We start from the raw sequence: 57,671 nt of genomic DNA, 5'->3' as shown, positions 1-57,671 counted from the left end.
TCCGTGAACAACGTTAAGTCCTGAGTGTGCTGCTAGTCCATAGAACTTATTAGTATCAGCTGTGAATTTAACACCGTAAACTTCTGTCATCTTCTTAGCAATAATATCGGCAAAGCCAGGTGCAGCATTCAATCCTGTACCAACAGCTGTTCCACCCATAGCAAATTCGCCAAGTGTTGGATTCAAGCTCTTCAAGTACGAAAGGTCATGTTCAAGCATGCTTGCCCATCCACTTACTTCTTGACCAAATGTTAGTGGTGTAGCATCTTGCAAATGAGTACGACCGATCTTAACAACACGCCAGTACTTTTCTTGTTTGATCTTTAATTCATCGATCAAATGTTGTAGTGAATCTTCCAAATTATCAACAGCGACCGAGGCTACAATGCTCATAGCTGTTGGGAAAATATCATTTGAACTTTGACCTTTATTAACATCATCATTAGGTAAGATTTCAATATCTGGATTAATTTTGGCTGCCATATGAGCGACAACTTCATTAGTATTCATGTTTGTTTGTGTACCTGAACCTGTTTGATAGACAACTAATGGGAAATCTTTTCTCAAGTCTTCGTCATCTAAGGCTAATAGTTTGTCGATTGATTCAACAATCAAATCAGCTTTTTTAGGATCGATAGCATCTAGTTCTTTGTTAGAGATTGCTGCAGCTTTCTTGATTTGAAGCAAAGCTTTGATAATTACCAATGGCATCTTTTCGCCAGTTGGGAAATTATTTCTTGAACGTTCAGTTTGTGCTCCCCATAAAGCATCGGCTGGGATCTTTACTTCTCCTAGAGTATCTGATTCAATTCTGAAATCTGTCATATGTGTAACCTCCAATTATTTGTGTGCATCCACAAAATCTTGCAAACGCTTCCTTGTGATATTTTTATCATAAATGGATAACGAAGTCATAGTCAAACCGTTAACACTTCATTAATATTTTTTATGAGGTTGATACAGCAATGATTATAGCAAAAAAATAAACTCATCACTAAATTTAAGTGATAAGTTTATTTTTGATTATTCCAAACTGTTGATCACATAGTCTCCTAGACGTTCAACACGTTTCAAGTCACCTTCATCAGGATCTTCGTTGATTTTGACTGAATCAGCAACTTGATCTCCATTGGCAGAATTCAGTTGCATTGTGAAATAATCAACAGCTCGTCCAAAGTGAATGTGAGTTTTTGAACTTGATCCTAAAACGGCAAACTTAGTCTTTTCTAGGTCAACATCCAACAAATCTTCATAGAAATCTTGGGCCTCATCAGGAACTTGACCGTCCCCATAAGTATAAGTTACTACAATTACAGCATCATATTCTGGAATCGAATAAGCATCCGTATCAACCATTTGTTCCAGATCAACGTTTGCTTTTTTGCTTAAATAATCAGTCAAATGTTGGGCAATCTTTTCATTGCGACCACTCATACTGATATAAGTTACTAATATCTTCATATCTTTACCTCCTTACACTGATTCGTTCGCTTTTATGTTCAGCATTTTCGATTTCATCAACCATTGCTAGAGCATAGTCAGTGTAACTGATCTTACTTTGACCATCTTTATCAGCTGTAAATTCTTCACCAGCCACTACGTATTTCCCAGTACGTGGTGCCTTGTAATCAAAGTCAGCCGCAGGACTAATATAAGTCCAGTTGATATTGCTCTTCTTTAAGAGATTCAGAGCCTTCCCCATCTCTTCGCTCAATGGCTTAACTGCAGCTGGAAAATCTGCTCCTTGGAACAACTGCTGTGTATGTTCTGGATTCATGTACAATGATCCAGCACCACCAACAACTAATAATCTAACAGTTGTATCCTTTAAAATATTGATCAAATGTTGAGTTGAAGGAACGTATTCCTTGACCAGATCGCCAAAGAATCCCAAAGCATCAACCACCGCATCAAAACCAACTAGATCTTGAGTTGTAATATCATACACATCTCTAACTAAATACTGATCCGTAACTGATTTCTCAGCACTACGTACGATCGAAGTTACCTCAATCCCTCGACTCTCAGCTTCTTTAACAATAAGTGAGCCTTCCTTACCATTAGCACCAATAACTGCAATTCTCATCATCAAATACCTCCGCTAATATTTACTTTACACAATGAAGGGTCAAAGTTCTAAAATTATGGCTTGTTATAGTAAAATAATCGTAGAAAAGTTGAGGAGGACATTATGTCAAAATATCAAATCTATCTGATCCGTCATGGAAAAACTTGGTTCAATCGCTATCAGAAAATCCAAGGATGGTCAGATACACCACTGACCCAAGATGGTGTGGAGGTAGCCCACAGTGCCGCAAAAGCCTTAAAAGACGTTGAGTTCTCTGCTGCATTCTCTTCCGACACTAGAAGAGCTATGGATACTGCTGAAATAATCGCTGAAGCAAATATAAATAAGCCTCTTCCCCAAAAAATGACTGAATTTAGAGAACAATTTTACGGTTCATTCGAAGGTGACAATATTAATGAAGCTTGGGACAAAATCGCTAATTCTCACAATGCCAAAAATTATCAAGAGATCGTCTACAAATACGGTTTCGATGCCACTATGGATTTCGTCAAAGAGGCTGATCCCTTCCACGATGCTGAAAATGCTGAAGAATACTGGGGCAGATTAGATCGTGGTTTTGAAAAAATCGATCAAGTTGCTCATGATGGTGACAAAATCTTATTAGTAACACACAGTACGACTATTTTGTCACTAGCTTTCAAATACCAAGATGGCGATTATGAATTAAATCAGCTACCCGGCAATTCTAGCCTAACTATGTTGGAGCGAATCGACGGAACTAATCACGTTACTAGTTATAATCAAAAACTCCATTAATAGCAGTATGTCGTTGTTTTGTAGTAAAATTATAGTATGAAATTTTTAGGAGGAAAAAATGGCAAAATATCAAATTTACATGGTTCGCCATGGAAGAACTTGGTTCAATCGTTACGACAAAATGCAAGGTTGGTCCGACACACCTCTAGCACCTGATGGTGTAGAAGTTGCCAAGCAAGCCGCCCAAGCATTGAAAAATGTCGATTTTAGTGCCGCATTTTCATCCGACGCTCGTCGTGCCATCGATACTTGCAAATTAATCATGGATGCTAATATCAATAGCGACAAAGTCAAACCACAAAAGCTCATGGAATTTAGAGAACAATTCTACGGCTACTTCGAAGGAATGAATTCTCCTGAAGCTTGGTTCATGGTAGGGCAACCTCACGGCGCTTCTACTTTTAGTGAAATCATTGCCAAACATGGCCTAGATGCTACTAAAGACTTCATGAAAGAAGCCGATCCCTTCCACGATGCTGAAAATGCTGAAGAATACTGGACACGTCTAAATCGTGGTTTCAAAAAGCTCGATGAAATTGCCAAAGATGGCGATAAGATCTTGCTAGTTTCACATGGAACAACTATTCGTTCCATAACTGACCGTTATAACGCTGGTAACTTTGATGTTACCGAAAGCCCTCGTAATTCAAGTCTAACTATGTTGGAACGTGATGATGGTTTTAACAGAGTAACCAGTTATAATCAAATGTTGAATTAAGGTTGTTTTATTGAGTATTGCCGCTGAAGGCGGTCAACAATTCCATCTGCCGTGGACCGGTCTCAAACTGCGTTTTCGACCTCGCTGGGAAGCCTGTAGTCTTCCCAGTCGTCCAGTGTTCTAAGCGATAAATCGCTAAGAACACTTTTACGGCGGATTCCATTGTTGTCCACCTTCAGCTAAGTTTGTGATAGTACTAAATTTGTTTACTACTACACAGTAATTTTATTATCCAATCTTAAAAAATAAAAAACAGCATGTAATGACAAACAGATAGTAACTCATATCCGAATTGTCATAACATGCTATTTTTTTGTGTAATCGATAAAATCAGCTGACCGGAAGCAAAAAAGAACACCTATCCTAGTAAGTTTCAGATGTACCCACTAGCAAAACAATAACTCCTAATATCAAAGCAACCACAAACATTCCGAAGACAACCGGAATACCAAATCCCATTCCGATCAACATTCCAATCAAGTAAGGTCCAAGTGTGGCACCGATACGACCAACTGATTGTGAGAATCCTACACCCATTCCACGAATATCAGCTTTGAAATGACTAGGTGTAAAAGCAATCAATGCTCCCCATGCTCCTAAATTAAAGAAAGAAAGAAGTGCTCCACTGACTAACAAAATCCCTTCACTGGCAGCAATACTGAAAACGAAGGCACTAACGATCGTACCTATCAAGTATAATGTCAAAATAACTCGATGACTGATTTTTCCCATCAACCATGCGGCCAAATAATAACCTGGTAGCTGTGCCAAACTCATTAACAAGGTATATTGAAAACTATGAATAATGGAGAAACCACGTAAAACCAGCACACTTGGTAACCATAAGAACATTCCATAGTATGAGAACATTACGACAAACCAGAGAAAACTTAGTGCCAATGTCTTACCAACAACTTCATGATTAAAAATACCCGCAAATTGTTCACTCAAACTAGTTTTTTCTTTTTTCTCATAATTCTCAGGTAAGTGGCGACGCATTACAAATGCATATAGCATCACAAAAAATGTCACAATAACACTAGCACGCCAACCATATAACGGTGTTACAGTATTAGAAATAACAGCGGCTAAGATCCAACCGATAGCCCAAAAACTATCAGCCATGATCAACATCTTGGCCTGTGTCTTACCCTTAAAATTATCGGCCAACATCGTTGCCGCGACTGGCAATTCTCCACCCAGTCCCATACCGGTAATGAATCTTACCAGCATAAATTGATTAACGTTAGTAGTAAAAGCTAACAATAAATTTCCGACCGAAAACACGATTAGAGTAGCAATCATGACATTCTTGCGACCAAATTTATCTGCCATATAACCACAGAAAACTGAACCAAAAACCATACCTAATGAAGTAACAGAACTGACATACCCGACTTGGGCTGGAGTTAAACTCCACTCAGTCTTGATCAATGGCATAATAAATGATAATAAGGCAACATCCATCGCATCGAATAACCAAGCTGTACCGATAACTAAAAGAAGTTTGCGCCCTTTTTTCGTACTCTTCTGAATCAATGTATCTTGCATATTGTCCCCTTTTTTCATAATCATTAATATTCCGGAGTATTAATAATATTATTTTTTAACATCAATATATTGATTTAGGTACTTTATACCTTTAAAGATAAAAAGAGCTTAACATCACAATTATATGGATGTCAAGCTTATTTCAAGCGATAAATTTTTGCAGGCCGACCAGAGTGAGTTTTATGTTCATAACCTGAATCAATAAATAAATTACCATGAGTTTTTCTGAAATTTGAATTGTCTATTTCTGAAACCTTAGTTCTTAAAAAGATGGCATAGATCATCCGTGCTTTCCGCAAAGTAAAGGTTGGTCCCAGCACTAGCAAGATTGTCGGTAAGTAATCCAAGCGATTCCGAATCCTAGTAAAGGCTGTCCGCAAGATGAGTTCGTGGTCAGAGACCATGGTATGGTCTGTTGTCGAATAAAATTTTTCTTCTGATATTTTTTCTGATAAGGTTTTGAATTCTATATCACCATTTTTGAGTTGGTAACTGTGCTTATTAGCTGATACTCTGAACCATCTGGCATCATCAGCTCCGTACCCGGCAACTAATTCTGGCATATTAGGTAAATAGATCATATAAGTCAAAGATAAGGTCCGCTCACCTTTGACACGATCCACATTAGTAAATGTTTGGAGTTGTTCAGTATTAACCTTGGATAATTTCACACCAATTTTTTCTCGAACCAATCTCAAAGAAGCCTCATCAGCACTTTCGTTCTCACGTAAATAAGTCAGTGGTAGACCCCATTTACCTTTATATGGGCTTTCTGAACGCTTCAATAATAAAATTAATAACGAATTCGACTCCAGATCAAAACTCCAAATAACATTTGTAATACTTATCAATGGTCTATTTATCATTTGCCATAAAGCTCCTTGTATCTAATTAGTTATATTTTACTATTAGAAACAAAAAAGCCATACACTTTTCATGTATGACTTTAAATTTACTTAAGAGAAGACAACTTCCATAACTAGAAGCGCTCCACCAAATACTAATACGAAAGCAACAACTGGCCAAACAAATCTTAACCAATGTGAATACTTCATGTTCAACATTTGCAGTGTAGCCATAACTAGTCCCGTTGGTGCTAAGAATAACATGGCATACTGACCGAACTGATAAGCTGTAACGACTGCAAAACGGGGAATGTTAACTGTATCAGCTAATGGGGCAAAGATTGGCATTGATAGAACAGCCAAGCCTGATGATGATGGAACAATAAATCCTAGTACGAAGAAGATAAACATCATAACGATGATGAAAATTGGTCCACTGACGTGTGATACCAATGATGATGAGTATTGTAAGATCGTATCTGAAATATATCCATTATTCAGAACGATATTAATACCACGTGCTAAACCAATGATCAGTGAAACACCGACCAAGCTAGAAGCACCGTTAACAAAGGCATCGACAACGCCTTTTTCACCAATACCATAACGACCTGTAGCGGTCAAGATCATAATCACAATGGCGAAGGCCAAGAATGATGAGGCCATTGTTGGGAACCACCAACCTTGTGACATAACTCCCCAAACCATGATGGGGAATGCGGCAACGAATAAGATCAAGATAAATTTCTTGCGTTGGGTAAAGATAGACTTCTTACCTTCTTTTTCATCACTTGATTCAACTGACCACATGTCATTAAATTCTTTATGATCATCGTATGTATATGAAAATGTAGGAGTATCTTTGACTTTCTTACTGTACCAATATAAATATAATTCCAGCACTATCGCAGCTATTACTAATCCTGTTGCACGCCAAACGATACCTTCAGTAAAGGGAATACCGGCAGCGTTAGAAGCAATAACAGCTGAGAATGGGTTGATAGTTGAGAAACAAGTACCAATTGAACTGGATAGGAATATTGCACCGACTGATACAATTGAGTCATAACCCATGGCGATAAAGATTGGAACTAGGATTGGATAGAAAGCAACGGCTTCCTCTTCAATACCACAGAGTGTTCCACCAAGAACCATTAGGATCGAAACCATGAAGATCAACAAGAACTCATGGCCCTTGGTCTTCTTAGTCAGCGCCATCAAACCAGATTCAAACGCTCCACTCGCTTTGACAACTCCGATCAAACCACCCAGTACGAAAATGAAGACCATGATATCGACCGCTTCAATCGTACCTTGAACCATACTCTCAGTAATTGCACCGATCTGAGCTGGTTTTTGTTTCAATCTTTGATAAGTATTAGGAATTGAAACAGCATCGGTAATACCACCAGATGTGAATTGCTTGATATCGATCTTAACACCAAGTTTATCAAGCTCTTTTTGTGTAGCTGGTACATTTGATACTTTGCCAGTAGGACTGGTGATCTTCAAGCTCGAATTCGAAGAGCTATAAACCATCTTCGAATATGCTCCAGCAGGAATAGTCCATGTCGCTATAACGGCAACGATTGTCAAAATAAACAGTATGACGAAGGCACCAGGCATCTTCAATTTAAATCTTTTTTTCTTTGGTGTTTGTGGCGTTTCGTTAACTGCACCTACGTTTCCCATAATTTCATCTCCTGTAAAATGTTTCCGCTTACTTAATTTTCAAAAAAAGAGAGAGGTAACCAAACGTCACCTCTCACAATAATTACTTCTTAATGATTGTGCCGACTTTTCCAGCAAGTGCGTCATCTAAATGATCCAGTGATGTAATCAATGCACTGCGGTTTTTATTTCCTTCGACAAATTGCAAACAAGCTTGAATTTTTGGCAACATACTACCAGCAGCAAATTGACCTTCGTCGATGTATTTGTTAGCTTCGTCGCTAGTGATTTCTGTAAGCTTCTTTTCATTATCCTTGCCAAAGTTAATGTAGACATAATCGACGGCTGTTAGAATAATTAGTGTATCTGCGTTGATTTTGTCAGCTAGTAAGGCACTTGAGCGATCCTTATCAATTACAGCGGGAACTCCTTGAAGTCCTTCACTATTCTTAATAACGGGAACACCACCGCCACCACCAGCGATGACTAGGTTATCATTTTCGATTAGATCGTTGATACTCTTCAATTCGACAATTTCCTTTGGGAGTGGTGATGCTACAACACGACGATATCCGCGTCCAGCGTCCTCAACGAATGTGTAACCCTTCTCATCTTCAAATTTCTTCGCAGTAGCTTGGTCGTAGAAGGCACCAACTGGTTTAGTTGGATTTTGGAAAGCTGGATCATCTGCGTTGACCTCAACTTGAGTGACAACTGAGACGACGTCCTTTGCGATTTTTCTTCTGTGAAGCTCGTTTTGAAGACTTTGTTGTAAATGATAGCCAATGTAACCTTGGCTCATTGCACCACATTCAGGAAATGGAAATGCTGCAGTTTGTCCATGTTCAGCAGCGTAATTCATTCCCAAATTGATTTGTCCAACTTGTGGGCCATTACCATGACTTATAACAACTTTATTACCAGCGGCAACTAGTCCAATAAGTGAATTAGCGGTATTCTTAACTAGTTTTAATTGCTCCTCAGGAGATTTACCTAGGGCGTTTCCACCGAGAGCTACGACCATTTTAGACATTCTATTCTCTCCTATTCACCTAATGTAGCAACCATAACGGCCTTGATTGTGTGCATTCTGTTTTCAGCTTCTTGGAAGACAACTGATTGATCACTTTCGAAGACTTCGTCAGAAACTTCCATTTCTTTCAAACCATACTTCTCATAGATTTCATGACCGATCTTTGTCTCAGTATTGTGGAATGAAGGTAGGCAGTGCTCGAAGATTGCGTTAGGGTTCTTTGTCTTTGCCATAACATCTTTTGTTACACGGTATGGTTGTAATAGATCGATACGCTTCTTCCAGATGTCATCTGGTTCTCCCATTGATACCCAAACATCAGTATAGATAACGTCTGAACCAAGAACACCCTTGTCGATGTCATCTGTAACCATAATCTTAGCACCAGTCTTCTTAGCAATAGCTTCACACTTGTCTAACAAGTCTTGTGCTGGGTCCAATTCTTTAGGACATACCAAGTGGAATGTCATTCCCATGATTGAAGCACCGATCATCAAAGCGTTAGCAACGTTGTTACGGCCATCACCCATGTATGTGAAATTCATTTCGTTATAAGGTTTCTTTAAGCATTCCTTAGCTGTTAGGAAGTCAGCCAATACTTGTGTTGGGTGATCTTCGTCAGTTAAACCGTTCCAAACTGGAACACCTGAATACTTAGCTAGTGTTTCTACTGTACGTTGTGAGAATCCACGATATTCGATTCCATCAAACATTCCACCAAGAACACGGGCTGTATCCTTAGCTGTTTCCTTCTTACCCATTTGTGTACCTGTAGGGCCAAGGTATGTAACTTGAGCACCTTCATCATGAGCAGCAACTTCAAAGGCACAACGAGTTCTTGTTGAAGATTTTTCAAAAATCAAAGCGATATTCTTCTTAGCAAGTTTTTGTTGTTCTGTACCTGTGTACTTAGCTTTCTTCAAATCAGCAGAAAGATCTAGTAGGTATCCCATTTCCTTTGGTGTAAAGTCTAATAGTGTCAAAAAACTACGATTACGTAAATTGAACATTTTGTGAATTCCTCCTTCAATAATTAACAAGTCTTATTCTAGTAAGCGTATTCACAAAACTTCATAGAACTTCAAATTTATTTATAAATTATTTTTTGGAGGTGTTTACACTTGTTTAAAAGCAACAATTTTATAATGCAAGGAAGATGGCGTCGAACCCTGATAGCGGCGACTTCTATTGCCCTAGCTTCACAAGTCAATTTTCAAATCTACGCACCTGGATTCATTTTGACGCTGGCTGCCTTACTTTTACCGATATTTTTATATTTCAATGATGATCTGAATCCGATCAAGCTTTCATTTTGTATTGCGATGGCTTCACCGATCTTCAGAGGTCTGCTCCTATTCATCAGTCATGACGGCAGTATTGAAAAAATAATCCAGTTCGTCGTGACCGATATGGTCTTCTATATTACTTACGGAATTATTTATTACTTCCTATATTGGCGTCGAGGGGTTCGCAACAATAGTTCTTTCTTTTTGACTATTTTAATTTGTGATTATGTTGCCAACTTCTGTGAGATCAGTTTACTGACTAACTTTTCAGATTATACTTATCGCTTGTTCCAAATTCTCTTCATCACAGCATTAATCCGTACCATTGTCAGTTGTCTTTTAGCGTTTCTTTATCACTACTTCACCTTGATGGTCCGCCAGGAAAAACACGAACAGCGTTATTATCAATTCATTTGGATCGCGGCTTCTGTCAAAAGTGAAGTTTACTTCATGAAAAAAAATATTTCTGAGATCGAAAACGTTATGAAGAATGCTTATTTGCTGAATCAAGATCTGCGAACTGAAAAGGCCGACCAAAAACAACAGGACATGGCTCTCGATATTGCACGTGATGTGCATGAGATCAAAAAAGATTATCAAAATGTCATCCGCGGCTTAGGAGACTACTTCGGTTCTGACAATAACATGCCGATGATGTTGAGCGATATTCTCAAAGTTAGCACCAATTATATTCGTGAATCGATCAAGCAAAAAAGTCCTAACGTTGTCATCGAAGTTAAAAACAACCTCGATCTAGTTATTCCCAACCATTACTATCTAGTTTCGATCATTTCTAATTTGATCTTCAATGCCGTTGATGCTCTGGACAACAAACCCAACGGCTTAGTGCGACTGACGGTTGAAGATAAAAACAATCAAGTAATTTTAAACGTCTCTGACAATGGAATTGGTATGGATGAAGAAACTAAAGATATGATCTTTCAACCCGGTTTCACTACCAAGTTCAATGAATCTGGTGATGTCTACCGGGGAATTGGGCTATCGCACGTCGCTCTACTAGTCAAGGAACAGTTTGACGGAACGATCAAAGTCGATTCAAAATTAAACAAAGGAACTAATTTTCAAGTTACACTTAATAAGAACAAATTACTTCAGGAGGAAATCACTGAATGAATTTTTATATTGTAGATGATGATAAGTCAGTCACGATGATCCTGCATCGCATCATTGATAAAGATATGAACAACAATGTGGTCGGTATTTCGACTGACGCTGAAAAAGCTTTATCTGAAATCATGTTGCTAGATGTCGATATTGTCTTAGTCGACTTATTGATGCCGCACATCAGCGGTATCGATCTAATCAAAAAACTCAGGCAATCAAAGAGCCGTCTCAAGTTCATCATGATCTCACAAGTCCGCGATAATGACTTGCGCGAACAGGCTTATGAGGCTGGTATTGAATTCTTTATCGACAAACCGATCAATATGATCGAGGTCAAAACCGTCGTCGAAAAAGTTACCCAGAACATTCAAATGGAACGGAAATTGTCCAGCATTCAATCATTAATTGGTGGCAACACCCCTGCTACACCGGTCGATGACGGTCACCAACAAAAAGAAAAAGTTAGATCGATCTTGACTTATCTAGGTATCTCCTCCGAAAAAGGTGCCTCAGATATTATGTCACTGGCACAAATTATGACTACTAAAAAATTAACTTTTAGTGAAGTAAATCTAGCTGATGAATATCACATCAACGAACAAGAGCGAAAAGTCTTACTGCAACGCATCCGCCGTTCAGTCAAAACTGGCTTAACTAATCTAGCTAATATTTCCTTCGATAATCTGGGCGACGAAATCGTGGTTGAATATTCCAACATGCTCTATGAATACCGCAACGTCAGAAATGAAATGCTATTTCTAGAAGGCAAACGAGCAACTGGCGGTAAAGTCTCGCTACAAAAATTCTTTGATGGTCTAGTGGAAGAAAGTAAAAATTAACGTAAAAAAAGCGGGCCCACTCACTGTGGACTCGCTTTTACTGACCAGGCTGGGTTCGAACCAGCGACCTCATGATTAACAGTCACGCGTTCTACCAACTGAACTACTGATCAATCAATTTATAATTAAGAATATAACATCATTAAAATTATATTGCAACTTTTTTAATTTAAAAATCAATTTATTGATATTTTGTCTAGTTGAGCTGATTTATTGGAAATACTGGCTGCAAAGGTTTATTTTTAAAAAAGTTTTTTCTACCTAAAAAAGCTAATATAGCAACCTTTTATTAGAACATTTTAATTTTTATTTAATTTGTTATATATGTTTCCGCAAATTTGTTTTAGAATATTATTTAAGCTCACAATTTGAAAGGAGAACTTATATATATGGTTAAAGCATCCAATGCTATAGAATCACGGGCTTTTTATATGAACCCTGACCGTGCAGTGGCAGTTATCAACTACAACGAGGAGTATATTCGAGATATATTCCAACTGATCAATAGTAACGGCTTTTATAACTTAGTTAAGTTATACCTAGATGAAAGCCAAAAATCGTTGACCAATCGCTACGAGGGAGTCGATCCCAAAGATTACGTTAATACCTTGAAAGCAATTTTAATTGATAATAAAGATGTTTATGGCAAATATGACAGTCAACAGATCTTAAAGAGTATCGAAGATCTATATTCATATTACCGTTCATACTTTAGAGTCTCTCTAATCAATAAGCACAGCAGTGCGATTGTCAAAAACGACTTCATGAATATCGACAATCACTTCAACGAGGTGGTTCTCCACTTATATCGTGCAATCGAAGAAAAGATCCAAGGCTTCACTAACAGAACCTATCGTCAAGTTAATGCTGGTACTAACGCTTGCGTATTAACTCAATCTATTGATTGGCCAACTCCTGCTGGTTACGAAAATCTGAAGAGCATCCGTTTCTTAGACACTTTGATGTTACGTCCACCAATGATGATGCATACCAAATCTAATAAACGTGAAGGTGTCTTCAGTGCTGTAAAGACTAACCCGATCGCCAAATTCAATGGTAAGCAAGAAGACTGGTTCTGCTTCCCAGCCCACATCGGCGAAAGTTTAGCTTACATCTACTTCCACCGTGACTATTTCGTCAGCGGTGTTGCCCTAGCCAACTTGTTTGATGTTGCTGACGAAGCTAGCATCAAAGGACAAAAGCCTGACGAAATTTTGTTATTCGGTTTAGATGAAACTGAAGGCGATGTTTGTCATTACTATCACGATGAAGCTAATGATATTTGGGTCGGAGAAGTTCCTTATAACGATAAGACAACTTACTTTGGCTACATGAAAAAAATGTGTTTAACACTTCATAATCTTCATATGATCTATAACGACAGCTTACCTATCCATGGATCAATGGTCAGAATCAGCTTTTCTAATGGCAAAACCAAGTCTGTTGTCTTCTTCGGTGACTCTGGTGCAGGTAAATCAGAATCGATCGAAGCTCTGCAAGAAGTCGCTGATGACAAAATCATCGATATCGAAACTATCTTCGATGACATGGGGAGTTTTTCATTTGACGCTGACGGCAATGTTTACGCTCAAGGAACTGAGACTGGTGCCTTCGTCAGATTAGACGACTTAAGCAGTTCTGTTGCCTTTAACAATATGGATCGTGGTATCTACTTAAATCCTGAATTAAAAAATGCTCGTGTTATTCTGCCAGCTAATACTTACAAACGTGTCGTTGAACACCACCACATCGATATGTGGGTCTACGCCAATAATTACGACGCAGAAATTGGTTTGCATCAATTCCCAGATGAAGAACTAGCTAAGAAGACCTTCGTTGACGGCAAGAGAAAAGCTCTAGGAACAACTGATGAAGTCGGAATGAGCACTACCTTCTTCGCTAATCCTTTCGGACCCGTTCAAGAAGAAGAGAAGACTCGTCCTATCATCGACCGAGTTTTCAAGAAGTTGTTTGAAGACAAGGTTTATGTTGGCGAGATCTATACACACCTAGGCTATGACAAATCTAAGGATAGTCTGAATGAATCAGCCAAAGAACTATTGAATCAATTGATGAATTTTTAATCTCAATAAAAATGGACAGACCTGGATTGGTCTGTCCATTTTTGATACAAAAAAAACAGACCTCACCGGTCTGTTAACAATTATCAAGGGTCGTATGATTAAGCCTTCAATACTTCTTCAACCTTACCCTTCAATTCGTCATTACTCATATCATTGTAAGGTTTGACTTCTGCTTCAGTTTTATCAGTGTTATGATTTGATGCTTCCATGAAATGATCCCAAAGGGCATCACGAACTGGTAGATCTGAGTCGCTCCAGTCATAAACTTCACTCATTTTTTCATCTAACAAACTTCTTTTTTCAACTACTGCAGCCATACTTAAAGCTTCCTTTCTAATTGATACAACTTTCATTGTACGTCTTCTATTATAGTCGTTTATTTGCAGATGTTTAGTGAAAACAACTTTTAATTTACAAGTCCATAAAGTTAAAAATAATATTTCAGAAGTTGTTTTGCTTTTTGTTTGACAAGCTGATCAATACTCTCACTTCATTTTGTATCATCAACAGTATTTTTTGTCGTCTCAAAAAGTATTTACAATTTGTCATCATTGGCACAAAAAATGACGCCTTATGATCGACGTCATTTTTTTGATTATTTTTAAAACTATCCAGGGAGTATAATTTTAAATCAATCAGTTAAAGGAAACCCCATTACTACTCATTACCCATTCATTCGTAGCTACTTTGTAGAACAAACTTCCATTAGCACTACTTGCCTTGGCGGAAACGATCCAATCAGTTCCACCGGCTAATGCACGGTTACCAATGAGTGATCCATCTTGCTTGTACAATGAATAACTAGTTTGTGATTTATCAACACTCAACTTACCGCTGATCTTTTCAACGTTAGTTAAATTACCGACTGAGTTACCCTTCCGAACAGTGACATCCGCTTCACTCACGTACTCATTTGTGGCCACACGGTAATAAACCTTGCCATTCTTATTGTTAGTTAATTTTCGGTCATATGCCCAAGCTGTCTTTGGTTGCAAACCACGGTTAGATACTTTTTTACCATTGATATCGTATAATTCAACGAAGGATTTATTTAAATTATCAGCTGACTTCGTGTCAACGATGCCGTTAACTTTTACTTCGGAATATCCCAGCAAACCATTATTAGCAACTGCTAATTTAGCTGTCCAAGCGTCAACTTGTTCTTGTGTATACGTCTTACCAGCGAAGTTCTCAGCAACTTCAGTTCTGACTTTCTTCAATTCGTTGATCTTTGTACTGTCGTAATCCTTAGAATGTTCAATATACTTGTCCGCATCGTTCAATTGCGCAGTTAAATCAGAAACGTTGATCGACAATAGTCCTTTTTCTAGGATCGGATCATAAGTGGAACTGATACCTTGTCCGTAATCCTTGCCCAAGATAACCTTGTTAACATCATAAATCGTCTTAGCATTCATGATCTTTGCTGTCAGATCTTCTTTTGTATCAACTGTGTACTTAGCTCGATTCCAGAAGTGACTAGCGTATTCCTTGGCATTGGCGACACTCTCACCACCACTTTGCATGATCGCCGTCTTAGTCCAAATAAGATTTGATGGTTTGATGTGTGACCAGTCAGCATCATCGTATGTTCTACCGTCACGGTCTAGAGCATAGATGAACATTCCACCTAAATTGTTATTATTAGCATAATTGGCTACTTTATAAAAATTACTGTTCAAATAAGGTTCGGTGGCATCATACCAACGGTTGACTGGATCTTGTTCTTCTGGGAAAGTCAATCCCGGAACAAATTTATTCGCTGATAAAACACCAGAATAGTCGTTCACAGCTCTTTCAGTTCTTTTGTCATCACTACCATATTGTTGGTAAGCTAAGAAATCAAACGCATAACTTACGTTTTCAAATGGTGCCAAGTTTGAAGCATTCGTATCATACAATAACGGCCTGTTAGTACCTGATTTAGGTCCTAAATATTTCGACAGAGCTTTGATCACACCGTCGGAGATCTTAATTTGTTCTGCGGTTGGTTTAGTTTCCATATCAATATCCAAACCATCGATACCGATCGCATCAACATATTTAGCAATCATTTCTTTCGCATAAGCATCAAACTCTTCATCGGTTGGGAATTCCCCGGCATAAGTTATCTTCAATAATTCACCGTAATCAATTCCCCGAACCAATCTAGCGCCACGAGCATGTAATTCTGGAGCATATTTTGTTTTCAAAGCGTCATAAAACGGCTGTGCCTGTGCTTCTTGACCCTTAGGAACGTAACTGAAGACATTGACAATATCGATACCATATGGAATATCACTCATCGTGATCCAGTTTTGATCAGGTAGACTCGTATTAACTCCTTGCATCGTCTTGTCACGCCAAGCACGGTAATAAACCATAAAATGCCTGTTGTTATTAGTGCTACTTACAGCAGCTTGGGTAGTAGTTCCAAATGACCCCAGCATCAGTAGCAATCCCATTACAAAAATCAAACTACGGAAAAACGTTTTTTTCATTGTATTTTTCTTCATCCTCATATGATTACCCTTATCATTTTTTGCAATTATTTAATTTAAGATGTTGTAGAAGAGTTAATGTGATCTCCCTCCTTTTTGGACTATTCTCTTCTTCATCTCACAAAATAATGGTAAGCGATTTCACAAAAATTGATAGTGAACTTTTTTTAGCTTTGATAACAAATTACAGCAAAAAAAAATCGTCAAAATTAATTGACGACCAGCAGTATTCATAACGGCGTTATAGTTCGATGATTTGATAATCAAAACCCACGGATTTAATGAACTTGAACATATCCTCTGTTTTAATAAAAAGCGTTTTGGTATTGTCATTGGGATGGAAGGTCATCCACTCTTCGGGAACAATCTTTTTCTCAATAAATACTTCAACGTCTTTTTCTTTATTATTTAGTAATCCAAAAATCGAGACCATCCCTGCACTAAGATCCATCTTCTCTTTCAGACTCTCTTCAGATGCCATCTTGATCCGCTTATTATCAACGATCTCTCCAAATTTCTTCATATCTAGACGTTGATCATCATCCATAATGACTAGGTAGAAGTTGCGCTTCTTCTTATTAGTTAAGAACATTGACTTTGTTCGTACGCCTTCCATACCCTTGATGTATTCATCAGCCTGCTCAGTTGTATAGGCCGCTGGGTGTTCAACCACTTTATACTTGATATCTAAATTATCTAAATAACTGGTAACTTGCTCATATGGAGTCATAATAAATTCCTTTCTACAAACGATTTCATAATTATTTATATTGTATACCAAAAAACAAGACATTCGCCTAAATCGACGAATGTCTTATTTTTTAAAAACCATTATTATTAGAAAGTTGTTTGAACCACAAGCCGCTCTTCTTCATCGTCCGCTGGTAACCATTATCTAGATCGACGCTATACAATCCATAACGATTGCGATAACCGTTCAACCACGACCAACAATCAACGTAAGTCCAAACGTGATAACCAAAGCAATTACTACCAGCTTCGATCCCCTTATGGAGATACTCCAAGTGTTCCTTCATAAAATCAATTCGATACTGATCATTGATGACCCCGTTGTCATCCTTGAATCTTTCTTCATCGGCGACTCCCATACCATTTTCACTCACAAACCAAGGGATATTATGATATTGATCTCGCATCATGATAGCCACATCATATAGGGCTTTAGGATAAATTTCCCAACCTCGATACGGGTTGATCTTCTTATCAGGCCAATCATAACTCTCGTACAGATCACTAGGCATCTGAGCAGGATGATGTACCTTAGATGGCGCCTTTACTCGTCTAGGCTGATAATAATTCAGGCCAATGAAATCGACGGTATTTTCAGCAATTATTTTTTTATCGTCCACCTGTGTGTCCGGCAACAACTGATTATAGCTTAACAACTCAATCAGTTTTTCAGGAATGGTGCCTAGTACCGCTGGATCTAAGAAACTATAAGTATTCAATAAGTCAGCAGCCTCTTTGGCCTTGATATCTTCAACACTCTCACTGCGGCTATAAGCTGGTAGGACATTCAAAATGATGCCGATCCTACCCTCGATACCGCTACGGCGAAATTCCCGCACGGCATACTCATGCGCAATCAAGGTATGATATCCAACCTGCACTGCTTTCTTAAAATCAACGATGGCTGGATAATGAAACTGATACAAGTAGCCACATTCGATATGAACCAGGGGTTCATTGAAGGTTGCCCAAGTCTTGACTAGATCACCAAATTGTTCAAAAGCCGTCTTAGCATAAAAAGCAAAATCAGCGACGGATTCACGATTCTCCCAACCACCTTTTTCCATTAGCCACCAAGGCATATCAAAGTGAAATAAATTGATTATCGGTTCGATCTGATTGTCTAGCATCGCTTGAAAATAATCACGGTAAAACTTCACTGCTTCTTGATTCAAAGTCTTGCCATCCGGCAACAATCGCGCCCATGAGATTGAAGTTCGATAGGAATTCAGTCCTACCTTAGGCATATTACGTACATCTTCTTGATACATTTCATAGACATTGGACGTATTCTGTGGACCTTGACCATTATTGAATTTTTCTGGATTGAGCTTGAACCACTCATCCCAAGTTGTGGGAGCTTTACCATTAGTTAAGCTGTGGCCTTCTGTCTGTGGTGCAGACGCTGCCGCACCCCACAAAAAGCCCTCGGGGAATTTAATCATTCTTGACCTCTTTCTCGCTAACAGAGTAATAAATGACAGAGCACTAGATCGTCCATCGATTTTAAGTTTAAACCCGTTTCACGATTGAATTTTTCAATTCGATACAGCAATGTATTCCGATGTACGTACAAGTCCTTGGACGTCTTAGCTATGTTATTTTGATTCAAATACAACGAACGAATCATCGAAATATATTCCGAATTAGATGTAATGGTATTCTTCAAGACAACGAATAACTTTTCACTCGCAAGACTCTGATTGAACATGAATGAGATAACATCCGTGGATAAATTGCTGACAGCTGTTCCGTCATTTTGATTGAAGATCTGTTTTTCCAGTTCAAATATTTTGGGAAGCTCCTCATTCAACATCCAAGTTTGTCCGATATAAACCTGTGACTTGGTACCAAAATCTTCATCAATCAATTGCACCATCGTCGTTAGTTCATTGTTCTCTAAAACTACTTTGGAATCATTTAAGATCAACAAACCGTAATCTGAATTGACCCAGAAGGAATCGATTATTTTGTTAAAGAACGATGCAAAAGCTCTGATCCACTGATAGGCAAATTCTCTTGATTCTAAATGATCGACTCGAAATTGGATAATTTTGATTTTAACTATTTTTTTAGAAACAATTGGTAGTTCTGTCTCTTTTTGGCTCAAAAACTGCCACCACGCATTAGTGGTTTCCGTTTCTTCACGTTCACTCAGTAATTCTAATAATTGTCGCTGCTTGCTATCGAGTTCTTCTTTTACTATTGAGACCCACTGATCATTGATCCGATAATTGACAATTGCTTTGTCTTTCCAATCCGGAATGGGAACAATCTTCGCACTGGGATAGAGCTTCAATAATTGGTCAATTACCATAATGGCCTCCTTAAGGTTAACGAATAGCTAGTGTAGTTTCGATATCAAAGAAATGAGCCTTATTGATATCAAATGACAATTTAACTTTTTCTCCAGGTTTATGATAATCACGCGCATCAACGATTGCAACAAATTCAGTTCCGTCAACTTTTGAATACAACATTGAAGTAGCACCTAGGAGTTCAGAAACAACAACTTCTGCTTCTACGACTGAATTAGGCCAAGTCTCACTGAAGGCTTCTTCAGCATGAATATCTTCCGGACGAATTCCCAAGGTCATCTTCTTGCCGTTATAACCCTGCTTATTAAGCACCTTAGCTCGTCCTTCTGGAACTGCGATCTTTAAACCTTCAGTGTCAGTGATCACGCCGTCTTTGTAAGTTACATCGATAAAGTTCATCGATGGTGATCCGATGAATCCAGCCACGAATTTATTTCTAGGCGTTACATAGACCTCTTGTGGCGTACCGATCTGTTGCACTTCACCCATCGACATAACAACGATTCTGTCCGCCATCGTCATCGCTTCGGTCTGATCATGTGTAACGTAGATCGTCGTCGTATGGAGACGTTGGTGTAGTCTAGCGATTTCCGCACGCATACTGACACGTAACTTGGCATCCAAGTTAGACAATGGTTCGTCCATCAAGAAGATCGGTGCATCACGGACAATAGCTCTACCTAAAGCTACACGTTGTCTTTGACCACCTGACAAAGCAGCTGGCTTACGATCCAAATATTCAGTCAATCCCAAAATATCTGCTGCATATTTAACGCGTTGCTCGATATCGTCTTTCTCATACTTACGAAGTTTCAATCCGAAGGCCATATTCTTAAAAACGGTCATGTGTGGATACAGGGCGTAATTTTGGAAAACCATCGCGATGTTACGATCCTTAGGAACGACATCATTCATCAATTCACCGTCGATCTTTAATTCACCCTCAGTGATCGTCTCCAAACCGGCAATCATTCGTAAGGTCGTTGATTTACCGCAACCAGATGGTCCAACAAAAACGATGAATTCCTTATTCTTAATGTGAAGATCAAAATCTGAAACAGCATAAGAATTCTCTTCTTCTGCATTAGCGTATTTTTTATAAATGTGATTTAAGTCGACTTCTACCATGTTTAATATCCTCGATTATCAATATTCTTTACGATAATAAGAATATGATAGAAACGTTTTCACAAAAACGGTAAAGTAGCTAAAATTTGGTATATTTTCTAGTTACTTTGTTCAAAGTTTTTTACCAATCGATCTTAAAAGTCTTTATTTCCGCTGGATTCAGTGTATCTTTGGATATATCATTTAAAGGTTCTTCTAACAAATTAACCGTCGCAAGCTTGGCTTCATCAATGTTGACAGCGATCGGCTCAGTCTTATCAGTCATATTGTAGCCACGAATAATATCGCCAGCACCATTCTCGGCTTGCTTGAAACAAGTCATAGCAAAGTCATCTGCCTCTATCTTATAAACCGCGTGACTTGGTTTCCAAGTGCCCGCATGAATATCAGTTTGGACGGTTTGCAGCTCTACTTGATTATTGCGTGCTTGTAAATAGCTGTTTATCCGACTAGCTTCACTAGCATCGTGAAACGATAAACTGTATTCAAAGTGCTGTCTTCCTTGGCACTGTGCTTCTTTAGTCTCAAAGTAACCCCAATCTCCCATTTCACCAACACAACGTAACAGTGTAATGGCAATCGTGTTATCAGCCGGTAATATTTCATATTCATTCAAGCCGAAGTTGCCAACTGTAACGCCGCCACGTTCATCACAAAGGTTGACAAATGCCTGTTGATGCTGCGGATTAGTCGGATTCTTCCAAGCGGAACTGACTTGATTAGAACGTTTGACTACTTCATAGATCGATTCTGCCTGATGATGATCAGTCTTGAGACCGGTTGGGAATAACACCCTAACTCGATGATCTAAAACATCATTATCAAAGCTGGTCTCAAATCTTAATTGATCTTCCATTTTATTAAAACTAATAATTGTCGAAATTTTAACAATACGATACTCACTTGAACGTCTAGCGATTCGTTCTGTAATATCGATCACAGCTTTTTGCTCATATTCTAAGCGTTCATCGGCTGAAACAGGAATTCTCATATCCAGTGACACTTTGACTTTTGCTTCATTATCATTATTGACCAACACTTCAATGTCCGCCATGCTGTCAGCTGAATAGATCGTCTGATTGTCAGCTGATTGCCGATAAATATACTCGTTACCAATATCGCCAGTATCCTCAAAAATCAATTGATCATCGTAAGTTTGATTGGTCTTTTTATCTAAGACTTTCAAGCTACCATTTGGATTGATCGTTGCCTTGAGCCAATTATTCTCTAAAGTATTAGTCTCGATGTCAAATAACTTGTGATCTGACTTGATCGTTGCTTGAGTTTTTTCTCTCAAAGCTAAAGTCGTCCATGATAAGGCTGGTAAGTTTTCTATTGGTATGCGGATCGTAACGAATAATCCCATGTACGGAATACGAAACTTATCATCTGGCAAGTCATAATCAAATTTAAACTCAGTCTTGAGCAATTCAAAGGGAACACTATAACCGTGCTTATCAACCACCTCTAAATCAGGAAGTTTTTGCAACTCAGCTTGCATCAATTCATATTGATCGTCTGGTTTACCCTCCGAAAATGGTGCTCGATCCCACTCGATCTCAACTGATACCATTTGACTCTTCTCAGATCCCTGTGTATTGACGATCACAAATGGCTTACTGTTAGTATCAAAGACTCTCGTATCGATATTCTTCGCGATGACATTCAAAGCGTCGTGGACTAAGAATTCTCCTACTCCTTGAGATTTCTCAAACCTAGTGAGCATTTCTCGATGAACTTCATCGACTGAACAGCCACAAATACTATCGTGTGGATGGTTCTGCATCAGAGTTTTCCAAGCATAATTTAATTGATCATGCGGATATTCATCAGTCTTTTGGTAAGCCATCGCTGCCAGAGGTTCAGTAATATTCTCTAGTTGTCTTTGGACCTCAGTATTTTTTTGCTTCAAATAAGTTCGACTAGAAGCGGTATTAGCTAATGTATACCAACCGTCCGTTTCTTGACTAGTCAGTTCGCCATCGATCGCCGACAAATCTTCTGGAACATCTTGGGCAACCGCCTGCAGGTAGTCGTCAAAGTTAGAATGAATGAATTCGTAATCTGGATATAGTTCACTGGCCACGTCGAGTGCTTCGATCACATTTTTTTGAACTGGCTGATGATCAACACCGTTCATCATCAACAGATTATCAGTTGAAGCATATTTCTCAACATCTTGTAATTTTTGATCCCAATATTTCTTAGCTTCAGTGCGATCCACCGGGATTTCATTCCCATTACTGTACCAATTAGCAAATAATAATCCTAGAATCTTAGAACCATCTGGTCCCTTCCACCACATTTCTGAATACTGTGAACTATAATTCTCATTATCGAATACTTGATTATTCAAGCCCGTGGGTTTAACACCACGACCAAAAGCAGCGAAGTCTAGATCAGCTAGTTTCATCATCTGAGCAGTCTGGCCCATATTTCCAAACGTATCTGGGAAGTAACCAAGATTGACCTTGTTACCCCACTTAGCTGACTCTTGTGCTCCAATCAAAATATCACGAGTATTAGATTCAGAGCTGATCAAGAAGTCGTCTTGAAGGATGTAAAAAGGACCGACTTTTAATTTACCTGCAGCGATATATTGTCTGACTTCATGCTCTCGTTCAGGTCTGACTTGTAAATAGTCATCCAAAATAATTGTTTGACCATCAAGATGGAAGCTATTGAAGCGCGGTTCTTTCTTGAATAGATCCAACAGATCGTCCATTAATTGAACTAAGCGCATGTGATGATGCTCGTAGCCCATGTACCATTCACGATCCCAATGACTGTGAGAAACGACAAATACTTTCTTCTTCATCTTCGATCACTCCTTAATTTCGTATCCGTAATAGTTAAGAAACAGTTCGCAATACATCATGTTCGCCCATGAAAACCACTCACGTGTGTAATTGTCGGGATTATCAACATCGAATCCCTCATGCATCAAATTAGTTCCAGCCGTTGTATCGACCATATTTTGTAACAACCGAGCCTTCTCTGTTTGACTAGTTTGAGTAAGTCCTTGAACGGCTAAGGCAATGTGCCAAATATAATTAGCCGGTGTATGAGGACTGCCCAGTCCTTGACCATATTTGCCAGCATAAAAGTAAGGATTCTCGGAACTCAAAATAGTCTTGCGAGTGTTCAAATAAATTGGATCGTCCATCGTTGTATAGTGTAGATATGGAGTGCTCAGTAGATTAGGCACATTACCGTCGTCCATGAGCAAATGATGTCCCAAACCGTCAGTTTCATATGAGTAAACTTTTTCTCCAGCCGCATTGATCGTCGTACCAAAAGCTTCAATCCCGGCTCTCACTTCTCTTTGAATATTTTTGGCACGCTCGCTGATCTGTTCATCGGGGATTATTTCAGTAAAGATCTCTTGAATATAGCCGAGAACCAACACTGCAAACATATTGGCTGGAATCAAATATCCATAAACACAGGCATCATCGCTCGGTCTGAAAGCTGACCAAATCATGCCAGTATAACCAATATCACTCCCTCTACCATCATTGACTAAAGTATCCTCCGGCCGGTCATAAGTTCTTTCAAAACGATAATCAGAAGTAGCGTGATGCTGTTCCGTTTCAAAAACCTTCAACATTTTCTTGATGCCACTGACAAATTGCTCATCAAATTGATCTTTTCTACCAGTATTCTTATACAATAGATATGACAACTGAACTGGGAAACACAACGAATCTATTTCGAATTTTCTCTCCCAGATCCAAGGCGTCATCTCGGTTAAATCCCGCTGATGACCAGCATTATTCGCTTCTTCATTGAAGGCATTCGCATATGGATCCAAATTCATATTAAAGAATTGTCGCTTAACGACGTCATATATCAAATCGGACACTTCAGGAATCTGTTGCGCCATAACTAAATACGGACGCACCTGACAGGTTGAATCACGTTGCCACATAGCTGGAATATCACCTGTAAGAACGAAACTGCCATTCTCAGGCATTTTTTTGATGGCTGTTTCCCAAGTATTGGTGTAAGTAACCTCAAAAACTTTGGCCCAATCTGGGGTTTTTGAAGCAGTAGTTGATACCTCTTCCATAAATTCCTTAATTGGTTGCGTTAGTTTCATTTTTCTCCTCCATAAGTTGATATATCATTTGCGAGTAAAAGTATAATGCATGCATCACAATATTACTAGTTGTTTTTTTAATAATTTATGTTATATTCAATAAAGTAAAGGACGGATAGCTATGCAACCTAAATATAAATTGATATATCAATCACTAAAAAAAGATATTCTTTCTCAGAAATATCCCATTGGATCCACTCTTCCCAGCGAGCTTTCTCTAGCCAGCGAATACCAAGTAAGCCGAATCACGACCAAACGAGCTCTTAACGAATTGGAGCAAGATAAATTAGTTGCTAGAAAACAAGGTAAGGGAACTATTGTCATTCAAAATTCTATTTTTGAAGACCTGCACGTTAAAGAAATTTTATTGGTAATTCCTTTTTCCAATAATTATGAATTCGGGGATTATATGAGTGGTGTCTTGGCAACTATTAACAACACCGACGAGTACCATCTAAAAACTATCAGTAATCAAGAGTTCAAAAAAGATTATCCTGATAATCTCAATAATGTTGCCGGTATTCTTTACTACGTCAATCACGTTAGTGAAGACATTAACATCTTAAGTTCGCTCTACCTCAAGCAAATCCCCGTCGTGTTATTAGATAAAAAAATCTTAAACTTCCCACTTCCTTGCGTGATGCCAGACAATCTGACTGGTGGACAACTAGCTACTGAAGCAGTATTGAAAGAGAATAAGCGACCCGTTTTCGTCGCTAATTCACCGCTATCAGAAATATCAGTCCGTTCTCGTTACTTAGGATTTTTGACCACACTAAAAAAGCAGAATATCACGACCGATATTCCGCTAATAAATCTAAATAAAAAAAGTGATCTCCAAACCATTTCTGACGGCATTTTAAACAATAAAATCGATAGCATCATCGCTGAAAATGACGTTGTCGCCATCAATATCATCAACCATCTCCACGAAAAAAATATTAAAATACCTGACCAAGTATCGATCGTTGGCTTCGACAATATTCAAGCAGCCTCACTCAGTTATCCCAGTTTGACTACGATCAATCAAGATTTCAATCTGATTGGCCAAAAAGCAACCGAAATCCTGCTAAATAAAATTACTGACCCCGACTTTGATGTCCCTGATACGATCACTATTCCTGTCAAACTAATCACTCGACAATCTACCAAATAAGGAGTTCTGAAATGAACATCGAAACTATCGACACCCGACACGGCACCGACAATCGCCCTGACTTTTCACACGGAAATGCACTCCCTTACACGGGGGTGCCTTTTGGTATGAATTATTTTTGTGTCCAAACCACTGACGAAGATACACCGTGGTTCTTTTCACCAACTGATCACAAATACTCTGGTATTAGGTTGACGCATCAGCCTAGTCCTTGGATCGGTGATTTTCAGCAGCTTACCTTCAATGCTGTGAGTGACTTGCGTGACATCAAGGATCTCGAAACTAGCGATGGTTCTTATAACCCTGACACTGCAATCTTTAACCCGCACTACTTAAAAGTGCAAGATCAACGTTATAACGTTACGACAAAGCTTGTTCCTGATACTTATGGAGCTAATATTCGCTATCAATTTGCATCACAGACTAATAGTATTCTTATTAAAGTTCCTGATGACGGTCAGTTTGAAGTAAAAAACAATCAGTTATTAGTCAAGGTTCAGAATTATCATTCTGATTTTAGTGAAAACTTCATCGAGTATGTTAACTTTGAATTCGATACTCCCATTCAAGCAACTACCAGCGTCAATACTGAAGCTAGCAGTAATTTGATACTCCACTTTGACAATATCCAAACCTTGAATATGAAACTGGCAGTTTCTTTTATCAGTTCTGAACAAGCACAGTTAAATCTCTCTAGAATCAATTCTAATTTTGAAACTGCCTTAAAGAACGCCAAACTTGCCTGGGAAAGTTATTTTGATCGAATAAAAATAGAGGATAAGAATAATGCAAAAATTTCTACCTTCTATCATGCGCTCTATCGAACGCTACTGTTCCCACAAAAATGTTATGAATTGGATCAAACTGGAAATCCTATTCACTACGATATTTATAACAATGATACTAAACCCGGCTTCTTATATATGAACAATGGTTTCTGGGACACTAGTAAAACCGTCTATCCCCTCTTTTCGATCCTGATACCTGAAGAATTTCAAAAAATGTTAGATGGCTTCTACAACAGTTATTTAGAAAGTGGATTTCTACCAAAGTGGTTAGCCCCTGATGAACGAGGAATGATGCCTGGAACCTTGATCGATGCTGTCATCGCCGATGCAGCAGTGAAGGGATTGATTGCACCGGATAAATTAAAGCTGTTTCTTAACGCCATGATCGAAAGCTCTACCAAAACAACTAATAATGATAAATTCGGTAGACAAGGAACTAAGGACTATAACAAATTCGGCTACTTACCAGCTGATAAATACGCCGAAAGTGTCAACAATACTCTCGATTATGCGTACAGTGACTTCTGTATCAGTCAAGTAGCCAAAATTTTAAATGAAGAAAAAATTTATCAAAAATATCACGCATCTTCAATGAACTATAAAAACTTGTTTGATCCCCAAACCGGTTTAATGCGTGCTAAATTGTCTAATGGGCAGTTTAAAGAACCATTCGACTCCTTGAGTTGGGGAACAGATTACACCGAAGGCAGTGCTTGGCAAAATAGCTTCTCAGTTTTCCACGATATTGATGGTTTAAAATCAATATATTCTGACCAATATACTTTCAGAGATATTTTGATAGAATTATGTAATCAAAAACCACAGTACAAAGTTGGTGGCTATGGCATGGAGATTCACGAAATGTCTGAGATGGCACAATTGAACTTCGGTCAACTGGCGCTATCAAATCAGCCGAGTTTTCATATTCCCTACTTGTTCATGTACACCGACAAACCCGAGTACACTTCAATTTTGGTCAATCAATTAATGGACAAATTCAACGACACCATTGATGGCTACCCGGGAGATGAAGACAACGGCTCGATGTCAGCTTGGTATATCTTTTCAGCCTTGGGATTCTATCCTGTTTGTCCTGGTAGTGGCAAATATATCATCGGTAAACCGCAGTTTGATCAAGTAACTATCAAGTTAGCAGACCAGAAACAGACGAAAATCATCACCAAAAATAACTTGCCTCAAAATCAATTCAATCATCTGGAGTCTGTCGATGGGAAAACTATCTCGACTAATTATTTGACGCATGAACAAATAATATCTGGCAGCACCATTATTAATAATCTATCGCTTCTTCCTTAATAAAATTATACCTACGAAAATAGTCCCCATTAGAAACTACAGTATAACGTTTCTAACAGGGACTATTTTTAATTACCTTTAATCGTCGACTTACTAATAATATCGAACTCTTCTTGACTTGGTTGCCAACGTTTTTCCAAAGGTGGAAATTGACGGTCAAATTCTGACACCTGTTCTAAATCGATCTCTAATGCAGGACTTTCCTGATAGGTCCAAGTATGGTTCTGTAAAACGTTAGGTACTAACTCTTTCACTAACATGGCTGTAGGATAAGTACCATTCATTGAGACGCGATACTTATAACACCCCTCAAAACCACGGCTAACGTAATTACTAGGCATTCCAAAAATGACGATTGCTTCATAGTTTAGCTTTTTCGCAATCTCAAATGATCGTTCAAGCAAAATTCTACTGTATCCTTGACGCTGAAATTGCGGTCTGATACAGACCGGACCAAATGTCAAAATGGTCTTCTCATCACCAAGTTGATCAGTCAGTTTAGCCTTAGTATACATAACATTTCCTATTATCTGACCGTCCCTTTCTAGGACTAAGTCTAGCTCAGGAATAAAGTCCTCGTGAAAACGAATTTCGTGTGCTAAATAATGTTCGGCACATCCTGGTACATATAAGTTCCAAAAAGCTTCACGGATCATTTCTTCTATGATTCGATAATCAGCAGGTGTTTCGGTTCTAACGACGATATTATTATTTAAATTCAAAATATTTTCCTCCTAAAAGTTTCACTACTTTGGGAAGGTTTGAAAATTTTGATTGCTGCAAACCTTCCGGCTATGCAACAATGTCCAGTCTATTATTTGTCATACAGCAATACTCCTTAAATTTATTATTAAAATTATAACATATTCGATCTACTCAAATGTCTGATAAAAATCTACTCTGGCTCCGCGCAAATTGGCTTCATCGGTAAATTGACAAGTGACTAGTTTTGGCTTGATGGAAGCAATTGTTATTTCAGACCTGATATTTTCTATTTCTGCATCGATTGCCGGAATCAAATCAGGATTATTAGAAACAGCTCCGCCGATGACAATTAATTCTGGATCAAAGCAATACTGCAAGTTAAAAATTCCTTTGGCCAAGGCTTTATACATCACTTGAACTTCTTTAACCGCTGCTGGATTACCATTCTTAGCCATCCCAAATAATTCTTTACCAGAATAACTAGTTTGGTGGATGTCATTATATCTAGCTGCAGCATTAACAGCCGTACCCAACTGGCTCAAGGTCTTGTGACCTTCTATCAACATAAAACCAAATTCACCACCAAATAAATGCGCTCCATGCCAGATTCGATGATCGACGATTACTGAACCACCAACACCAGTGCCCAAGATCAAAAATATCAAACTGTCAGTCGCTCGACCAGCTCCAGCATCTAATTCTGCTAAAGCTGCACAATTAGCGTCATTCTCAATACTGACTGGTAATTGAAATCTTTTGGTTAAAGCACTTAATATATCAAATCCGTGCAAATAAGAAACAGCTGACGTTCCGCCGATAAATCCGGTCGTCTTATCAACTGCACCTGGGGAACTAATACCAACGCCGACTATTCCCGCTTCTTGTTTCATTTTTTCCACTACTGTCGTCAGAATTTCATATAATTCTTCCAAGCTATTCGGTGTTTCAACGTCCGGTAACTTCTCTAACTCATTATTGCGCCAAATGGCAAATTTGATGGACGTCCCACCAATATCAATTAATCCCAAATTGTTGTTCATAATACTATCCTCATCATTAATTAGACATTTCGTGACTCTGTTGTCGAAACTCCTTTGGAGACAATCCTGATATCTTTCTAAAATTCTTGAAGAAATATCCCGTGTTAACATAACCAACTGCCAGTGCAACATCAGCAATACTCATCCGGCTATCCCCCAGTAATTCTTTAGCCTTACAAATACGATAGTGATTGAGATAACTGGCAAAACTCTCACCGATCTCTTTCTTGAATAGTTGTCCTAAATAATTAGTATTCAGCTGCAATCGCTCTGAAATAAGTGAAAGATTGATGTCATCCTGATACTCCCTATCAACTATTTCGATCGTTTTTTGAACGTTCAAGGATACAAATTCACTCTTATCACGCATCTCGATCAGATCATCGATCATTGTAATCAAGAGATCCTCCAGTTTTTGCCAACTGGAAGACTTATTTATCCGCACGACGATCTCCTGATACATTTGATCTGACAGATCCATGTTTTTTTGGATCTCTAAGAAGATCAAAAATGCCATTTGCCTAGCGTAACTTGGATTGATCGCATTCTTAGAAAATTCCGAAAAAATCTTTTTTAAAATTGCAATTGAATCTTCATAGTCATTCTCATTGAGAGAATTACGGATCTTGGACAGGGTGAACTTCGGGACTGTCGCTTGATTCAGCCAATCCATCCTAGTTTGGTTACTCAAAAAATTATCCTTACGTGTATAAAATTTATACAGTGAGCCTAGTTTTTTTGATTGCTCAAAGCTATCCGTCAGACTATCCCAATCCTTGACCATCGATCCTACTGTAATATAGGATTCACCGGTTATGTACTGCTCCGTCTCCAAATCACGCATAAATTTTATTAGGCTACCAGTGTTACCAATGAAAGCAATAAACAACGTATCTTCATTCGTATACAGTAGTGACTGATGCTGTTGCCGACAAAAGTCCAAAATCTTATCAAAGTTTTTCAATCGATTACAAGCAATGACCGTCACACCGGAATGAATGACTTCACCTGACAAATGATAATTGGCTAAGAACTCATTTTTCTCTGTATCATTTAGTTTATTCAATAACAATTGCTGCATAGTAATATTTTGAATTTTGGATAATTTATCCTTCAAAACACTGTCAGCGTCCAACTTTAGTTTTATTTTTTTTGAGAACATCTTTTAACTTATTAGCATCGATTGGCTTCAACAAGTAATCGACTGCCCCCATCTGCAGTCCCCGCTGCACATACTCAAAATCCTGATAACCTGACAGAATGACAAATTCAAACGGAATATTTTTTTGTTGCGCAGTGGCTATCATCTCTAAGCCTGTCATCGATGGCATATTAACGTCCGCAATTATTAGATCGACTCCTGATGTCTCTAAATAATCCAATGCTTTAAGTGTACTTTTGCAAGCAACACTGACCTCAAATCCGAATTCGGACCAATCTATGATTCTCTCTAGACCCTTCAAAATCATATACTCATCATCAACTAACATTACCGAGTACATATGATCACCTCAATTTGAACGACATTTGTATTGTGATTCCGTGATACTTATTACGGCGAATATCCAAAGCAAAATTTCCATTAAATTGAATCTGCATTCTAGCCTGTATATTAGCTATACCAACTGAATGAGAATTCTTCATCAAAGTGTCGACATCTGAATTCAAATGTTCTTTCAGTTGTTTGATCTCTAGATCTGACATCCCTTTACCATTGTCTTCAACCTTGATTACACAATCATTGCCTTCTTCAAAGGCCGAAACATGAATGGCATTATCGATCTTAGTAAGATCCAGACCATACTTGAAATAATTTTCTACTAACGGTTGAATGATAAACTTCGGGACTATTATCTTTTTCACTTCTTCAGTAATGGAATACTGATATGAAACCTGATCAGGATAGCGCATCTGATACAAGTAACTGTATTTTTCCGCAAAATCAAATTCCTGCTCTAATGGAACATTGGTCTCTTGACTGATATTGTTACGCATCAAACTGCCGAAGTTAAAGACTACTTCTGCCAATTCATCTTCGCCTTCATTCAACGCATACATCCGAATGTATTCCAAAGTATTGTAGAGAAAATGGGGATTGATCTGCGACTGCAAGGCATTCAAATTGGCGTCTTTTTGAGCGATTTTTAATTGATAGATCTGTAAGACATACTTGTCGATCGCATCTAACATCGTATTGATTCCTTCAGCCAAAGTTCGAATTTCTCCTGCTTGTCTCGGAACGTGAAGTCTGGCATCGATCTCACCATTAGAAATGGCCGACATTGAATCAGTCATCCACTGTAATTCTTGATTGTAATATTTGAAGACCCAACGAAAACTCCATTTGAGAAACAGTTCAATCGCAATCGCTAGTAAAATGATCATTGCTGACCAAAGCAGCATTTTTAAGTAAACATCTTGTCTCGGAATCAGAGTAAAGACATATCTATTACCCGGCATCGTCAATCCTTTAACGAAGTAGCTGCGCCTCAGGTCTTTTTCAATGAACTTGTAATTCTGACCTAACCAGTGATTCTTGAGTTTGCGTGACTTTAGATGCTTATCCAAATGGTACCCATACTGAATCTGTCCGGCATCTGACAACACCATGAATTGCAAACTCTTGCCAAAACTCAACCGATCAAATCGCTGTGTGATCCGCTTAGGCGAGACGTTGACTAAGACTGAACCAAAATTAGTCAACGATGATTTATCAACTAGTGGAGCTGTATAATACAATCCTTCAGCCCGAACTTTATTGGCTTTGATCCTTACGCCACCCAGTTCATCAGGAGTTACTACCATGCTGTCGTTAGAACTATTCTCATTCAAAGTAACCTTTTTAAAACTGTTATTTTGATCGAAAAAATCGTACATGACCGTTGGTAAATAATAGAAAGTCTGACCCGAAAAATCATCCTGACTTTTATCCAAGTAATCTTCTGAATTCATCGAGAAGAAATTGCGATAGTTCGCTACTCGCACTGGATCATCAGACAGATCTCTGGCAAAGCGATTGACTTCCGCCTGTTGGTCACCCATGATATCAACTGAATTATACAATCCGATCAACAGTGATTGTTTGGATTGAAACTTAATATTGGATACTGCTACACCCAAGAGGATCAAGGCTACGACCGTAACTGTAGCCATCAAGATTCGAGTATAAACGGACATTATCCGATGTAAGTTATATTGATGTTTTAAGAGGGTCTTCATAATTTTTTTCATTTATTTATAGACTTCATCAACGTGCTTGATCCAATTTTTACCGATCGCATGTGTCACTAGAATCATGGCACTGACACTAGCAAAGAGGATCAACCCTTTGTATTGATAAGTGACTCCTATAATAATGATCAATCCAATGATTTCCTTAACGTTATCGAAGAAATTATAAAAGAAATGAGCGAAGGCTAATTTCAAAGAGTTAAGATAATTGATCGTAAAACCACTCTGAATATTGACGACATACCAGAACAAACAAACCGACAATATTAGCATCGCGATGATCACAAAGTCACTGATGATGAAGATCAGTCCTTGCAGTTGAACTGACATGTACAAACTATATGACAAAAATAATTCCGTAGCCGCAAAGGTCCAAAAAATCAGATTTCCCTTTTGAAAGTTTTCTTTAAACCGTGACCAAGCAGTTTGAAAAGTGATCTCACGATAGTCAAATCCGTGAGTATAATACAATTCACTAACTGTTAAAATGCTGGGACCCACACCAGCGACCAAAGCACCTGCAAAAGCTAAGATCCAAAAAATCAAATTCAATTTAATGATCGTATATATCCGGATAAAGAGCACTTGAATGGATTTTGAAACCATGAGAATTCCCCTTAATCATATTTACACTGTTTAGTATACAGATTTAATTTCTATCTCAAAGCAAAAAGAGATTGTGAAATAACCACAATCTCTAATCGATCTCTACTTATTATCTTTTAAGAAAGCATCGTATTGTTTTTGCATTTCTTTTTGAACTTTATCAAATCCGGCATCCTTTAATTCTTTATCCATCTTAGGAATTACCTTATCTGGATCAGACGTACCTGTATTAATACCAGAGATGTATTTGTTCATTACATTAGAGATATTTGTTAGTTCAGTTTTGACTTTATCTGTCTTAAATTGGAAACCTAGAATTGGTGAATCGATCGCATCTTTAGTATCACTAACACGTTCTTTGATCATTTCATCTGTCACATTCTCAGTTGGTGTAATAACACTGTTATCACCAGTATTCCAAGCTGCAACGTGATATTTCTCTTTGTAGCCTTTGAGCAATTTAACACGCTTCTTATCGTCTACATACTTGTAAGCTTCACCTTCTGGACCGTAAACTAAGCCGTTTAAGATCTCAGGGCTAGTATTGATCTCTTCTAGCACTTTAACCGCTAATTCCTTGTGCTTGGAAGAACTGCTTACTACAAAACTACACATCTGTGCTTGTGCAGCTGACTTGATAGCTGGTGTTACTGCCTTTGATACTAATGGTTGACCAGCTGTAATGGTCAATAAGTTATCTCCGTAATCAAAAGGTCCTTGGGTTTCTTGACGGGCGAACCAAGTATTACCACTGATCGGATAGTCAGTCACACTAGTGGCAGCATCCTTAGCGATATAACCTTCTTGATAGTACTTGTGAAGTGTTCTAAGAACTGTCTTCATTTTTTCTGAATCATATTGGTTCACGATCTTATCACGACCATCGACTACATCGACCGCGAATGGATAAACATCTGTCAGTGGATAATCGAAGTCTGACGCAGCTCTGAAGGTTTGTCCCATTGAAAATGTTTGAACTTTAGGATTCTCTTCATGGAACTTAGCAAAGGCTGTTTCTAGATCAGCGTATGACTTGATATTGTCAATATTTATGTTGTATTTGTCTAAATATTTCTTGTTGAAAGTAATTACTTGTTTGGCATAAACATTACCGTTAACTGGGAAGGCATAAAGCTTTCCATCGACCTTATTTCCTTTGATATAAGCTGGATCAAGGTTCTTGTAAGCTTTAGGAGCGTACTTCGGTAACATTTTTGTTAAGTCAGTATAAGCACCTTTTTGAGCATTGACCGCATAATTATCAGCTTTGGCAATATCATAATTTTCACCGGAAGATACGATTACCGGCATCTTCTTAGCGTAATCACCCCAACCGATATATTGGATCTTCAATTTGGCATGCACTTTTTTCTCTAAGACCTTATTCGTATTAGCAATCAAAGTATCATAATTATTAGGCTTATCCCCGATTTGATACATCAGAAGCGTTGGTACATCCCCATCACTAGAGGCACTCTTCTTATTTCCACACGCCACAGCGACAATACTTACGGATAGCAACAATACTAATCCGCACACATATTTAACCCATCTTTTCATTGATCGGTCCTCCTATTATTTTTGTAAAAAGTCGTCATATTGTTTTTGCATTTCTTTTAGAACTTTGTCATAGCCGGCACTCTTTAGTTCTTTGTCTAACTTAGGAATGGCCTTATCAGGATCAACCGTTCCGGTATTCAAATCAGCACTGTACTTATTCATAACGGCTGAAACGTTTGTGATTTCAGTCTTAACACTTGAAGAATCGAATTGGAAACCTAGAGCTGGTGATTGGAGAGCATTCTTCGTGTCTTCTTTCTTTTGTTCGATCATATCGTCAGTAACGTCTTTGGTGTTATAAACAATATCGGCATTACCTGTGTTCCAAGCTGCCATGTGATAACCATCTTTGTAGCCCTTCAACAACTCTACTCGGTTATTGCCGATCTTCTTCCAAGCTTCACCTTCAACACCATAGACCAATCCATTAAGAAGCTCGGGATTACTGTTGATCTCACCCAATATCTTCAGTGCAGTGATCTTATGCTTAGAAGCGTTATTGATCACAAAGTCACACATTTGCGCTTGAGTATTAGTCTTAGCTGGAGTAGTTATTGATCTTGATACCATTTTCTTGCCAGCTGCTTCAGATAGAGCTTGATTACCAATTCCTAATGATCCTTGAGTTTCTTGTCGAACTAACCAATTATCAGTCGTTAGCGGGTAACCTGTCTTATTTGTCGCCGCATCCTTGTCGATATAGCCCTTTTTGTAATAACTGCGAATGACTCTTAGGTCTTCCTTCATCTTGTCACTGTCGTAAGGATTGATGATAGTCTTACCATCAGCTCCTTCACTGTAATCGACTGCAAAAGGTAATTCGGAACTCAAGATGTAATCGAAGTTCTCTGCCACTCTGAACATATTACCGGTCGCAAAAGGAACTTTTTTAGGATCTTCTTCTTTGAACTTAGCCAATAAAGGTTCCAAGTCTTTGTATGAATTAACGTCATCAGCGTTCATCCCTATTTTTTCCAAATACTTCTTGTTGAAGCTAAGTGTTTGTTGTGCGAAGACATTACCATTGACTGGGAAGGCGTAAAGTTTTCCATTGACTTTATTTCCCTTGATATATGCTTCATCTAGATCTTTGTACGCTGATGAAGCGTACTTGGGCAGTAATTTAGTTAGATCTGCATAAGCACCTTTTTGAGCATTAACTACATAATTATCAGCTTTAGCAATATCGTAATTTTCACCTGAAGACACGATAACGGCCATCTTCTGAGCGTAGTCACCCCAGCCGATGTATTGAATCTTTAACTTGGCATGTACCTTCTTCTCCAAGATCTTGTTAGCATTAGCCAGCAAAGTATCATAATTCTTAGGCTTATCACCAATTTGATACATCAATACCGTTGGAACTGAGTCCTTACTGGACTCTTTTTTATTACTACAACCACTCAAGCCAATAACGGCTATCAGAACAAACAGCGAACCCCAAAAATATTTCCAATATCTCCTCATAATTACCACCTATTCTTTAATATTTGTCGCATCACTGCTGATGCACCATTCTTTCCCTTGAATAATCGGCATATATTCAATCAAAGCGCTCAAAACTTCCTCTTCGGTCTGAGCATCTGGTTTGTCACACCACACATTCAATGACTGTCCCTTAATATTTTTCATGTCAGCTGTTCTTACATATTGATACTCTGGAAATTCATTGATCTGCCAATGTGCAATTCTCTGTGGTGTCGGATACTTGTACTCTGCTGCTTCACCGAGCACATGATAGAAATATCCGTCATTGTAATTGATTATTTGATAACCGTGATCAATGAAAGTTTGTACTGGCGCCATATGAATATTCCACTTAGTCCAATAAGCTATTTCACACTTAGAATTCAATTGCACGACTGTTTTTTCGTGTTCCTGTCGGAATAATCCATCGTTCCAAATTCTCGGAACAAAACCGTTCTGCTCGGTAAAGTCAGCTATGTCGTTCAAATATTGAAGATAAGTATCAATTCCACTGGCAGTAGGATCGATCTTTTCTTTGGCGTATGACAACAATTCTGGATAATCATCGATCTTCTCGAATTTTACAAACTCGTCACCGCCAATATGAAAGTATTTACTGTCAGCAAACAGTTCAAAATATTCCCTTAAAATATTCTTGAACCATTCAATGGCTCTTTTATCAGTGATATTCAACCCATTGGAATTAGCTAATTTAAACTGTGGATACTTCGTCAAAACTTGTTTTAAATGACCTGGACTGTCGAGTTCTGGTACGATTTGTATCCCTAACTTGTGCGCATAGGCAACAATGATCCTGATATCTTTTTTGGTTAAGAATTCTGACGATACGGCTTCAGGGATGACGTCTGACTCAATACGAAATCCTTCATTATCTGAAAAATGTAACTGTAGAGTGTTCATCTCATTAACGAACATTGCATCGAGTAATTTTTTAAAAAAATCCACTGAAAAATACTTTCGTCCACAGTCGATCATCACAGCTCGTTCACGCAATTGAGCATGATAGTGCAGATTGAAATGTTTATAATCCCTACACTTCAATTCATACAGACCGTACTTCAATCCATTCAGATCATTAGCCGTTACCTTTAAAAATTTATTCGTGTGGTGAATGTTAAATTCGTCTTTTTTGTTATCCGTTGGTGTTAAACTCAACGTTATCTTCGAAAAGTGATGCAGATCGATTCCATAATGATCAATGATGAATTCTATTTCTGATATTTCATTTGCACTAAGATTCGTACATTTAAATGGCTTCATAACCCACTCCTATTCCTTGACACCACCGATCGTCAATCCACGGACGAAGTATTTTTGGAAGAACGGATATGTTGCGGCAATTGGTAATGTAGCGATAACAACCATTGCCATTCGCGTAGCTTCCTTAGGAACAGCCGCTAGACCACCAGCGTATTGAGCACCGGTCCCAGCATTTTGTGTCAGCATTTCGATATTAGCTTGAATCTTCATTAGTAAATACTGCAGTGGAACTAATTTGTCATCTGAAATATATAGCAAGGCGTTGAACCAATCATTCCAGTAACCTAAGGCCGCAAACAAACTGATCGTTGCGATACCAGGAACAGCTAGCGGAATTACGATCTGTAAGAAGATCCTCAATTCACTCGCACCGTCGATTCTGGCTGATTCAATAATTGACTCCGATACCTGACGCTTGAAGAAGGTTCTCATAACGATAATGTTGAAAGGGCTGACTGCCATTGGCAAAATCAAAGCCCACAAAGTATCTTTTAAATTAAGCAAGTTAGTAACAACGATATAGTTGGCAACCATACCAGGTGAGAACAGCATCGTTATCAAACAAAAGATCGTAAAGAATTTGCGGTACTTAAATGACTTTCTGGAGATCGCATATGCATAAGTTGACGTGAAAGTCGCATTGATCATCGTACCGAAGACCGTTACGATAACTGATATCCACAGTGATCTCATCAATTCTCCACCCATAGTGGCCAGATATTCATAACCGGCGAGACTCCATTTTTTAGGCCACAGTTGGTAACCGTATTGTGACAAAGTATTCTCATCGGTCAATGAAATAACTACGACGAAGAACAGCGGCAAGATAAATGTAATAGCAAACAAACCGATAATAATGTTGAAGAATAAATCGGTCTTCTTGCCAAAGGCACGTACTTGAACATCCTCAATAGCTTTCTTTTTTTTCATATTTTTTTACCTCTTAGAATAGTGCTGAATCGCCGTCAAAACGACGTACTAGCATATTTGTGGAAACAAGCAAGATACAACCAACAACTGATTGATACAAACTGGCAGCACTGGACATACCAATATCACCTGTAGCAGTTAATCCGTTATAAATATATGTATCTAGAACTGATGTAACGTTATATAGTGCACCGGAATTTTGAGGAACGGTATAGAACAGACCGAAGTCTGCACGGAAGATATTTCCCACCGCCAAGATAGTCATCAAAGTCATCAGTGGTAATAGTTGTGGGATAGTGATGTTCTTGATCTGTTGCCACTTACCAGCACCATCAACCATAGCCGCTTCATAGTAAGTCGGATCGATTCCCATAACAGTAGCAAAATACAAAATACTGTTGTATCCGATCCCCTTCCAAGTTCCTAACATTAGTAAGAAGAAAGGCCAATATTTTGGTTCCGCATACCAATTAATATCAGTATGTAAGATTGAATTAAGCAATCCCTTTTCTGGATTCAAGAATGCCATTACGAAGTAAGCAATGATAACCCAAGATAAGAAGTAAGGTAATAACATCGAAGTCTGATAAGTCTTAACCAGCTTCTTATGTCTAAGTTCACTCATAACGATGGCGAAGAAGACGGCAATGATAAGGTTCAAGATGATGAACCCCAAGTTGTATAGCAACGTATTCTTCGTGATCAACCAGGCAGCGTTTGAAGAGAACAGGAACTTGAAGTTTTGAAATCCGACCCACTTGCTTTGCGCAAGACTGGCTAAGAAGCCATCCGGAGAAAACTTAAAATCCTTGAACGCTACCACATTGGCGAATACTGGAATATAGAAGAAAAAGATCATCCAGATGGCGCCAGGTAATGCAAAAATAACAAAAGGACCATTATTAGAGAATTTTTGCCAAAACTTAGACTGCTTTTTTCGTTTTGACGAATTCTCTAACCCACTTTGGGGTGTCATTTCTTTCATTTTTATTCCTCCCTATGTGAAACCGCTTTCGAAATTTATTCTATCTTTTTTATGAACCTCAAAATAAGTTACATATCCTTTTTTTATACACAAATACTAGCCTGATATATCAACCAGTGATTTATGGACAAAAAAATAGTGCGGTCTCATAAATAAGACCGCACTGATTTATTTTTTTATTTATATTACCAACATCTCATGCCCATTCCATAGCCCATACCATGAAACATGCCGAATCCTCCGAACATGGGAACTACTGTTATAGCAAGAACAGCAACGACAACTACACCGATCAGCACCGGTGCTAATTTTTTATTTCGAACATTATTGTTTCCATTTGTTGCTAAATACCAAACTAGACCAATAAGTAAAATCACTATTAAAATTGAAGAATACATCATCGTTCTCACCCCTTTTGTAATAATAATATCATGTCTTTTTAAACCTTACTATTTAATTGTTTGGTCAATTCGACCAAGCTATACACCTTATCGTAATTAGGATTATTCTTCTTCATATCACGAATATCCAAATTGTTGATAACAAACTTAGACTGTTTGTTTTCGACCCAAAAATTGTAATTAGGGTCTGTTACCAAATACGAATCCGATCCATCTAAGTTATACTTAGCCATCTCTTTTTTGAAAGCCCGATTATTCTCGAACTTTTTCTTATTAGATTTGATACCAGTAATTATTTTATCGCCGATCTTAGGCAGTGGAAAGCTAGTTTGCTTGTACAGCACTTCCGCATTCTTAGTACTATCCTGACCTTCAACGCTAGCTTTAACATCGTTAGTAAATGCAAATCCGGTTGGCAAAGTTGTCACAATATATTGATGTTCTAAGGTTTTATTACCATCAAGAACTTTATCAACATGGATTGTTGCTTTGGTCTGGATCAATAATGGTTGATGTTCCATTTTTTCATAATTGACGACAGTTCCTTCAATAACATAAGCATTCTTATTCCTTAAATCGTGCCAATCGGTTGGAAAAGTATCGTCAAAATTAGTTCCACTCGGTAAGTATTCAATAACTGCCTCACTGACCAACTTATTCCAATGTTTTCGGTTCACTTTTACTTTGTGCTTTAATGAAGCATTTTCGTTGTCTTTTTTACTATTGTAAGTTTTGTGTGCACCATTACTGCAGCTTATTAACGTCACAAAAACTGCTATAATGGCTAAAATTCCCCATATTTTTCTCATAATTCCCCTATTAATCGTTATAACGGTTATAATTATTATCTTGGTTTTAAGTGTCACCCCTTCGGACACTCATTCGATGTAAAACTTTCCCTCTATCTATAATAACTATATCAGATTTACTTCTGATTTCGCCACTAACCATCTTATTATCATCATGAATCAAGTTTGAATGACTGGTGGTACTAAGAAATACATCTAGATAAATAATTTCTAAGATGGGGGTCTCTGCAACTTCCAGTTTGCTGCTTCGCACATTTTGAAATTTAGCTTTTTTTGAATGTCTTTGGTAACAAACAGTCAAAGGTACAAATATCATCATCATTGCTGCCAATTTGTTCATCCTCTTCACTCCTTGCTCATTCGTTTAATTTATCATTTGATAAATTAAACGGTAAAAAACAACTCGGATAATCAGATCCGAGTTACTCTTCTATTTATTGTAGTTTTCATTTATTTCATTAGTAATATTTGTTCTAGATAGTACATTATTGGGATCGGTAATATTACGCCAATTCTCGTTATTAAAAATATACTTCTTAGCATTACTATTTTTGACCCAGATACTAAATATCGGATCGAATGGTACGTAAGCTGTCTTGCTCTTAATATTGTTGATCCGCATTGCCGTAATGAATTCTGAACTATCTTCACGATCATACTCGATAACATCGAGCGGCAAGATAATCTGAGCACCGATCTCTGGCAATGGAGCATCTGTATCATGCAAGTACAATTCTCCATTAGGTTTAGGATGGATCGTAACGCCGTTATGATCTCGATTGTCTGTATTGTAGAAGAAATCTTTAACCGTGGTCAATCCACCATGCAATATCAAGGTAATATTCTTGCCTTCTAATTCTTTGTTATTACCCATTAATACTTTCTCAACTTTGACAGTTGCCTTAGTATAAGTATCGAATTTTATTTCTGATAGTTTATGGTAGTTCAAAACAGTTCCTTTGATGAATAACTTCTTAAACTGCCTCATCTGCTTAAGATCAGTAGGAGAAATATACGAAGCCGCTTCGTTATAAGACCTCGTATCTATCTTCGTAGCCTTACTTACTTGTTTATTCCACCGCGACATGACCTGGTCTTGAGTTTGTCGAGAAGCTTTTTCTTGAGCTTTTGCACTGTCTTTAACTGAATTAACATTAGAACATCCTGTTAAAGATAGTACCGAAAATATGGTCAAAATAACGGTTATTATTTTCTCCATTACTACCCCCGGTCATGTTTATTTTCATGGTAGCATACCGGATATTATTACCGCTATTCGTCTTTAATATATTAGTTTATAAGCAAATAAATAGACCTAGGCAGAAATACCCAGGTCTATAACGTCGTTACAATTATAGTGATGATACAACAAAACAAATTGCTGTCCACACACTGATTTTGATCTTGCTACTTTGTGAGACGCTTAATTCTTTCCAATTGATCCAAGCGATAAAGCCGTTACCAATCAGACCAATAATTATTTTGATCCAAACATTCAAAGCCTTACCAGTGATCAAACCGGCAATAATAGATAATACTGCTGCAATCGTCAAACCAATCACAATATTAACAAAGATTATCTTCTGGAAGCCTGTCTCAGTGTTATTCAGAACCAAGTACATAACGCCGTAATAAATAGCAAAACTAAAGACGATCGTTATTGCATACATCCCTAATTCCAATGCCTTACCCATCGCTGGTGCAGAACCTATTTGTTGATTAGACAAGAACATCTGAATCAGTTCCGCAAATGCTAAGATCAGAAACATCGCTAGCAATGTCCAACCATCTAATTTATATAATTTTTTCATAGTAATCCCCTTTTTAAAAACTGACTATTCTTCTTTCAATAATCCCACTAATGGTGACTTAGCAGCTTTGTTTGATGGAATGAATCCGAAGATCAAGCCAACTGCTGTCGAAACTGATAGAGAGATAGCTAATGAATAACCGGTGACGATTGCTTTGAATGGCAAGAAGGCATTTATAATCGCTACTAAAAGATAGCCAAATAAAATACCGATCAAACCACCGATAACGCAAAGTACCACACTCTCAATCAAGAATTGACTTCTGATGTCATTTGAAGTAGCTCCAAAAGCACGTCGTATACCAATCTCTTTGCGACGCTCAGAAACCGTGATATACATTACATTCATAACGCCGATACCAGCGATCAATAATGATATACCAGCAACTAACGCTACGAAGTAAGTCACATAATTCAGCATCTTCGTAAATGTCTTACTAATTTGGTCTGTATTAGAAACCGAATAACTACCCATTTGCTTATCCTCACCAAACTTCTTCATCTGGGCCACAGCTCGTTTACCGACTGACTTCTTGTTGGCATCCGGGCTGACATAGATCCGTGCCAAGTCTTTCGTGATCTGGTTAGAGAATAACTGTTTGAAGATATCTTTGGAAACATAAATATCAGGACGATAATTGAAGTCACTAACATTATAAATTCCACGGACGATAAATACGTTTCCTTCTATAATAAGTGGTTTATTCAGTGCACTTTCACCTTTAAAGATTCGTGAAGCTAAATCATGCGAGATGAAGATATTACTCATATCCGACTTATCGATCGTCGTACCGACACCTTTAGATAACTTGAGATGTTTAGGTGCTTTGTTCAAACTCGTTGTCTCATGCTTCGTCTTGTATTGGATCTTTGCACTAGCTTCGGTGTTACTACTGTCTAACTTAACATGATCAACACCCGAGACCTTTTCTAAAGTGCTGATATCGTTTTGCGTGAAGCCACTTGAAACATCGTCATATGAGGATGATTCAAAGCTTATCGTTACACGTCCCTTATCATTGTGTGTTCCCATACCTTTGGTCATCGTCTTAGTGAAACCATCACCAACGGCTAAGATAGCAATCACACAGGCAATTCCGATAATAATACCCAACATCGTTAAGAAGTTACGATTCTTATTCTTACCAATCGACTTGAATGCGATCAAAATTTTATCAATCATTTTTAAACACATCCTTTGCATCATGATATAACTTACCGTCACGGATATAGACTGTCCGCATGGCATATTGAGCTACTTCTTCATCGTGAGTGACCATAATGATCGTGGTACCGTCTTGATTCAACTTCGTAAAGATATCCATGATCTCTTTACTAGTCTTCGTATCAAGTGCACCAGTCGGTTCATCGGCAATGATCAACTTAGGTCGATTGACGATTGCTCGAGCAATCGCCACACGTTGTTGTTGCCCACCGGATAACTCTGAAGGACGATTTTTTTCCTTGCCTGATAGACCAACTTTTTCAACTACATCTTCAACTCGTTCATGCTTGTTTCGTTGTTCTAGCTTGCTGTAGACCAAAGGTATTTCAATATTTTCGTAGACATTGTAAGTCGTCAACAATTTGAAGTTTTGAAAGACAAAACCTAGTTGATCACCACGAATACGTGACAAAAGATTATCTGATGTATCCTTATAACTCTTGTCATTCAACAAATATTCACCTGTATAGTCTTGATCCAATAGGCCCAAAATATTGATCAACGTTGACTTACCAGAACCGGATGGTCCCATGATGGCTAAGAATTCACCATCAGCGACTTCTAAATCAATATCTTGCAAGACTTTGAATTTACCGTATGATTTTCCCACGTTATTTATCTTTAACATGAAATCACCGCCCTAGAACAAGACCAGCTTATCGCCAGCCTTGATTCCTTTTTTGACGTAATAATTGTTATCATATTTGGTCAAGTCTAATACACGTCTGTGTTTCTTATCATTTTTCACAACATAGACCGTATCGCCTGATTTTACCGCTGCTTTAGGAATCTTATAACCACGAGTAGAGTTTTGAATTTGTACGTGCATTCCATAATTCAAGGTCTCATCAGTACTTACTTGGAAGTGATAATAAGAAACAGCACCATTATTGTATGGAATCTTATCCTTAGAACTGTATGTTCCTTTGATCTTCTCACCATTATTCTTGATAACTGTCACTTTCTTGCCGCTCTTGATCTTATCAAGTGAGAACTCGTTGACATTACCTTGAATGATCGGTGTACCGTAAATAAAGCTGCGTCCTTCACTATCTTTGAAGTACGTACCAGCAATTGGAGCTAAAACCGTGCGATTCTGTTCTTGATTTATTTTTGATAATTTAGCTTGAGCTTCGCTCAACATTTCTTGATCCTTAGCCAATTCGATCTGATAATCAGTATTCTTATCAGTCGTTGTATTCAACTGTTGGATCGTTAATTGTGCTTGTCTGATCTCTAAATTAGCTGAGTTGATCTCACTAGACATGTTCTTATAAAAAGTAAATAGAACTTGTCCCTTAGTAACCTCTTCACCATTTCTGACATTAGATGAAGCCAAGGTCTCATCATCAGACTTAGGTTCATCACTGACAGCATGTCTCTGGTCAGCCTGAACGACCCCTGTAAAGTTATCAGTTTGTTCTGACTTAACAGTATAAGTATTGTATTTGGCTTTGTGGCTATCACTAGCATTACCTAAAACTACTGCTACAGTAATAATTGCCATTACAATAGCAATCCCCCAAATTGTAAGTTTGATTTTTTTCATATTTCCTCCCTATTTTCAAAACGACTTGTTCCATTATACATTTAATTCTACCCAATAAATATAATGTTTTCGTGGCTTTAAACTAACATTACCTTACAATTTTGTAAGGTCAAAAAGCACAAAAAAATATCCAATAAAAGTTGTTTTTTATGCAACTCAATTGGATATTTTCTGAAAATTATAAATAATTAGGCAGTAACTGCATCGCTCTTACTATCAGTTGTTTTTTCGGAAGCGTTCAAACGTTTCAAGCCGATACCGGTGAATCCACTTATAATAGAAAGAATTGGTGAAAGTAGGCTGAAGAAACAGAATGGTAAGAAGGCTAATGTTGAAACGCCAAGTGTATTAGCGGCGAAGGCTCCGGCAACACCCCAAGGGATCAAGTAGTTAATAACTGTCCCACCATCTTCTAGAACACGACTGAGAGCTAGATTATCAAGACCACGCTTGTTGAAGGTTGACTTGAAGGCCTTACCTGGCAAGATAACTGATAAGTATTGTTCACCGACGAAGATGTTAACGCCGATACCTGAAAGAATAGTTGCTGTAACGACTGATCCGGGTGTCTTTAACTTAGCAGCAAGTGGTGTCATTGCTGTTTGAATTACATCAAACTTCATCAATAATCCACCTAATGATAAGGTTAGGAAAATCAACGAAACGGTTCCCATCATGGAAGTAATACCACCACGAGTAAGCAAAGCATCAACTGCAGCGTTACCAGTCTTAGAAACGAAACCATTTTCGATAAAACCTGCGACATCTTTGATTTGTGTACTTGGTTTTTGAATGAAGATCATCCCGATCGTAACGGTAATATTTAAGATCAATGTGGCAATGGCTGGGATCTTAGCGATGGAACAGATAAACAATAATGCAATTGGTAGGATAGCCCACCAAGAGATTACGAAGTTGCTATTCAAAACTGCTAGAGTCTTATCGATACTATCCAAACTAGCATTAGAACCACTGTTACCAAGAATTGCGTAAAGAATAAGTGAAATTAAGAAAGCTGGGATCGTAGTCCACATGAGGTTCTTAATATGTGCAAATAAGTCATCTTCAGCAATGGCTGAAGCCAAATTAGTTGAATCTGAAAGTGGTGAAGTTTTATCACCAAAGATAGCACCAGAGATGATAGCACCGGCTACTAAAGCTGGATTAACACCAAGAGTCGTACCCATTCCAAAGAGTGCAATTCCCAATGTGGAAATAATTGTAAAGGCACTACCGATCGATGTACCAATAATGGCACAAACTAGAAAGACTGACGGTACGAACCACTTAACTGAGATCATGTGGAATCCTGCCACCATCATTGATGGAATAATTCCGGCTGCGATCCAAGTACCGATCAAGGCACCAATCAGAATGAAGATAAAGATCGGTACGATCCCATTTTTGACACCGTCGATAATACCATTATGAATATCGTCCCAACTGCTGCCACGGACTTTAGCCCAGAGGATCAATAGACCGATAACTACTAGGACTGGGGTTTGTGGTGAAAGACCAAATTTGATAACACCAAAACCTAAAACTAATAACATTACTATTAACATTGAAATTGCTTCTTTGAAGCTGACTTTGTTTTCCATAATTAATCTCCTCATTTTTTACTTAATTTAGTTAATGAATCGATATCGAGGATTTCCACCGGCTGTATTCTTCATAATATTTTCCTTCCCAACTTTGAGGTATAAAAAAAGTCGTTCCTATCGCTTACGCAACAGGGACGACTAATAACCGTGGTACCACCCAGATTGAGAATATAACTATTCTCCACTCTCGAGAAGTAACGGTTCTCTTTACCCGCTTGGAAAAACCAAGTCATGTCTGGTATTTCATGACGTACACCCTGACCGATTCGCATCAACCACCGGCTTTCTTACACACAGATGCAGTACTACTTGTTTCAGACACTTATATTTGTTTATTCGATTGACTTGTATATTAGCAGTTATTTTTTTAGACGTCAAGAAATTTTTTTAATAATTTTCTAATTTTAATGGTTTTTCAAAATAAAACTAACATTCTTTGCATTAAGCCATTCGTCTGTCAATAAACTTGGACAACAGTGACAAGGCGTAACAAACGACAAAGTACATGATGGCCATTGCGACGAAGACCGGAATAATGTAGTTAGGATCCTGTCCGTAAACAACTTGTCCGTGTTGCATCAATTCTGGAACAACGATGATCGTGGCCAAGGAAGTATCCTTGATCAATGAAATGAATTGACTAACTAAAGCTGGGATCATCTTCTTGTAAGCTTGTGGTAAAACAACGTGCCACATAGCTTGTCCCATCTTCATCCCCATTGCACGAGACGCTTCCATCTGACCAACATCGACCGCCAGAATACCTGAACGAATGATCTCAGCAATCATCGTCGATTCGAAGACTGTCATCGCTAAGATGGCAGCTGGGATCGTATCCGGCTTGAAGCCGAATGCCGGTAGTCCAAAGTACGTGAAGAAAATGATCAATAGTAGTGGCAAATTACGAATCACGTCGATGATAAAACCGATGATCTTAGACAAATATGGAATCTTGGCATATCTAATAATACCTAAGACTGATCCGATAATAAAACTCAATACTACAGAAATAACTGAAATCAATATTGTGATCCATAAGCCTTGGAGCAGGAACCGTATATTGATCCATGAATAAGCATCTATCCAATTTTGCATAACGTATCCCCTCCTAAGCTAATTTTCTTTCTAGATGTTGCATGTAGTAACTGATCGGCATTGTGATGACTAAGTAGAACAAACCGACTACAACATAAGTATTTACCGTTTCAAAAGTCTGCGAAGCAATCGCATTACCTTGATACATCAAATCAAATCCTGCAACGAAGGCGAGGACTGACGAGTTTTTAACCAAGTTAACGAATTGGTTACCTAGTGGTGGAATGACCAACTTAAAAGCTTGTGGCAAGACAACGTTCTTCATTGCCTGCCAAAATGTCATTCCCTGTGCACGAGCAGCTTCCATCTGACCGACATCAACTGAGTTGATCCCGGCACGAACTGTTTCAGCAATGAAGGCTGAAGTATAGATCGTCAAGCCGATCGTTCCGGCTGTGAAACCATTGATCTTTACAATATACAATGGAATTACTAAGTAGAAGAACATCGTAATAACTAGTAGTGGGATGTTACGGAATATCTCAACGTAAACATTACCAATAACACGTGCGGCCTTATTCGGCATTACTTCCAAAATGGCAAATAAAGAACCGATGATCAAACTGAAGAACAGTGCCAAGATACTGGATAGAACGGTCCAACCGAATCCAGAAATAAACGCTGACCAGTTATCTGTTAGTAGTTTTATCATTTTCTTAGCACCTCCTTGTAATTGAATCCAGGAACATTACCAAACCACTTGATGACAAGCTTGTTGTAAGTACCGTCCGCTTGCACTTCTTTCAAGGCTTTATTAATAGCTTTTTTAAAGTCTCCTTGACCCTTATTGATGCCGATACCGTAAGGTTCGGTTGTGAACGGCTTACCAGTTAATTCATAGCCAGGATTGTTGACAGCCATACCAGCTAAGATAACATTATCCGTCGTTAAGGCATCCCCTTGACCAGACTTCAAAGCTGTTAGGGCTTGAGCATAGTCAGGTAGTTGCAAGACTTGTGCCTTAGGAGCAAACTTCTTAACGTTTTGAACTGAGTTTGAACCCACAACACCAATGATTGTCTTACCATTCAAGTCTTCTACTTTTTTGACTGATGAACCTTTTTTAACTAGGATCGATTGTCCAGCATCAAAGTATGAATTAGCAAAATCAATTGTCTTTTTACGTTCCGGCGTTATGGTCATTGTAGCGATGATGGCGTCGATGTTTCCATTCTTCAATAATGGAATACGTGACTGTGATGTAACGGTAACGAATTTAGCAGTGGCATCTTTGCCGAGCATCTTTTTAGTGATAGCTTTCGCTAAGTCGATTTCAAATCCTTTTTCCTTACCATCTTTAACATCAATCAAACCTAATAATTTTGTATCTGCTTTAACACCCCATGTGACTGTCTTGGATTTTTTGTCATTTTCCAAAACATTTTGAGCTGACAAGGGTTTCGAACCACATCCAGCAAGCACAACAACTAGGAGCAAAGATGTGATCAGCAGTGATAAGTACTTAAACTTCTTTTTCATATCAAATACCCCCTATTTTAATGCTTAATGATCTTACCTAAGAACTGGCTAGCACGTTCATTTGAAGGGTGCTTGAAGAATTTCTCTGTTTCATCATCCTCGAGGATCTGACCATCAGCCATGAAAATAACACGATTGGCTACTTCTTGAGCGAAGCCCATTTCGTGCGTAACGATAAGTGATGTCATATCACTTTGGCTAGTAACGTACTTGATAACTCCCAATACATCATCGATCATTTCTGGATCCAGTGCACTTGTAGGCTCATCAAATAACATACAGCGTGGCTTCATTGCGAGTGATCTAGCGATGGCTACACGTTGTGCCTGACCACCTGAGATCTGAGAAGGCATGTTATGAGCTTTATCTGCCAAACCAACTTGGTCTAGTAAAGCCATAGCTGTCTTCTTGTTTTCTTCCTCACTCAACTTCAAAACAATTCTTGGTGCTAACATGACATTTTCCAAAACGTCCTTATTAGCGTATAGATTGAAATGTTGGAAAACCATCCCAACATCTGTCCGAATACGGTTGATATCAGTCGTCTTATTCGCGATATCATGACCATTAACGATCAATTGGCCTTCTTGGATCGTTTCCAATCCATTGACAGTTCTGGCCAAAGTACTCTTACCAGATCCTGAAGGTCCGATCAAAACAACTGTTTCTCCCTTATCGATTTTTAAGTTAATGTCCTTTAGTGCATGAAACTTACCGTAGTACTTTTGCACATCACGAAATTCGATCATTGATGACATAAACATTCTCCCTTCTATTCCCTTTTACAATTCAGATTAAAGTTTCTGAAAAAATATCATTAAAGAAATTTTAATGTTTAAAAATAAATTTAGCAACAAAAAACATCTAATCATTGACCATGTTCGGTTTTAATACAAGGCGATTATTACACTCTATCCCTTATATATCAAGAGATCTTCATGACATAATGCCACATAAAAAAAATTGTCATTTTCATATATCATGTCAAAAGACGAACTAAATGTTTGTTAAAAAATTATCAAGTAGTTTATTTTAGCATAGATTAAGATTTTTACCTAAAATTAAATTTATTTTAATTATAGATTGGCAATGCGTATAAGGCTTGTTGCGACAACTATGTTAATATTATTATGATTTATTTAAAGCTTGTCACTCTCGGTCAAAGCTTGAGTTTGACTGTAAATTTAGGGGGATATTATCAACAAATTACAAAGCACCATTAGCAAGTTCATCTTATTATGTTTAGCCCTTTTCACTACTTTAGTTTTCATAATGATGCTGCTATTTTATTATCAAAATTATTTATTCCAAAATACCTTGCGCAATCTTTCTTTGATCATCATCGCCTTCATTTTAGTGGCATTAGTCAGCTACTTCTTGATACGCATACGAGATACCGATAAAAAAACCAATCTAATAGTTCTCGGCGCAATGCTTCTTATCTTTATGATCGTCGGCATTAGCTGGGTCTTAAAAATGCCTCAAACCCAGATCAGTGACTTTGGAAACTTTTGGTCGCGAGCTCCAGGATTTTTTAACGGCGATCCGCTCTACAACACTGACAATGATTACTTCTCAAAATACGCCTATCAATCCGGATTCATGGTTTATATTTTAGGGATCGTCAAAGTCTTTGGGTTCAATATCTTCGTCGTACAATTTCTAAATGTCGTCTATCAAACACTGACCCTACTGATGACCTACTTATTAGTAACTAAGATCTTCAACAACATCAAAATGGCTAGGATCTCAGTATTACTATTGATGATCGACTTAGATTGGTTTGCATTGAGCAGTCAAGCGGATAATCAATACCTCGGATCCTTGTTGTACTTAGTAACGCTGTATCTACTAATGCAAAATAAAACTACGTATTATCTTTTGGCAGGGATCTCTTTAACTGCTGCGTGCCTGATCAGACCGATCGGACCGGTATTCATCGCTGGTATAATCGTCTTTGCTCTGTGTTATCTACTCATTAACAATGGCAAATTCGATTACAAGTCAGCTTCCAAAACTATCCTTACCTTATTGATCTACTTTGTTCTGTTCAGTCTAGCCGGCTGGGGTGTCAAAGCTGGTGGTGTCAATGCATATGGATTATCCAACCATGATCCAGAATGGAAATTCGTTACCGGACTACACTATCAATCTAGCGGTACTTACAGCGACGACATGAATAAGTTGATCGATGCCAATAAATCTAGAGCAGAAATGAGTAAGGTCGAGAAGAAACAATTGCACCGTGAGATCAAATACTTGAATGATAATCACAAGTGGTTGCATTTATTTATTAATAAAGTCCAAGTACTGTGGTCAGCACGGACACTCGCGACAGACTTTACTAATTTCAGTACCAATCATTCTCCTAAGACAGTTGAGATCATCAACTTCATAGCCTATATTGGTTCCATCATACTGATTGTTCTATCGTGGATCGGGTCATTCTATCTTTTTAAGACCAAATTCAGTAATAACTTCTACTTATTGATCCTGCCATTAATGGCCTTCGTGGTTGCCAATCTGATTATTGAAGTTCAGGGTCGCTATCGAATCGAATTCTTACCGAGCATTTCAATGATCGCCAGCTTAGGACTATATAATATTTTGAGCAAATTTCACTTTAAAAAAAGCAATTAAAAAAATCCCTACCTCACGATCAACTCGTTGAGATAGGGATTTTTTCTGTGACTGCATCACAATTTTGAGAACGGGAATTCTCATTACATATTGAAGGGTGTTTCTAGGAATCTTGTTGAGGGATTTCCATATAATATTAGATTGCGTCTCAGAGGGGGAAGATTTCTTCGACGCTTTAACAATTAATGCTCCTCATTTCCGAGGAGCTGGGGTCGGTAGGTATTAGTTAGGGGGAAACACCCGCCGACCCCAGTTCCCCCGAAGGGAAACTGAAAAATTTTATTTTAGAACGATCTTCTTATACAAGTAACGTGTTAAGAAATAATAACCCAGATAGAGAACGATGAAGATGCCGAATGGTATCTCAATATTCATATATGGTTTATAGAGCAACTTAGTGAACATCTGTAGTCCAAACAAGACATGAACGATTCCTAAAATAGCTGGTACCGAGAAGAGAACGGCAATTTCCTTATTGATAGTTGAGCGTAACATCTTCTGACGCGTACCGATCTTATAGAGCATGTTATAACGCTTAACGTCGCCATTGGCACCTGAAAGGATCTTGAACATCAAGCAACTAGCGAGCATGGCTAGAAAGGCGATTCCCAGGAAGAAGCCCATGAACTCTAGTCCCGAGAAGAAACCATTAACTAGGACATAGGAACTGTACTTGTCACCACTAGCTTGTTTCAATTCTGGATAACGCTTAGCTTCTTCTTTAGAGATAGTCTTGATCTTACTCAAGTTATTCTTGAAAGAAGTTGTCTTAACTACCGTCAAAGTATTTGTTTTCGCAGGTAATTCCGCAAATTCCGCATCACTGACAGCTTTGACCTGACTCATTCGATATCTTGGCAGCATATTCTGTTGCAAGCTGTAGCTGACTTCTTGATCAGTCGGATCCTTACTTGTCTTAGTCTTAACGATCATACTTTCCATATTGAAATGCTCATAATGGAATGGTTGCTTCTTGAATTCACTTGCACGATAGTAAACTACTTTGTTCTTGTCATCAGACTTATATGAATAAGTTGTTTGATCATCACCACTCAAGTGATTGATACGACTCTTCTGTGCTGTATCGGCGTTATGAACGGTAACGTCATAATAATTCTGGCCGTTAACAACCGTATCAATTTGATTTTGAAAACCCAGTCCAACCGTAATAGCACCAAGGGCTAAGGCGAACATCATCGATACCATTGATAGGATCTTCGTGTAATCGCCGATTCTAAAACTCAATTGTGAAAGAGTGAAATTATTCAAACCTTTTTGTGAGAATTTAGTATTGCGTTTTAACATTGAAATTGCGGCCGTTATAGCTGCATTGATCGTAAAATAAGTACCGATAACGATCGTTACCAAGGCAAATGGTACACCTAAGTAAATGAACAACGCATTTTGACCGATAAACCACATGGAGAAATAACCTAAAGCTAGGAAAATAATTCCAATAACTGCTTGAACAGCTTTCACAGCGCCGTTACGTTTGATCTTGCTTGGTTGACTATCTTTGTGTAACAAAGTTAAGACCTTAGTCCGTCTCAAGGAAACGGAATTGCGTAACGCTGAAAAGACAAATAGTACGATGAAGAAAACAAAAGTCCAAAGTAAAGCTGGTAAATAAAAACTATTAAAGTGTTTAACTTGCATATCTAAGGCAGTGATCATCCATTGACTGACATACTTAGTTGCGATGATACCGATCAATGAACCGATAACAGTTGAGATGGCACCGATAGCGAATGTTTCTACAAAGATCATCTTAGAGATCTTGCTACTCTTAGCACCGAGCATCATGAACATCCCGTATTCCTTCTGCCGCATGCTTAACAGGAAGGTATTCGCATAGTTGATGTAGACAATAGTGATTATTGCCAGCAAGACGATTCCAAAACCAAAGATAAAGGCAGTTGCCTGAGCTGGCGAATTAGAACTTAAAAATGTCTTGTTGAGCGCTAACGACAGGAACATATAAAAAATTGCTGAAGCGATCATCAAACCTGAGAACAGTACCGTGTAGTCTCGCATTCGATGCTTGATGCCACTTAAGGCTAGTTTGTTTAACATTATTTAATCTCCTCTCCTCTATAAATTATTCAACGAATGTTCCCAATGAATCTAAGATCTCTTGATAGAATTCACCACGTGAACTGTCCTCTTTCTTCAATTCTTGTCCGATCTCACCGTCACGAATAAAGAGGATGCGGTCACAATAACTAGCTGAGAAAGGATCATGTGTTACTAATAGGATCGAAACATTATCCTCATGATTGATCTTTGTCATCGTATCCATCAGTGCACGAGCACTCTTAGAATCCAAGGCACCAGTAGGTTCATCCCCAAAGACAATACTTGGTTCATGGACCAAAGCCCGGGCAGCCGCAACACGTTGTTTTTGACCACCAGATAATTCAGTTGGATAGTGATTCAAAATTTCTGTCAAACCTAATTTTTCAGTAATTGCAGTAACTGCTGGCTTGATCTTCTTAGGCGAAACATTTTGTAACGCTAATGGCAATGCGATATTTTCATAGGCTGTCAAATTCTCCAGCAAGTTAAAATCTTGGAAAATAAAACCAATCTTGTTAGCACGAAAATCTGCCATTTCATTAGTATTTAATTTGGTAATATCTTGTCCGGCAATTTGTACCGAACCACTTGTGGGCGTATCAAGAGTTGATAAAATGTTTAACAATGTTGTCTTACCTGAACCAGATGCCCCCATGATTCCGACAAACTCTCCTGGTTGAACTTCAAAATTTACATCCGACAAAGCTTTGAATTGTTTCTCGTTAGCCTTACCATAAATTTTTTCAACATTTTTTACTTCGACAATTTTTTGCATTTCTTGAACCTCCATTTGATATATCTATCATAAGAAAATTCATAAAAAAGGTCGTTCGATTCATATTACATTTACTTACATTTTTGTAAGACGAAGTTTTTTCTTGAAAGATGCACAAAAAAACGACCCGAAATTAACTTCGAGTCGTTAGTATTATTCAGCATCGTATAACTTAGCAACTTGTTCTTGGACTTGTTTATGAGCCAAGAATTCGTCATAAGTAGTATCAGATTTGTCAACGATCCCCATAGGACTGACTTCGATGATACGGTTAGCAATAGTTTGAATGAACTCATGATCGTGAGAAGTGAAGATGATACTACCCTTGAATCCTACCAGACCGTCATTCAGCGCTGTGATAGATTCCAGATCCAAGTGATTAGTTGGATCATCTAGTAGTAAGACATTAGCCTTACTCAACATCATCTTCGATAACATTGCACGAACCTTTTCCCCACCAGACATGACATCAACTTCACGGTTAACATCGTCCCCAGAGAAGAGCATCTTACCTAGGAAACCGCGCAAGAAGGTATTATCGTTCTCATCCTTAGAAGCGTATTGACGCAACCAGTCGATAACTGACATCTTGTTTTCAGCAAAATAATCATTCACATTCTTAGGTAAGTAAGTTGTCGTAGCTGTTTGTCCCCAAGTTACTTGGCCTTCGTCTGGTTCCATCTCTCCAGCAATAATTTGCATCAAGATAGTAGTTGTTAAGTCATTACGACTAATGAAGGCGATCTTCTCGTCAGGGCGCAGCGTCAAACTGATATTGTCCAGGATCTTCACACCTTCGATCGACTTGGAAACACCTTCAAGACTAACTAGATCCTTACCCAATTCACGTTCTGGATTGAACTTGATGAAAGGATATTTACGAGTAGAAGGTTTAATATCGTCTAAAGTGATCTTCTCTAATTGTTTCTTACGGGAAGTAGCTTGTTTAGACTTCGAAGCATTAGCACTGAATCGTGCCACGAATTCTTGCAACTGTTTGATCTGTTCTTCCTTCTTGGCGTTAGCGTTAGCTTGCAATTGAGTAGCTAATTCACTTGATTCCATCCAGAAGTCATAGTTTCCGACAAAGAGTGTGATCTTACCACGGTCAACGTCACACATGTGGGTACAAACTTGATTAAGGAAGTGACGGTCATGGGATACCACAATAACCGTATTCTCATAGTCAGCTAGGAAGTTTTCTAACCAGCTGATCGATTGAACGTCCAAACCATTCGTAGGCTCATCTAGTAACAAGACATCAGGATGACCGAATAAAGCTTGTCCAAGTAAGACCTTAACTTTTTGCGGTTCAGTCAATTCACTCATCGGTAATTGATGAAGTGATTCGTCGATTCCAAGTGCTTGTAACATTTGAGAAGCTTCGGCTTCAGCTTCCCAACCGCCCATTTCACCGAATTCTGTCTCTAGTTCGGCAGCACGGATTCCGTCAGCGTCACTAAAGTCAGGTTTCAAATAAATAGCATTCTTTTCAGTCATAATATCGTAGAGTTTTTGGTGACCACGAATTACTGTATCCATAACTAAGTTATCTTCAAAAGCAAAGTGATCCTGGTTCAAACTGGACATACGTTCATTAGGTCCCATTGAAACTACACCTGTAGTAGGTTTCAGCTTTCCCTCAATGATCTTCAAGAATGTAGACTTACCAGCACCATTAGCACCGATAACACCATAACAGTTACCTGGTGTGAATTTCAGATTGACATCGTCATAGAGTACTCGGTCAGAAAACTGCATACTGACATTGTTGACATTTAACATTAACTATCCTCCTGCATTTACGCGTAAAAAAACAACGTGTCAAGTAACGGCGACGTTGATTTTTGTTAATTGTTTGATTTATTCAAGTAGTGTAACACATATATAGGAAGAATTCAGGTTTTCTGAACTTTTAGTAACAGCTAAATGTTTAATCTTTTGCTCGACGCCACATATCGAATCCCAACAAACCTAAAATGGCTATGATAATCACACCTAATCCTAATTGCCACTTATATGTTTTTTCACCAGTCTGTGGAAATTCTTTGAAACCAGAATGTGATTTAGTAGTCGTCGGTACGTCATTTATTACTAACCCGCCGATATTGTTGCCCTTAGTTGAATCTGTGGGCGTTATCGGATCTAATGGTATTTCCGGATCCACTGGCTTTTCTGGATCTACCGGTTTTTCCGGATCTACTGGCTTTTCTGAATCTACCGGTTTTTCCGGGTCCACAGGTTTTTCCGGATCTACCGGCTTTTCCGGATCTACTGGCTTTTCTGGATCTACCGGTTTTTCCGGATCTACTGGCTTTTCTGAATCTACCGGTTTTTCCGGGTCCACAGGTTTTTCCGGATCTACCG

The 57,671-nt window shown here is 38.3% G+C and carries 52 protein-coding genes, 1 tRNA gene and 1 pseudogene (1 of these 54 running past the window's edge); 8 read left to right on the top strand and 46 right to left on the bottom strand.

Annotated elements, in window-relative coordinates:
- The 3 genes from U8519_RS11245 to U8519_RS11235 all read right to left on the bottom strand — a co-directional run.
- On the bottom strand, positions 1 to 825 hold the 5' portion of the coding sequence (locus U8519_RS11245) for a class II fumarate hydratase (RefSeq protein WP_334330405.1). Its footprint begins 552 nt before the window's first position; 825 of the gene's 1,377 nt are visible here — the first part of the coding sequence; it begins with the start codon at positions 823 to 825; the stop codon falls past the left edge of the window.
- A gap of 198 nt (positions 826 to 1,023) precedes the next feature.
- Positions 1,024 to 1,461 carry a flavodoxin domain-containing protein gene (locus tag U8519_RS11240; protein WP_334330404.1) on the bottom strand — a complete coding sequence of 146 codons (438 nt, stop codon included), beginning with the start codon at positions 1,459 to 1,461 and terminating at the stop codon, positions 1,024 to 1,026.
- 4 nt (positions 1,462 to 1,465) lie between these two features.
- Positions 1,466 to 2,086 (bottom strand): NAD(P)-dependent oxidoreductase, encoded by a 621-nt coding sequence (locus U8519_RS11235; protein WP_334330422.1) that lies wholly within the window; start codon positions 2,084 to 2,086, stop codon positions 1,466 to 1,468.
- A gap of 105 nt (positions 2,087 to 2,191) precedes the next feature.
- Here U8519_RS11235 and U8519_RS11230 point away from each other — a divergent pair, with 105 nt between their 5' ends.
- Positions 2,192 to 2,845 (top strand): histidine phosphatase family protein, encoded by a 654-nt coding sequence (locus U8519_RS11230; RefSeq protein ID WP_334330403.1) that lies wholly within the window; start codon positions 2,192 to 2,194, stop codon positions 2,843 to 2,845.
- Positions 2,846 to 2,903: 58 nt separating this feature from the next.
- Positions 2,904 to 3,563 carry a histidine phosphatase family protein gene (locus U8519_RS11225; RefSeq protein WP_334330402.1) on the top strand — a complete coding sequence of 220 codons (660 nt, stop codon included), beginning with the start codon at positions 2,904 to 2,906 and terminating at the stop codon, positions 3,561 to 3,563.
- A gap of 7 nt (positions 3,564 to 3,570) precedes the next feature.
- On the opposite strand, the gene U8519_RS11220 is transcribed toward U8519_RS11225, so the two are convergent.
- The 6 genes from U8519_RS11220 to argF form a co-directional block, all read right to left on the bottom strand.
- Positions 3,571 to 3,726, bottom strand: coding sequence for a hypothetical protein (locus tag U8519_RS11220; protein ID WP_334330401.1), 156 nt, complete (start codon positions 3,724 to 3,726; stop codon positions 3,571 to 3,573).
- A gap of 200 nt (positions 3,727 to 3,926) precedes the next feature.
- Positions 3,927 to 5,114, bottom strand: coding sequence for an MFS transporter (locus U8519_RS11215; protein ID WP_334330400.1), 1,188 nt, complete (start codon positions 5,112 to 5,114; stop codon positions 3,927 to 3,929).
- Positions 5,115 to 5,251: 137 nt separating this feature from the next.
- Entirely contained in the window at positions 5,252 to 5,980 is a 729-nt protein-coding gene (locus U8519_RS11210; protein WP_334330399.1) for an NrtR DNA-binding winged helix domain-containing protein, read from the bottom strand.
- Between the two features lie 90 nt (positions 5,981 to 6,070).
- Positions 6,071 to 7,651 carry a YfcC family protein gene (locus U8519_RS11205; RefSeq protein WP_334330398.1) on the bottom strand — a complete coding sequence of 527 codons (1,581 nt, stop codon included), beginning with the start codon at positions 7,649 to 7,651 and terminating at the stop codon, positions 6,071 to 6,073.
- Positions 7,652 to 7,733: 82 nt separating this feature from the next.
- Positions 7,734 to 8,663, bottom strand: a complete 930-nt coding sequence (gene arcC / locus U8519_RS11200; protein WP_334330397.1) for a carbamate kinase — start codon at positions 8,661 to 8,663, stop codon at positions 7,734 to 7,736.
- Between the two features lie 11 nt (positions 8,664 to 8,674).
- The gene (argF, locus tag U8519_RS11195) at positions 8,675 to 9,673 is read right to left on the bottom strand and encodes an ornithine carbamoyltransferase (RefSeq protein WP_334330396.1); all 999 of its coding nucleotides are present in this window, start codon (positions 9,671 to 9,673) and stop codon (positions 8,675 to 8,677) included.
- A 111-nt stretch (positions 9,674 to 9,784) separates the two neighbouring features.
- On the opposite strand from argF, the gene U8519_RS11190 reads away from it, so the two are divergent.
- Together U8519_RS11190 and U8519_RS11185 are read left to right on the top strand one after the other, a co-directional pair.
- Positions 9,785 to 11,083 carry a sensor histidine kinase gene (locus U8519_RS11190; protein ID WP_334330395.1) on the top strand — a complete coding sequence of 433 codons (1,299 nt, stop codon included), beginning with the start codon at positions 9,785 to 9,787 and terminating at the stop codon, positions 11,081 to 11,083.
- The gene (locus U8519_RS11185) at positions 11,080 to 11,913 is read left to right on the top strand and encodes a DNA-binding domain-containing protein (protein ID WP_334330394.1); all 834 of its coding nucleotides are present in this window, start codon (positions 11,080 to 11,082) and stop codon (positions 11,911 to 11,913) included. The genes U8519_RS11190 and U8519_RS11185 overlap by 4 nt, the downstream gene beginning before the upstream one ends.
- A gap of 40 nt (positions 11,914 to 11,953) precedes the next feature.
- On the opposite strand, the gene U8519_RS11180 is transcribed toward U8519_RS11185, so the two are convergent.
- A tRNA-Asn gene (locus U8519_RS11180) sits at positions 11,954 to 12,026 on the bottom strand.
- Positions 12,027 to 12,302: 276 nt separating this feature from the next.
- On the opposite strand from U8519_RS11180, the gene U8519_RS11175 reads away from it, so the two are divergent.
- Positions 12,303 to 13,997 (top strand): phosphoenolpyruvate carboxykinase, encoded by a 1,695-nt coding sequence (locus U8519_RS11175; protein ID WP_334330393.1) that lies wholly within the window; start codon positions 12,303 to 12,305, stop codon positions 13,995 to 13,997.
- Positions 13,998 to 14,095: 98 nt separating this feature from the next.
- Here U8519_RS11175 and U8519_RS11170 read toward each other — a convergent pair whose 3' ends face one another.
- From U8519_RS11170 to U8519_RS11130, 8 genes and pseudogenes are all read right to left on the bottom strand, one after another.
- The gene (locus U8519_RS11170) at positions 14,096 to 14,314 is read right to left on the bottom strand and encodes a P8 family protein (RefSeq protein ID WP_334330421.1); all 219 of its coding nucleotides are present in this window, start codon (positions 14,312 to 14,314) and stop codon (positions 14,096 to 14,098) included.
- A gap of 594 nt (positions 14,315 to 14,908) precedes the next feature.
- Positions 14,909 to 16,477: pseudogene (locus tag U8519_RS11160) on the bottom strand (EndoS/ChiA family endoglycosidase); the annotation flags it as partial.
- A gap of 241 nt (positions 16,478 to 16,718) precedes the next feature.
- Positions 16,719 to 17,207 carry a prolyl-tRNA synthetase associated domain-containing protein gene (locus U8519_RS11155; protein ID WP_334330392.1) on the bottom strand — a complete coding sequence of 163 codons (489 nt, stop codon included), beginning with the start codon at positions 17,205 to 17,207 and terminating at the stop codon, positions 16,719 to 16,721.
- A 91-nt stretch (positions 17,208 to 17,298) separates the two neighbouring features.
- Positions 17,299 to 18,672, bottom strand: coding sequence for a glycoside hydrolase family 1 protein (locus U8519_RS11150; protein WP_334330391.1), 1,374 nt, complete (start codon positions 18,670 to 18,672; stop codon positions 17,299 to 17,301).
- Positions 18,673 to 18,689: 17 nt separating this feature from the next.
- The gene (locus U8519_RS11145; RefSeq protein WP_334330390.1) at positions 18,690 to 19,544 is read right to left on the bottom strand and encodes a helix-turn-helix domain-containing protein; all 855 of its coding nucleotides are present in this window, start codon (positions 19,542 to 19,544) and stop codon (positions 18,690 to 18,692) included.
- A gap of 16 nt (positions 19,545 to 19,560) precedes the next feature.
- Complete coding sequence (locus tag U8519_RS11140; RefSeq protein ID WP_334330389.1) at positions 19,561 to 20,673, bottom strand: ABC transporter ATP-binding protein; 1,113 nt, start codon at positions 20,671 to 20,673, stop codon at positions 19,561 to 19,563.
- A 121-nt stretch (positions 20,674 to 20,794) separates the two neighbouring features.
- Positions 20,795 to 23,491, bottom strand: coding sequence for an alpha-mannosidase (locus U8519_RS11135; protein WP_334330388.1), 2,697 nt, complete (start codon positions 23,489 to 23,491; stop codon positions 20,795 to 20,797).
- A 6-nt stretch (positions 23,492 to 23,497) separates the two neighbouring features.
- Positions 23,498 to 24,775, bottom strand: a complete 1,278-nt coding sequence (locus U8519_RS11130; protein ID WP_334330387.1) for a glycoside hydrolase family 125 protein — start codon at positions 24,773 to 24,775, stop codon at positions 23,498 to 23,500.
- 121 nt (positions 24,776 to 24,896) lie between these two features.
- On the opposite strand from U8519_RS11130, the gene U8519_RS11125 reads away from it, so the two are divergent.
- Complete coding sequence (locus U8519_RS11125) at positions 24,897 to 25,931, top strand: GntR family transcriptional regulator (RefSeq protein ID WP_334330386.1); 1,035 nt, start codon at positions 24,897 to 24,899, stop codon at positions 25,929 to 25,931.
- Between the two features lie 11 nt (positions 25,932 to 25,942).
- Positions 25,943 to 28,036, top strand: coding sequence for a GH92 family glycosyl hydrolase (locus tag U8519_RS11120; RefSeq protein ID WP_334330385.1), 2,094 nt, complete (start codon positions 25,943 to 25,945; stop codon positions 28,034 to 28,036).
- A 68-nt stretch (positions 28,037 to 28,104) separates the two neighbouring features.
- Here U8519_RS11120 and U8519_RS11115 read toward each other — a convergent pair whose 3' ends face one another.
- The 24 genes from U8519_RS11115 to U8519_RS11000 all read right to left on the bottom strand — a co-directional run bounded on the left by U8519_RS11115 (position 28,105) and on the right by U8519_RS11000 (position 50,562).
- The gene (locus tag U8519_RS11115; RefSeq protein ID WP_334330419.1) at positions 28,105 to 28,692 is read right to left on the bottom strand and encodes a GNAT family N-acetyltransferase; all 588 of its coding nucleotides are present in this window, start codon (positions 28,690 to 28,692) and stop codon (positions 28,105 to 28,107) included.
- 216 nt (positions 28,693 to 28,908) lie between these two features.
- Complete coding sequence (locus tag U8519_RS11110; RefSeq protein ID WP_334330384.1) at positions 28,909 to 29,781, bottom strand: ROK family protein; 873 nt, start codon at positions 29,779 to 29,781, stop codon at positions 28,909 to 28,911.
- Between the two features lie 16 nt (positions 29,782 to 29,797).
- Positions 29,798 to 30,943, bottom strand: coding sequence for a helix-turn-helix domain-containing protein (locus tag U8519_RS11105; RefSeq protein ID WP_334330383.1), 1,146 nt, complete (start codon positions 30,941 to 30,943; stop codon positions 29,798 to 29,800).
- Positions 30,906 to 31,283, bottom strand: a complete 378-nt coding sequence (locus U8519_RS11100) for a response regulator (RefSeq protein ID WP_334330382.1) — start codon at positions 31,281 to 31,283, stop codon at positions 30,906 to 30,908. Before U8519_RS11100 ends, U8519_RS11105 begins: the two co-directional genes overlap by 38 nt.
- 4 nt (positions 31,284 to 31,287) lie before the next feature.
- Entirely contained in the window at positions 31,288 to 33,012 is a 1,725-nt protein-coding gene (locus tag U8519_RS11095; RefSeq protein WP_334330381.1) for a sensor histidine kinase, read from the bottom strand.
- Entirely contained in the window at positions 33,013 to 33,618 is a 606-nt protein-coding gene (locus U8519_RS11090; protein WP_334330380.1) for a DUF624 domain-containing protein, read from the bottom strand.
- Between the two features lie 102 nt (positions 33,619 to 33,720).
- A complete protein-coding gene (locus U8519_RS11085; protein ID WP_334330379.1) occupies positions 33,721 to 35,178 on the bottom strand; it encodes an ABC transporter substrate-binding protein in 1,458 nt (485 codons plus the stop codon).
- A gap of 15 nt (positions 35,179 to 35,193) precedes the next feature.
- Positions 35,194 to 36,645 carry an ABC transporter substrate-binding protein gene (locus tag U8519_RS11080; RefSeq protein WP_334330378.1) on the bottom strand — a complete coding sequence of 484 codons (1,452 nt, stop codon included), beginning with the start codon at positions 36,643 to 36,645 and terminating at the stop codon, positions 35,194 to 35,196.
- 9 nt (positions 36,646 to 36,654) lie between these two features.
- The gene (locus tag U8519_RS11075) at positions 36,655 to 37,926 is read right to left on the bottom strand and encodes a family 20 glycosylhydrolase (RefSeq protein ID WP_334330377.1); all 1,272 of its coding nucleotides are present in this window, start codon (positions 37,924 to 37,926) and stop codon (positions 36,655 to 36,657) included.
- Between the two features lie 9 nt (positions 37,927 to 37,935).
- Positions 37,936 to 38,856 carry a carbohydrate ABC transporter permease gene (locus tag U8519_RS11070; RefSeq protein WP_334330376.1) on the bottom strand — a complete coding sequence of 307 codons (921 nt, stop codon included), beginning with the start codon at positions 38,854 to 38,856 and terminating at the stop codon, positions 37,936 to 37,938.
- Between the two features lie 13 nt (positions 38,857 to 38,869).
- Positions 38,870 to 39,832 carry an ABC transporter permease gene (locus U8519_RS11065; RefSeq protein WP_442892153.1) on the bottom strand — a complete coding sequence of 321 codons (963 nt, stop codon included), beginning with the start codon at positions 39,830 to 39,832 and terminating at the stop codon, positions 38,870 to 38,872.
- A 194-nt stretch (positions 39,833 to 40,026) separates the two neighbouring features.
- Entirely contained in the window at positions 40,027 to 40,242 is a 216-nt protein-coding gene (locus tag U8519_RS11060; protein WP_334330374.1) for a hypothetical protein, read from the bottom strand.
- 38 nt (positions 40,243 to 40,280) lie between these two features.
- On the bottom strand, positions 40,281 to 41,051 hold the full coding sequence (locus tag U8519_RS11055) for a hypothetical protein (protein ID WP_334330373.1): 771 nt from the start codon (positions 41,049 to 41,051) through the stop codon (positions 40,281 to 40,283).
- Between the two features lie 46 nt (positions 41,052 to 41,097).
- Positions 41,098 to 41,391 carry a hypothetical protein gene (locus U8519_RS11050; RefSeq protein ID WP_334330372.1) on the bottom strand — a complete coding sequence of 98 codons (294 nt, stop codon included), beginning with the start codon at positions 41,389 to 41,391 and terminating at the stop codon, positions 41,098 to 41,100.
- A 90-nt stretch (positions 41,392 to 41,481) separates the two neighbouring features.
- Complete coding sequence (locus U8519_RS11045) at positions 41,482 to 42,270, bottom strand: hypothetical protein (RefSeq protein ID WP_334330371.1); 789 nt, start codon at positions 42,268 to 42,270, stop codon at positions 41,482 to 41,484.
- Positions 42,271 to 42,403: 133 nt separating this feature from the next.
- The gene (locus U8519_RS11040) at positions 42,404 to 42,862 is read right to left on the bottom strand and encodes a hypothetical protein (RefSeq protein ID WP_334330370.1); all 459 of its coding nucleotides are present in this window, start codon (positions 42,860 to 42,862) and stop codon (positions 42,404 to 42,406) included.
- A gap of 24 nt (positions 42,863 to 42,886) precedes the next feature.
- Positions 42,887 to 44,044, bottom strand: coding sequence for an ABC transporter permease (locus U8519_RS11035; protein ID WP_334330369.1), 1,158 nt, complete (start codon positions 44,042 to 44,044; stop codon positions 42,887 to 42,889).
- Positions 44,037 to 44,714 carry an ABC transporter ATP-binding protein gene (locus U8519_RS11030; RefSeq protein ID WP_334330368.1) on the bottom strand — a complete coding sequence of 226 codons (678 nt, stop codon included), beginning with the start codon at positions 44,712 to 44,714 and terminating at the stop codon, positions 44,037 to 44,039. The genes U8519_RS11035 and U8519_RS11030 overlap by 8 nt, the downstream gene beginning before the upstream one ends.
- A 12-nt stretch (positions 44,715 to 44,726) precedes the next feature.
- Positions 44,727 to 45,635 (bottom strand): efflux RND transporter periplasmic adaptor subunit, encoded by a 909-nt coding sequence (locus U8519_RS11025; RefSeq protein WP_334330367.1) that lies wholly within the window; start codon positions 45,633 to 45,635, stop codon positions 44,727 to 44,729.
- Between the two features lie 188 nt (positions 45,636 to 45,823).
- On the bottom strand, positions 45,824 to 47,236 hold the full coding sequence (gene nhaC / locus U8519_RS11020; protein ID WP_334330366.1) for a Na+/H+ antiporter NhaC: 1,413 nt from the start codon (positions 47,234 to 47,236) through the stop codon (positions 45,824 to 45,826).
- Between the two features lie 444 nt (positions 47,237 to 47,680).
- Positions 47,681 to 48,334, bottom strand: a complete 654-nt coding sequence (locus U8519_RS11015) for an amino acid ABC transporter permease (RefSeq protein ID WP_334330365.1) — start codon at positions 48,332 to 48,334, stop codon at positions 47,681 to 47,683.
- A 13-nt stretch (positions 48,335 to 48,347) separates the two neighbouring features.
- The gene (locus U8519_RS11010; RefSeq protein ID WP_334330364.1) at positions 48,348 to 48,986 is read right to left on the bottom strand and encodes an amino acid ABC transporter permease; all 639 of its coding nucleotides are present in this window, start codon (positions 48,984 to 48,986) and stop codon (positions 48,348 to 48,350) included.
- A complete protein-coding gene (locus U8519_RS11005; RefSeq protein ID WP_334330363.1) occupies positions 48,983 to 49,813 on the bottom strand; it encodes a glutamate ABC transporter substrate-binding protein in 831 nt (276 codons plus the stop codon). Before U8519_RS11005 ends, U8519_RS11010 begins: the two co-directional genes overlap by 4 nt.
- A 17-nt stretch (positions 49,814 to 49,830) precedes the next feature.
- Positions 49,831 to 50,562: an amino acid ABC transporter ATP-binding protein gene (locus tag U8519_RS11000; RefSeq protein ID WP_334330418.1), complete on the bottom strand. Its 732-nt coding sequence runs from the start codon at positions 50,560 to 50,562 to the stop codon at positions 49,831 to 49,833.
- Positions 50,563 to 51,085: 523 nt separating this feature from the next.
- Between U8519_RS11000 and U8519_RS10995 the strand changes: the two genes are divergently transcribed.
- Entirely contained in the window at positions 51,086 to 52,453 is a 1,368-nt protein-coding gene (locus U8519_RS10995; protein WP_334330362.1) for a glycosyltransferase family 39 protein, read from the top strand.
- Between the two features lie 279 nt (positions 52,454 to 52,732).
- Here U8519_RS10995 and U8519_RS10990 read toward each other — a convergent pair whose 3' ends face one another.
- The 4 genes from U8519_RS10990 to U8519_RS10975 all read right to left on the bottom strand — a co-directional run.
- The gene (locus U8519_RS10990; protein ID WP_334330361.1) at positions 52,733 to 54,526 is read right to left on the bottom strand and encodes an FtsX-like permease family protein; all 1,794 of its coding nucleotides are present in this window, start codon (positions 54,524 to 54,526) and stop codon (positions 52,733 to 52,735) included.
- Positions 54,527 to 54,551: 25 nt separating this feature from the next.
- On the bottom strand, positions 54,552 to 55,304 hold the full coding sequence (locus tag U8519_RS10985; protein ID WP_334330360.1) for an ABC transporter ATP-binding protein: 753 nt from the start codon (positions 55,302 to 55,304) through the stop codon (positions 54,552 to 54,554).
- A gap of 153 nt (positions 55,305 to 55,457) precedes the next feature.
- Entirely contained in the window at positions 55,458 to 57,089 is a 1,632-nt protein-coding gene (locus tag U8519_RS10980; RefSeq protein ID WP_334330359.1) for an ABC-F family ATP-binding cassette domain-containing protein, read from the bottom strand.
- A gap of 148 nt (positions 57,090 to 57,237) precedes the next feature.
- Positions 57,238 to 57,671 (bottom strand): LPXTG cell wall anchor domain-containing protein (locus tag U8519_RS10975; protein WP_334330358.1); only part of this gene is annotated, 434 nt, incomplete at its 5' end.

Origin of the sequence: Companilactobacillus sp. HBUAS59699, from assembly GCF_036913575.1 — a bacterium.
Lineage (GTDB): Bacteria > Bacillota > Bacilli > Lactobacillales > Lactobacillaceae > Companilactobacillus.
This window is presented reverse-complemented; position numbering and strand designations above follow the sequence as displayed.

Excerpts from the sequence above, each read along its gene's own strand:
- U8519_RS11240 (WP_334330404.1), bottom strand. The coding sequence starts at position 1,461 with ATGAAGATATTAGTAACTTATATCAGTATGAGTGGTCGCAATGAAAAG.
- U8519_RS11235 (WP_334330422.1), bottom strand. The coding sequence starts at position 2,086 with ATGAGAATTGCAGTTATTGGTGCTAATGGTAAGGAAGGCTCACTTATT.
- U8519_RS11230 (WP_334330403.1), top strand. The coding sequence starts at position 2,192 with ATGTCAAAATATCAAATCTATCTGATCCGTCATGGAAAAACTTGGTTC.
- U8519_RS11225 (WP_334330402.1), top strand. The coding sequence starts at position 2,904 with ATGGCAAAATATCAAATTTACATGGTTCGCCATGGAAGAACTTGGTTC.
- U8519_RS11220 (WP_334330401.1), bottom strand. The coding sequence starts at position 3,726 with ATGGAATCCGCCGTAAAAGTGTTCTTAGCGATTTATCGCTTAGAACAC.
- U8519_RS11215 (WP_334330400.1), bottom strand. The coding sequence starts at position 5,114 with ATGCAAGATACATTGATTCAGAAGAGTACGAAAAAAGGGCGCAAACTT.
- U8519_RS11210 (WP_334330399.1), bottom strand. The coding sequence starts at position 5,980 with ATGATAAATAGACCATTGATAAGTATTACAAATGTTATTTGGAGTTTT.
- U8519_RS11205 (WP_334330398.1), bottom strand. The coding sequence starts at position 7,651 with ATGGGAAACGTAGGTGCAGTTAACGAAACGCCACAAACACCAAAGAAA.
- arcC (WP_334330397.1), bottom strand. The coding sequence starts at position 8,663 with ATGTCTAAAATGGTCGTAGCTCTCGGTGGAAACGCCCTAGGTAAATCT.
- argF (WP_334330396.1), bottom strand. The coding sequence starts at position 9,673 with ATGTTCAATTTACGTAATCGTAGTTTTTTGACACTATTAGACTTTACA.
- U8519_RS11185 (WP_334330394.1), top strand. The coding sequence starts at position 11,080 with ATGAATTTTTATATTGTAGATGATGATAAGTCAGTCACGATGATCCTG.
- U8519_RS11175 (WP_334330393.1), top strand. The coding sequence starts at position 12,303 with ATGGTTAAAGCATCCAATGCTATAGAATCACGGGCTTTTTATATGAAC.
- U8519_RS11170 (WP_334330421.1), bottom strand. The coding sequence starts at position 14,314 with ATGGCTGCAGTAGTTGAAAAAAGAAGTTTGTTAGATGAAAAAATGAGT.
- U8519_RS11155 (WP_334330392.1), bottom strand. The coding sequence starts at position 17,207 with ATGACTCCATATGAGCAAGTTACCAGTTATTTAGATAATTTAGATATC.
- U8519_RS11150 (WP_334330391.1), bottom strand. The coding sequence starts at position 18,672 with ATGATTAAATTCCCCGAGGGCTTTTTGTGGGGTGCGGCAGCGTCTGCA.
- U8519_RS11145 (WP_334330390.1), bottom strand. The coding sequence starts at position 19,544 with ATGGTAATTGACCAATTATTGAAGCTCTATCCCAGTGCGAAGATTGTT.
- U8519_RS11140 (WP_334330389.1), bottom strand. The coding sequence starts at position 20,673 with ATGGTAGAAGTCGACTTAAATCACATTTATAAAAAATACGCTAATGCA.
- U8519_RS11135 (WP_334330388.1), bottom strand. The coding sequence starts at position 23,491 with ATGAAGAAGAAAGTATTTGTCGTTTCTCACAGTCATTGGGATCGTGAA.
- U8519_RS11130 (WP_334330387.1), bottom strand. The coding sequence starts at position 24,775 with ATGAAACTAACGCAACCAATTAAGGAATTTATGGAAGAGGTATCAACT.
- U8519_RS11125 (WP_334330386.1), top strand. The coding sequence starts at position 24,897 with ATGCAACCTAAATATAAATTGATATATCAATCACTAAAAAAAGATATT.
- U8519_RS11120 (WP_334330385.1), top strand. The coding sequence starts at position 25,943 with ATGAACATCGAAACTATCGACACCCGACACGGCACCGACAATCGCCCT.
- U8519_RS11115 (WP_334330419.1), bottom strand. The coding sequence starts at position 28,692 with ATGATCCGTGAAGCTTTTTGGAACTTATATGTACCAGGATGTGCCGAA.
- U8519_RS11110 (WP_334330384.1), bottom strand. The coding sequence starts at position 29,781 with ATGAACAACAATTTGGGATTAATTGATATTGGTGGGACGTCCATCAAA.
- U8519_RS11105 (WP_334330383.1), bottom strand. The coding sequence starts at position 30,943 with ATGTTCTCAAAAAAAATAAAACTAAAGTTGGACGCTGACAGTGTTTTG.
- U8519_RS11100 (WP_334330382.1), bottom strand. The coding sequence starts at position 31,283 with ATGTACTCGGTAATGTTAGTTGATGATGAGTATATGATTTTGAAGGGT.
- U8519_RS11095 (WP_334330381.1), bottom strand. The coding sequence starts at position 33,012 with ATGAAAAAAATTATGAAGACCCTCTTAAAACATCAATATAACTTACAT.
- U8519_RS11090 (WP_334330380.1), bottom strand. The coding sequence starts at position 33,618 with ATGGTTTCAAAATCCATTCAAGTGCTCTTTATCCGGATATATACGATC.
- U8519_RS11085 (WP_334330379.1), bottom strand. The coding sequence starts at position 35,178 with ATGAAAAGATGGGTTAAATATGTGTGCGGATTAGTATTGTTGCTATCC.
- U8519_RS11080 (WP_334330378.1), bottom strand. The coding sequence starts at position 36,645 with ATGAGGAGATATTGGAAATATTTTTGGGGTTCGCTGTTTGTTCTGATA.
- U8519_RS11075 (WP_334330377.1), bottom strand. The coding sequence starts at position 37,926 with ATGAAGCCATTTAAATGTACGAATCTTAGTGCAAATGAAATATCAGAA.
- U8519_RS11070 (WP_334330376.1), bottom strand. The coding sequence starts at position 38,856 with ATGAAAAAAAAGAAAGCTATTGAGGATGTTCAAGTACGTGCCTTTGGC.
- U8519_RS11065 (WP_442892153.1), bottom strand. The coding sequence starts at position 39,832 with ATGACACCCCAAAGTGGGTTAGAGAATTCGTCAAAACGAAAAAAGCAG.
- U8519_RS11060 (WP_334330374.1), bottom strand. The coding sequence starts at position 40,242 with ATGATGTATTCTTCAATTTTAATAGTGATTTTACTTATTGGTCTAGTT.
- U8519_RS11055 (WP_334330373.1), bottom strand. The coding sequence starts at position 41,051 with ATGAGAAAAATATGGGGAATTTTAGCCATTATAGCAGTTTTTGTGACG.
- U8519_RS11050 (WP_334330372.1), bottom strand. The coding sequence starts at position 41,391 with ATGAACAAATTGGCAGCAATGATGATGATATTTGTACCTTTGACTGTT.
- U8519_RS11045 (WP_334330371.1), bottom strand. The coding sequence starts at position 42,270 with ATGGAGAAAATAATAACCGTTATTTTGACCATATTTTCGGTACTATCT.
- U8519_RS11040 (WP_334330370.1), bottom strand. The coding sequence starts at position 42,862 with ATGAAAAAATTATATAAATTAGATGGTTGGACATTGCTAGCGATGTTT.
- U8519_RS11035 (WP_334330369.1), bottom strand. The coding sequence starts at position 44,044 with ATGATTGATAAAATTTTGATCGCATTCAAGTCGATTGGTAAGAATAAG.
- U8519_RS11030 (WP_334330368.1), bottom strand. The coding sequence starts at position 44,714 with ATGTTAAAGATAAATAACGTGGGAAAATCATACGGTAAATTCAAAGTC.
- U8519_RS11025 (WP_334330367.1), bottom strand. The coding sequence starts at position 45,635 with ATGAAAAAAATCAAACTTACAATTTGGGGGATTGCTATTGTAATGGCA.
- nhaC (WP_334330366.1), bottom strand. The coding sequence starts at position 47,236 with ATGGAAAACAAAGTCAGCTTCAAAGAAGCAATTTCAATGTTAATAGTA.
- U8519_RS11015 (WP_334330365.1), bottom strand. The coding sequence starts at position 48,334 with ATGCAAAATTGGATAGATGCTTATTCATGGATCAATATACGGTTCCTG.
- U8519_RS11010 (WP_334330364.1), bottom strand. The coding sequence starts at position 48,986 with ATGATAAAACTACTAACAGATAACTGGTCAGCGTTTATTTCTGGATTC.
- U8519_RS11005 (WP_334330363.1), bottom strand. The coding sequence starts at position 49,813 with ATGAAAAAGAAGTTTAAGTACTTATCACTGCTGATCACATCTTTGCTC.
- U8519_RS11000 (WP_334330418.1), bottom strand. The coding sequence starts at position 50,562 with ATGATCGAATTTCGTGATGTGCAAAAGTACTACGGTAAGTTTCATGCA.
- U8519_RS10995 (WP_334330362.1), top strand. The coding sequence starts at position 51,086 with ATGATGCTGCTATTTTATTATCAAAATTATTTATTCCAAAATACCTTG.
- U8519_RS10990 (WP_334330361.1), bottom strand. The coding sequence starts at position 54,526 with ATGTTAAACAAACTAGCCTTAAGTGGCATCAAGCATCGAATGCGAGAC.
- U8519_RS10985 (WP_334330360.1), bottom strand. The coding sequence starts at position 55,304 with ATGCAAAAAATTGTCGAAGTAAAAAATGTTGAAAAAATTTATGGTAAG.
- U8519_RS10980 (WP_334330359.1), bottom strand. The coding sequence starts at position 57,089 with ATGTTAAATGTCAACAATGTCAGTATGCAGTTTTCTGACCGAGTACTC.